The sequence below is a fragment of the Vibrio sp. 10N.286.51.C3 genome (assembly GCF_003050065.1).
GTDB classification, from domain to species: Bacteria; Pseudomonadota; Gammaproteobacteria; order Enterobacterales; family Vibrionaceae; genus Vibrio; species Vibrio crassostreae.
In genome coordinates this window covers 114,450-172,120 of record NZ_PIGC01000009.1, presented here as the reverse complement: position 1 = coordinate 172,120, position 57,671 = coordinate 114,450, and the positions used below count along the sequence as shown (strand labels likewise).

52 protein-coding genes (2 of these 52 cut by a window edge) are annotated in these 57,671 nt (G+C 46.0%); 29 read left to right on the top strand and 23 right to left on the bottom strand.

Features of this window, described 5'->3' with window-relative positions; genetic code table 11:
* Positions 1–213, bottom strand: partial view of a TatD family hydrolase gene (locus CWO27_RS12245; RefSeq protein ID WP_107899034.1) — the beginning only. 549 nt of this gene lie to the left of the window's left edge; the window shows 213 of its 762 coding nt (coding positions 1–213); its start codon is at positions 211–213; its stop codon lies off the left edge, out of view.
* Positions 214–421: 208 nt separating this feature from the next.
* Between CWO27_RS12245 and hemB the strand changes: the two genes are divergently transcribed.
* The 4 genes from hemB (at position 422) to CWO27_RS23975 (ending at position 5,695) form a co-directional block, all read left to right on the top strand.
* Positions 422–1,465: a porphobilinogen synthase gene (gene hemB, locus CWO27_RS12240; protein ID WP_017060158.1), complete on the top strand. Its 1,044-nt coding sequence runs from the start codon at positions 422–424 to the stop codon at positions 1,463–1,465.
* Positions 1,466–1,541: 76 nt separating this feature from the next.
* The gene (locus CWO27_RS12235; RefSeq protein WP_107899033.1) at positions 1,542–1,976 is read left to right on the top strand and encodes a GNAT family N-acetyltransferase; all 435 of its coding nucleotides are present in this window, start codon (positions 1,542–1,544) and stop codon (positions 1,974–1,976) included.
* A 679-nt stretch (positions 1,977–2,655) separates the two neighbouring features.
* Positions 2,656–5,454, top strand: coding sequence for a DNA polymerase I (gene polA, locus CWO27_RS12230; protein ID WP_107899032.1), 2,799 nt, complete (start codon positions 2,656–2,658; stop codon positions 5,452–5,454).
* 193 nt (positions 5,455–5,647) lie between these two features.
* Positions 5,648–5,695, top strand: coding sequence for a hypothetical protein (locus CWO27_RS23975; protein ID WP_438356636.1), 48 nt, complete (start codon positions 5,648–5,650; stop codon positions 5,693–5,695).
* A gap of 266 nt (positions 5,696–5,961) precedes the next feature.
* On the opposite strand, the gene CWO27_RS12220 is transcribed toward CWO27_RS23975, so the two are convergent.
* On the bottom strand, positions 5,962–6,561 hold the full coding sequence (locus CWO27_RS12220) for a GTP-binding protein (RefSeq protein WP_107899030.1): 600 nt from the start codon (positions 6,559–6,561) through the stop codon (positions 5,962–5,964).
* A 217-nt stretch (positions 6,562–6,778) separates the two neighbouring features.
* Positions 6,779–7,438 (bottom strand): ribosome biogenesis GTP-binding protein YihA/YsxC, encoded by a 660-nt coding sequence (yihA, locus tag CWO27_RS12215; protein WP_017060162.1) that lies wholly within the window; start codon positions 7,436–7,438, stop codon positions 6,779–6,781.
* Positions 7,439–7,586: 148 nt separating this feature from the next.
* On the opposite strand from yihA, the gene CWO27_RS12210 reads away from it, so the two are divergent.
* The 5 genes from CWO27_RS12210 to hemN all read left to right on the top strand — a co-directional run bounded on the left by CWO27_RS12210 (position 7,587) and on the right by hemN (position 12,128).
* On the top strand, positions 7,587–8,204 hold the full coding sequence (locus tag CWO27_RS12210; RefSeq protein WP_012602993.1) for a c-type cytochrome: 618 nt from the start codon (positions 7,587–7,589) through the stop codon (positions 8,202–8,204).
* Positions 8,205–8,761: 557 nt separating this feature from the next.
* A complete protein-coding gene (locus CWO27_RS12205) occupies positions 8,762–9,400 on the top strand; it encodes a class I SAM-dependent methyltransferase (RefSeq protein WP_107899029.1) in 639 nt (212 codons plus the stop codon).
* On the top strand, positions 9,400–9,957 hold the full coding sequence (gene yihI, locus CWO27_RS12200; RefSeq protein WP_017060163.1) for a Der GTPase-activating protein YihI: 558 nt from the start codon (positions 9,400–9,402) through the stop codon (positions 9,955–9,957). The genes CWO27_RS12205 and yihI overlap by 1 nt, the downstream gene beginning before the upstream one ends.
* 6 nt (positions 9,958–9,963) lie before the next feature.
* A complete protein-coding gene (locus CWO27_RS12195; protein ID WP_017060164.1) occupies positions 9,964–10,452 on the top strand; it encodes a DUF2489 domain-containing protein in 489 nt (162 codons plus the stop codon).
* A gap of 284 nt (positions 10,453–10,736) precedes the next feature.
* Positions 10,737–12,128: an oxygen-independent coproporphyrinogen III oxidase gene (gene hemN / locus CWO27_RS12190; RefSeq protein ID WP_017070103.1), complete on the top strand. Its 1,392-nt coding sequence runs from the start codon at positions 10,737–10,739 to the stop codon at positions 12,126–12,128.
* A gap of 82 nt (positions 12,129–12,210) precedes the next feature.
* Here the strand turns inward: hemN and CWO27_RS12185 are convergent, their stop codons facing one another.
* The 5 genes from CWO27_RS12185 to glnA all read right to left on the bottom strand — a co-directional run bounded on the left by CWO27_RS12185 (position 12,211) and on the right by glnA (position 19,865).
* On the bottom strand, positions 12,211–14,793 hold the full coding sequence (locus tag CWO27_RS12185) for a bifunctional diguanylate cyclase/phosphodiesterase (protein ID WP_107899028.1): 2,583 nt from the start codon (positions 14,791–14,793) through the stop codon (positions 12,211–12,213).
* A gap of 108 nt (positions 14,794–14,901) precedes the next feature.
* A complete protein-coding gene (gene glnG / locus CWO27_RS12180) occupies positions 14,902–16,305 on the bottom strand; it encodes a nitrogen regulation protein NR(I) (protein WP_107899027.1) in 1,404 nt (467 codons plus the stop codon).
* A gap of 120 nt (positions 16,306–16,425) precedes the next feature.
* The gene (gene glnL / locus CWO27_RS12175) at positions 16,426–17,502 is read right to left on the bottom strand and encodes a nitrogen regulation protein NR(II) (protein ID WP_048663049.1); all 1,077 of its coding nucleotides are present in this window, start codon (positions 17,500–17,502) and stop codon (positions 16,426–16,428) included.
* Between the two features lie 168 nt (positions 17,503–17,670).
* Entirely contained in the window at positions 17,671–18,240 is a 570-nt protein-coding gene (locus CWO27_RS12170) for a DUF4124 domain-containing protein (RefSeq protein WP_102478226.1), read from the bottom strand.
* A 215-nt stretch (positions 18,241–18,455) separates the two neighbouring features.
* The gene (glnA, locus tag CWO27_RS12165) at positions 18,456–19,865 is read right to left on the bottom strand and encodes a glutamate--ammonia ligase (RefSeq protein ID WP_048661288.1); all 1,410 of its coding nucleotides are present in this window, start codon (positions 19,863–19,865) and stop codon (positions 18,456–18,458) included.
* Positions 19,866–20,427: 562 nt separating this feature from the next.
* On the opposite strand from glnA, the gene typA reads away from it, so the two are divergent.
* On the top strand, positions 20,428–22,263 hold the full coding sequence (gene typA / locus CWO27_RS12155) for a translational GTPase TypA (protein ID WP_017059220.1): 1,836 nt from the start codon (positions 20,428–20,430) through the stop codon (positions 22,261–22,263).
* A gap of 134 nt (positions 22,264–22,397) precedes the next feature.
* Here typA and CWO27_RS23595 read toward each other — a convergent pair whose 3' ends face one another.
* Genes CWO27_RS23595 through CWO27_RS12145 form a run of 3 tightly spaced genes read right to left on the bottom strand, consistent with a single transcriptional unit; the run spans position 22,398 to position 23,799 of the window.
* A complete protein-coding gene (locus CWO27_RS23595; protein WP_170960806.1) occupies positions 22,398–22,565 on the bottom strand; it encodes a hypothetical protein in 168 nt (55 codons plus the stop codon).
* A gap of 41 nt (positions 22,566–22,606) precedes the next feature.
* Entirely contained in the window at positions 22,607–23,137 is a 531-nt protein-coding gene (locus tag CWO27_RS12150) for an AAA family ATPase (RefSeq protein WP_107899026.1), read from the bottom strand.
* A 20-nt stretch (positions 23,138–23,157) separates the two neighbouring features.
* Positions 23,158–23,799 (bottom strand): DUF2959 domain-containing protein, encoded by a 642-nt coding sequence (locus tag CWO27_RS12145; RefSeq protein WP_107899025.1) that lies wholly within the window; start codon positions 23,797–23,799, stop codon positions 23,158–23,160.
* A 221-nt stretch (positions 23,800–24,020) separates the two neighbouring features.
* Here CWO27_RS12145 and CWO27_RS12140 point away from each other — a divergent pair, with 221 nt between their 5' ends.
* Genes CWO27_RS12140 through CWO27_RS12130 form a run of 3 tightly spaced genes read left to right on the top strand, consistent with a single transcriptional unit; the run spans position 24,021 to position 26,320 of the window.
* Positions 24,021–24,962 carry a virulence factor BrkB family protein gene (locus tag CWO27_RS12140; RefSeq protein WP_080967389.1) on the top strand — a complete coding sequence of 314 codons (942 nt, stop codon included), beginning with the start codon at positions 24,021–24,023 and terminating at the stop codon, positions 24,960–24,962.
* The gene (gene dtd / locus CWO27_RS12135; RefSeq protein WP_004735590.1) at positions 24,934–25,368 is read left to right on the top strand and encodes a D-aminoacyl-tRNA deacylase; all 435 of its coding nucleotides are present in this window, start codon (positions 24,934–24,936) and stop codon (positions 25,366–25,368) included. Before CWO27_RS12140 ends, dtd begins: the two co-directional genes overlap by 29 nt.
* Positions 25,369–25,384: 16 nt before the next feature.
* On the top strand, positions 25,385–26,320 hold the full coding sequence (locus tag CWO27_RS12130) for a bifunctional GNAT family N-acetyltransferase/hotdog fold thioesterase (protein WP_048661291.1): 936 nt from the start codon (positions 25,385–25,387) through the stop codon (positions 26,318–26,320).
* 44 nt (positions 26,321–26,364) lie between these two features.
* Here CWO27_RS12130 and CWO27_RS12125 read toward each other — a convergent pair whose 3' ends face one another.
* The 4 genes from CWO27_RS12125 to hslR all read right to left on the bottom strand — a co-directional run bounded on the left by CWO27_RS12125 (position 26,365) and on the right by hslR (position 31,751).
* The gene (locus CWO27_RS12125) at positions 26,365–28,335 is read right to left on the bottom strand and encodes an AsmA family protein (RefSeq protein WP_107899024.1); all 1,971 of its coding nucleotides are present in this window, start codon (positions 28,333–28,335) and stop codon (positions 26,365–26,367) included.
* 154 nt (positions 28,336–28,489) lie between these two features.
* Complete coding sequence (gene pckA, locus CWO27_RS12120) at positions 28,490–30,115, bottom strand: phosphoenolpyruvate carboxykinase (ATP) (RefSeq protein WP_048661293.1); 1,626 nt, start codon at positions 30,113–30,115, stop codon at positions 28,490–28,492.
* A 337-nt stretch (positions 30,116–30,452) separates the two neighbouring features.
* Positions 30,453–31,346, bottom strand: coding sequence for an Hsp33 family molecular chaperone HslO (gene hslO / locus CWO27_RS12115; RefSeq protein ID WP_048669600.1), 894 nt, complete (start codon positions 31,344–31,346; stop codon positions 30,453–30,455).
* An 18-nt stretch (positions 31,347–31,364) separates the two neighbouring features.
* Entirely contained in the window at positions 31,365–31,751 is a 387-nt protein-coding gene (gene hslR, locus CWO27_RS12110) for a ribosome-associated heat shock protein Hsp15 (protein WP_048663055.1), read from the bottom strand.
* Between the two features lie 331 nt (positions 31,752–32,082).
* On the opposite strand from hslR, the gene gspC reads away from it, so the two are divergent.
* The 12 genes from gspC (at position 32,083) to CWO27_RS12050 (ending at position 43,614) form a co-directional block, all read left to right on the top strand.
* Complete coding sequence (gene gspC, locus CWO27_RS12105; RefSeq protein WP_102432202.1) at positions 32,083–32,964, top strand: type II secretion system protein GspC; 882 nt, start codon at positions 32,083–32,085, stop codon at positions 32,962–32,964.
* Between the two features lie 41 nt (positions 32,965–33,005).
* A complete protein-coding gene (gene gspD, locus CWO27_RS12100) occupies positions 33,006–35,030 on the top strand; it encodes a type II secretion system secretin GspD (protein WP_052880256.1) in 2,025 nt (674 codons plus the stop codon).
* Positions 35,030–36,532 carry a type II secretion system ATPase GspE gene (gspE, locus tag CWO27_RS12095; RefSeq protein ID WP_048661298.1) on the top strand — a complete coding sequence of 501 codons (1,503 nt, stop codon included), beginning with the start codon at positions 35,030–35,032 and terminating at the stop codon, positions 36,530–36,532. Before gspD ends, gspE begins: the two co-directional genes overlap by 1 nt.
* 1 nt (position 36,533) lies before the next feature.
* Positions 36,534–37,754: a type II secretion system inner membrane protein GspF gene (gspF, locus tag CWO27_RS12090; protein ID WP_048661299.1), complete on the top strand. Its 1,221-nt coding sequence runs from the start codon at positions 36,534–36,536 to the stop codon at positions 37,752–37,754.
* An 88-nt stretch (positions 37,755–37,842) separates the two neighbouring features.
* The gene (gspG, locus tag CWO27_RS12085) at positions 37,843–38,286 is read left to right on the top strand and encodes a type II secretion system major pseudopilin GspG (RefSeq protein WP_017062485.1); all 444 of its coding nucleotides are present in this window, start codon (positions 37,843–37,845) and stop codon (positions 38,284–38,286) included.
* A gap of 65 nt (positions 38,287–38,351) precedes the next feature.
* Positions 38,352–38,945, top strand: coding sequence for a type II secretion system minor pseudopilin GspH (gene gspH / locus CWO27_RS12080; protein ID WP_061019412.1), 594 nt, complete (start codon positions 38,352–38,354; stop codon positions 38,943–38,945).
* Positions 38,932–39,321, top strand: coding sequence for a type II secretion system minor pseudopilin GspI (gene gspI, locus CWO27_RS12075; protein ID WP_102432201.1), 390 nt, complete (start codon positions 38,932–38,934; stop codon positions 39,319–39,321). The genes gspH and gspI overlap by 14 nt, the downstream gene beginning before the upstream one ends.
* Positions 39,308–40,075, top strand: coding sequence for a type II secretion system minor pseudopilin GspJ (gspJ, locus tag CWO27_RS12070; protein ID WP_107899023.1), 768 nt, complete (start codon positions 39,308–39,310; stop codon positions 40,073–40,075). The genes gspI and gspJ overlap by 14 nt, the downstream gene beginning before the upstream one ends.
* On the top strand, positions 40,059–41,108 hold the full coding sequence (gspK, locus tag CWO27_RS12065) for a type II secretion system minor pseudopilin GspK (protein ID WP_102432199.1): 1,050 nt from the start codon (positions 40,059–40,061) through the stop codon (positions 41,106–41,108). The genes gspJ and gspK overlap by 17 nt, the downstream gene beginning before the upstream one ends.
* Complete coding sequence (gene gspL, locus CWO27_RS12060) at positions 41,077–42,324, top strand: type II secretion system protein GspL (protein WP_102432198.1); 1,248 nt, start codon at positions 41,077–41,079, stop codon at positions 42,322–42,324. Before gspK ends, gspL begins: the two co-directional genes overlap by 32 nt.
* Before the next feature lie 20 nt (positions 42,325–42,344).
* The gene (locus CWO27_RS12055; RefSeq protein WP_048661305.1) at positions 42,345–42,833 is read left to right on the top strand and encodes a type II secretion system protein M; all 489 of its coding nucleotides are present in this window, start codon (positions 42,345–42,347) and stop codon (positions 42,831–42,833) included.
* 1 nt (position 42,834) lies between these two features.
* Entirely contained in the window at positions 42,835–43,614 is a 780-nt protein-coding gene (locus CWO27_RS12050) for a type II secretion system protein N (protein ID WP_102432197.1), read from the top strand.
* A gap of 102 nt (positions 43,615–43,716) precedes the next feature.
* On the opposite strand, the gene cysQ is transcribed toward CWO27_RS12050, so the two are convergent.
* The 4 genes from cysQ to CWO27_RS23590 all read right to left on the bottom strand — a co-directional run bounded on the left by cysQ (position 43,717) and on the right by CWO27_RS23590 (position 46,837).
* Positions 43,717–44,544, bottom strand: a complete 828-nt coding sequence (cysQ, locus tag CWO27_RS12045) for a 3'(2'),5'-bisphosphate nucleotidase CysQ (RefSeq protein WP_048663063.1) — start codon at positions 44,542–44,544, stop codon at positions 43,717–43,719.
* A gap of 35 nt (positions 44,545–44,579) precedes the next feature.
* Complete coding sequence (nudE, locus tag CWO27_RS12040; RefSeq protein ID WP_102432196.1) at positions 44,580–45,131, bottom strand: ADP compounds hydrolase NudE; 552 nt, start codon at positions 45,129–45,131, stop codon at positions 44,580–44,582.
* Positions 45,132–45,429: 298 nt separating this feature from the next.
* Positions 45,430–46,014 carry a Fe-S biogenesis protein NfuA gene (gene nfuA / locus CWO27_RS12035; protein WP_048661415.1) on the bottom strand — a complete coding sequence of 195 codons (585 nt, stop codon included), beginning with the start codon at positions 46,012–46,014 and terminating at the stop codon, positions 45,430–45,432.
* A gap of 109 nt (positions 46,015–46,123) precedes the next feature.
* Positions 46,124–46,837: a ComF family protein gene (locus tag CWO27_RS23590; protein ID WP_170960807.1), complete on the bottom strand. Its 714-nt coding sequence runs from the start codon at positions 46,835–46,837 to the stop codon at positions 46,124–46,126.
* Positions 46,838–46,930: 93 nt separating this feature from the next.
* Between CWO27_RS23590 and bioH the strand changes: the two genes are divergently transcribed.
* Together bioH and CWO27_RS12020 are read left to right on the top strand one after the other, a co-directional pair.
* The gene (bioH, locus tag CWO27_RS12025) at positions 46,931–47,707 is read left to right on the top strand and encodes a pimeloyl-ACP methyl ester esterase BioH (protein WP_048663065.1); all 777 of its coding nucleotides are present in this window, start codon (positions 46,931–46,933) and stop codon (positions 47,705–47,707) included.
* Positions 47,708–48,048: 341 nt separating this feature from the next.
* Positions 48,049–48,522, top strand: a complete 474-nt coding sequence (locus CWO27_RS12020) for a hypothetical protein (protein WP_048661309.1) — start codon at positions 48,049–48,051, stop codon at positions 48,520–48,522.
* 266 nt (positions 48,523–48,788) lie between these two features.
* Here CWO27_RS12020 and CWO27_RS12015 read toward each other — a convergent pair whose 3' ends face one another.
* Both CWO27_RS12015 and greB read right to left on the bottom strand, forming a co-directional pair.
* Positions 48,789–51,119, bottom strand: coding sequence for a Tex family protein (locus CWO27_RS12015; protein ID WP_107899022.1), 2,331 nt, complete (start codon positions 51,117–51,119; stop codon positions 48,789–48,791).
* Positions 51,120–51,783: 664 nt separating this feature from the next.
* Positions 51,784–52,266 (bottom strand): transcription elongation factor GreB, encoded by a 483-nt coding sequence (gene greB, locus CWO27_RS12010; protein ID WP_107899021.1) that lies wholly within the window; start codon positions 52,264–52,266, stop codon positions 51,784–51,786.
* A gap of 177 nt (positions 52,267–52,443) precedes the next feature.
* Between greB and ompR the strand changes: the two genes are divergently transcribed.
* Both ompR and envZ read left to right on the top strand, forming a co-directional pair.
* Entirely contained in the window at positions 52,444–53,163 is a 720-nt protein-coding gene (ompR, locus tag CWO27_RS12005; protein WP_008218409.1) for an osmolarity response regulator transcription factor OmpR, read from the top strand.
* Positions 53,164–53,328: 165 nt separating this feature from the next.
* Positions 53,329–54,627 carry a two-component system sensor histidine kinase EnvZ gene (gene envZ, locus CWO27_RS12000; RefSeq protein ID WP_102432194.1) on the top strand — a complete coding sequence of 433 codons (1,299 nt, stop codon included), beginning with the start codon at positions 53,329–53,331 and terminating at the stop codon, positions 54,625–54,627.
* Positions 54,628–54,864: 237 nt separating this feature from the next.
* Here envZ and recG read toward each other — a convergent pair whose 3' ends face one another.
* Positions 54,865–56,943 (bottom strand): ATP-dependent DNA helicase RecG, encoded by a 2,079-nt coding sequence (gene recG / locus CWO27_RS11995; RefSeq protein ID WP_107899020.1) that lies wholly within the window; start codon positions 56,941–56,943, stop codon positions 54,865–54,867.
* 461 nt (positions 56,944–57,404) lie between these two features.
* Positions 57,405–57,671, bottom strand: the final stretch of a protein-coding gene (spoT, locus tag CWO27_RS11990; protein WP_048661313.1) for a bifunctional GTP diphosphokinase/guanosine-3',5'-bis pyrophosphate 3'-pyrophosphohydrolase. 1,860 nt of this gene lie beyond the right edge of the window; the window shows 267 of its 2,127 coding nt (coding positions 1,861–2,127); the start codon falls outside the window, past its right edge; the stop codon is at positions 57,405–57,407.

Here is a 57,671-nt window from a genome sequence, read left to right as displayed (position 1 = left end):
GATATTCGCATCGACATAGCAAGGGTGTAAGCCCATCATTGAACGGCACACATCAGGAAACTGCGCTTCCGTTGCTAACATTGGCTCGATAGATTCTAAATCGATGTTCGGCAATAGAATGGTATCAATCCCTTGAGCCAGTGCGCGCTGTACGACTTGCTCGCGGTCTTCATCAAATTCGCTCGCGTAAATATGAGCATGGGTGTCGATCATTGTTTTGTCCTGAAAGCGGTCTTTACTGAGTTGTCATGAGTATACGGCAGTGTGAGGAGAAGGTCATTTTTTGCCATTTATCCCTGTTTTTGAGTGGGTTTCATATTTTACTGCTAGCGTCCTGAGCCATCAGTGATATGCTTTTGCCTGTATTTAGCACTTTTCATATCTAAGTATTTCGGTGCTTAGACTAGGCAAGGAGAATCTAGTGTCTGTTTCAATTCAAGGTCAATTCCCAGGTCGCCGTATGCGCCGTATGCGTAAGCACGACTTTAGCCGTCGCCTAATGGCAGAAAATCAATTGTCTGTGGATGATCTAATCTACCCAATGTTTATCCTGATGGGTAAAGACCGCCGCGAGCCTGTCGAGTCAATGCCAGGTGTTGAACGCTTGTCGATCGACTACATGCTTGAGGAAGCAGATTACCTGTCAAAGCTGGGTGTTCCTGCGATTGCTCTATTTCCAGTCGTGAACCAAGATGCTAAAAGTTTATGCGCAGCTGAAGCTCATAACTCAGAAGGTTTAGTGCAGCGCGCTGTACGTTTACTAAAAGAGCATGTGCCAAACATTGGCGTTATTACTGACGTAGCACTAGACCCGTTCACCACTCACGGCCAAGACGGCATCATCGATGAAGATGGTTACGTGATGAATGATGAGACGACTGAAGTCTTGATCAAGCAGGCGCTATCACACGCTGAAGCGGGTGCTGACGTGGTTGCACCATCGGACATGATGGACGGTCGTATTGGTAAGATCCGTGAAGCGTTAGAAGAAGCGGGCCATATTCATACTCAGATTATGGCGTACTCTGCGAAATACGCATCGTGCTATTACGGTCCATTCCGCGACGCAGTCGGCAGTGCTTCGAACCTGAAAGGTGGTAACAAGAAGAACTACCAAATGGATCCTGCGAACAGCGATGAAGCGATTCACGAAGTCGCGATGGATCTTAATGAAGGTGCGGACATGGTGATGGTTAAGCCTGGCATGCCTTACCTAGATATCGTGCGCCGTGTGAAGCATGAACTTCAAGCGCCGACATTTGCATATCAAGTGTCTGGTGAGTATGCGATGCACAAAGCGGCGATTCAAAACGGTTGGCTGAAAGAGCGTGAAACCGTCATGGAATCACTGCTGTGCTTTAAGCGCGCTGGTGCTGATGGCATTCTTACTTACTTCGCTAAAGATGTGGCTGAATGGCTTGCAGAAGACAATGCACAAGCCGCAGAGCACTTAAAAGAAAAGTAATCGTGTAGAGTTCACTTAAGTGATCAGTAAAGGGTTGGCCATTGTGCCAGCCCTTTCGTTTATAAGGATGAATAAGATGTCAGTTGTCGTGCGTGAAGGTTCGTTAGAAGAAGTGGTGTCTGTTGTGGAGCAGATCTCTGAGTTCGCTAAAAAAGAGAGTGTCGCTTCTCTTTCAGAGCGGCTGGTAGGGAAAAAGAACCTTATCTTAGTGGTTGAAGAGGCTGGGGTGCTGCTTGGTTTTAAGATCGGCTATGAATTGGATCAGCAGACTTTTTACAGTTGGTTTGGTGGGGTGTCACCGCTCGCGAGGAACAAAGGCGTTGCACAGGCGCAATTAGACGCTCAGGAACAGTGGGCGAAAGAGCAGGGCTACAGACAGTTAAAGGTTAAGTCTCGTAACCAGTTCTCAGCCATGCTGCGCCTGTTATTAAGAAACGGTTACCTAATCGAAAAATTTGAAGAAAAAGAAGACATTAATGACCATAGAATCCATTTTTTGAAGCAAATTTGAACACTGTCGTTAACAGTATATAAATTAAATGAGATTTATTATCATTTAATTGTTGACTATCAAATGAGAATCATTATTATTAACTTCGTCTTAGGGAATGAGGAAATGTTCACAAGGATGTTAAGTACTCAAGTATCTACTTGGTTACCCAACAGAATTCTCGCGAACTTGTACTAAGTTCTTTTTGACACGACATTGCTCACATTGCTTCCAGTGTAATTTATAGCTTTTAGGTAAAGCTGTGGTATTCAATTTGAATGGCTTTACCGGTTTTTGCTAGGCGACATCTTCGGGTGTCGCTTTTTTTATACCTACCATTTCAACAAGATGCATATTTAGTGGCACGTATTTTTATGAATAAAACGCCATCAGCATTCTTTTCCACAACGCAAGATCGAGAAAAGATCGTTGATCATCTGTTCGATCTGTAAAATTATCCTTTATTTTCAGTTGTTTATTGGTGTTTTTTGAGTTGTTTACCTTAGTTCTCAACAGGGTGGATAAATAATATAAACAGAGTTATCCACAGAACGCTTGCGTCTAAGAACAAAAAATAACAACAAATCGATTATAACGAACACAACCGAGTGAACGGATACAGATCGACAACGTGGAATCCAACCAACAGACGTGGCATTCTTAACAGATAATTTCTGTACTTACTGGATACACAAACATTATGGCTCGTATTCCTGATAATCCATTGATTCTGATCGATGGCTCTTCTTACCTATATCGCGCGTTCCATGCTTACCCTGGCACAATGAGCAATGGTGATATCCCAACTAACGCTGTTTACGGTGTAGTTAACATGCTGCGCAGCATGATGCGTCAATTTGCTTCTGATCGTATTGCGGTAATTTTTGATGCGAAAGGAAAGACGTTCCGTGATGACATGTACCCAGAGTACAAGGCAAATCGTCCACCTATGCCTGATGATCTTCGTTGTCAGATTGAGCCTTTACACAATGTGATTCGTGCAATGGGTTTGCCACTTATCTCTATTCCCGGCGTTGAAGCGGATGATGTGATCGGTACACTTGCTTCTCAAGCTTCTGCGATGGGTATGCCTGTGCTTATTAGTACTGGCGATAAAGATATGGCGCAGCTGGTCGATGACAACGTTACTCTGATCAACACCATGACCAACGTGGTCATGGATCGTGAAGGCGTGATTGAGAAGTTTGGTATTCCACCAGAGCTTATCATCGACTACCTTGCACTGATGGGCGATAAAGTCGATAACATCCCAGGTGTTCCAGGTGTTGGTGACAAGACAGCGACTGCTTTGCTGCAAGGCATCGGTAGCATCGAGAAGTTGTACCAAAATCTTGATGATATTGCGGCGCTTGGTTTCCGTGGTTCAAAGACCATGGCTAAGAAGCTGATTGATAATAAAGACAACGCTGAGATGTCTTACGAGCTTGCTACGATCAAATTGGACGTCGAGTTAGAAGAGACACCTGAGTCGCTTGTAAAAGCACAACCAAACACGGATGAGCTGATTAAGCTATACGGTCAACTGGTCTTCAAGTCTTGGTTGAACGAGCTACTTGAAGGTGGCAGCGGTGTGGTTGAGGCGGATGAAAAGTCGGGCGCAGTGCGTAGCAATACGGCATCAACCACTTCTACCGTAGAAATGAACACCTCTGCCGTGACCATTGATCGCAGCAACTATGAAACCATCCTCGATGAAGCGTCATTCAATGTTTGGCTAAAGAAACTGAAAGCGGCTGAAGTGTTTGCCTTTGATACTGAAACAGACAGCCTAGATTACATGGTGGCGAACCTCGTTGGCCTGTCATTCGCGACTGAAGAAGGCGTTGCCGCTTACGTGCCAGTTGCTCATGATTACCTAGATGCACCGCAGCAGCTGGATCGCGATTGGGTACTTGAACAGCTTAAGCCGATTCTTGAAGATGATGCACAAGCAAAAGTAGGTCAGAACCTTAAGTATGATATGAGTGTGCTAGCGCGCTACGGTATCGAGATGAAAGGCATCAAACACGACACCATGTTGGCGTCTTACGTTTTCAATAGCGTAGGTGGCAAGCATGATATGGACAGCCTAGCGCTGCGTTTCCTTCAACACAGCTGCATCTCATTTGAGCAAATCGCAGGTAAAGGTAAGAAGCAGCTTACTTTCAACCAGATTGAGCTGGGTGAAGCGTCTCCATACGCAGCAGAAGATGCTGACGTGACTTTACGTCTTCATAACCGTTTGATGGAAAACATTGAGCAAGATGAAAAGCTAAAAGCCATCTATGAAGAAATTGAAGTACCACTGATCCCTGTGATGTCTCGCATTGAACGCACTGGCGTATTCATCGATGACATGTTGCTAGGCGCTCAATCGCAAGAGATTGCGGTTCGTCTGGATGAGCTAGAACAGAAAGCCTACGAGATTGCTGAGCAAGAGTTCAACATGAACTCGCCAAAACAGCTGCAAGCGATCCTGTTTGAGAAAATGGGCCTGCCTGTTATCAAGAAAACGCCATCAGGTGCACCTTCAACCAATGAAGAAGTGCTGCAAGAACTGGCTCTTGATTACCCGCTACCTAAGCTGATCATTGAGTATCGTGGTCTTGCGAAGCTGAAGTCTACCTATACAGATAAGCTGCCAAAGATGATCAACGCTGAAACCGGCCGTGTTCATACGTCTTACCACCAAGCGGTAACGGCGACGGGTCGTTTGTCTTCGACCGATCCAAACCTACAGAACATCCCAATTCGTAATGAAGAAGGTCGTCGTATCCGCCAAGCATTCGTTGCACAACATGGTTGGAAGATTCTAGCGGTCGATTACTCTCAAATTGAATTGCGTATCATGGCGCACCTTTCGGGTGATAAAGCGCTTCTGGAAGCATTCCAACAAGGTAAAGATATCCACGCGGCAACCGCGGCTGAGATCATTGGGGTTGATATTGAGCAGGTAACGACGGAACAACGTCGTCGCGCTAAAGCGGTTAACTTCGGTCTTATCTACGGCATGAGTGCTTTTGGCTTGGCTAAGCAACTGGGTATTCCACGTGGCGAAGCACAACATTACATGGATACTTACTTCGAGCGTTACCCTGGCGTGATGCAGTATATGGAAGACACGCGCAGTGCGGCTTCAGAGCAAGGTTTCGTAGAAACCATTTACGGTCGTCGTCTGCACCTTCCTGAAATCCAATCTCGTAATGGTATGCGTCGTAAGGCGGCTGAGCGTGCGGCGATCAACGCACCAATGCAAGGCACAGCGGCAGACATCATTAAGAAAGCGATGCTATTGGTTGATGAATGGATCCAAGCGGAAGGCGATGGTCGTGTGAAATTGCTTATGCAAGTACACGATGAATTGGTATTTGAAGTAGAAGAGTCATCTTTAGCCGAAATTGAAAGTAAAGTACAAGAATTGATGGAATCCGCTGCAGAGCTAGAAGTGCCGCTTGTCGCGGAAGCTGGCCACGGTGACAACTGGGATCAAGCCCACTAATCAGTTTTTGACCTTAATAAGTAAATTAGTATGAGCCAGTGCACAAACACTGGCTTTTTTTTGTCTCAAATAAAGTCAGGTCGTAGTAAGAATTTAGGTGTTTTAATAAAACATTCATGAAAAAAAACTACAAAAGTTGTTTTCATTTCTGAGCAATTGTTGTACATTAAATCTCGTAGGGTACAGAGGTAAGATGTTCTATCTTTCAGACCTTTTGTTTCACGTTATTGGATTAGGCTGATTCAGCCGCCCCAGTCAGTATTTGACTGGGGCGTTTTTTCTTGTGCGAAAGAAAAATATTTCCAACCTGCTATCCCCCCAAAAACCTCTCGTTTTTAGTGCCTTTCATTACACTTTCTCAAGCACAGTGATAAACCCCCTGATTTGCCTTAGATCTGGAATTCGACCAGCTTTTGGTAATTTAAATCCGTCTCTAAGTTGATTGTTTTATCGCTTGAAATAACTTTTATTTTACAAGTGATCGATAAAGGATTGATGGCTCACGCCTTATTTATCAGTGTATTGAGTCGGTGAATGCTCAATGTAATCCATGATTTTCTGTTGTTTCTCGGTGCTGTATTTCAGTGCTTCGGCGGTGATCTGGATGGATTGCGCCATCGAAGAGATATTGTTGGTCGCTTTTACCAAGGTTTGCTGCATTGGTTTCAGGATAAGCAGATAGATAGCGGTCAAAGCGATAATAATGACGGCGATAACGGCCGCCAGCGCAATGATGATCTTGGTCTGAATATCATCCAACAGCATTTGACTGGCTTGTTTAAAGGCGAGTCGAGATTGGTCTAAGGCTTGTGGCAGTTGATTGAGGGATGTCTTGGTGGAGCTCGCAAGCTTATTGATGCTTTCAACGGTTTGATTCAAGGCTTGTTGCTGGTCTTCGCTTAGATTGGGGTTGTTGACTATCGCCTGCAAAGATTGCGATATCACCTCAAGAGACTCACTCGCATCTTGGGCGTACTTTTCCATCCCATCTAAGTCCAAGGTCATATCGACATTGATCAGTGGGGCTTGTTCTTGTTCTGCTTCAGAAGCAAATCCTGTCAGTGAGACCAACATAAGTGCAATGATAGCCAATGGTGTTTTCCACATGAGTATTCCTTTCTCATTATCCTGTTTATTTAGATGTGTTTTTTAGTATGGTTCACTTCTGTTGCTTGTAACGGGTTAATCCTGTCTTTGATTCTCAGTTTTTGAGTTTAAATCGCTAATTTTAGGGAAAAAAATACCCCACCTATATAAGGAGGGGTATTGATAAGGCTAAATTACTTGCTGTAAGTGCTCTAACCTATAGTGATAAGTAGGGGAACTACTCTGAGTCGTTGTGCTCTTCGTCCGCTAGCTCATCAATGATTTGATCAGCAAGCGCAGGGGCAAACCACTCATCCATCTTGGCACGCAGTTGGTCAACGCCGATGCCCTTCATTGAAGAGAAGACATCAACCGCAACATCACCACCGAAAGATTTCGCGTCGTTACGGATTTTCAGTAGCTGTGCTTTACGCGCGCCACTTTTCAGTTTGTCTGCTTTTGTTAACAAAACCTGTACTGGGATGCGGCTATCGATAGCCCAGTAGATCATTTGTTGGTCAAGGTCTTTCATTGGGTGACGGATATCCATCAATACCACTAAACCTTTCAGGCTTTCACGTCGTTGTAGGTATTCACCTAACGACTTCTGCCATTTTTTCTTCATTTCAAGCGGTACTTGAGCAAAGCCATACCCAGGTAAATCGACGATATGACAACCGTCTGTCACCTTAAATAGGTTGATTAGCTGAGTTCGACCTGGTGTTTTACTGGTTTTCGCCAAGCTTTTTTGGTTGGTAACGCGATTTAGCGCGCTAGATTTACCAGCATTGGAGCGTCCTGCAAACGCAATTTCGATCCCTTCGTCTTCTGGTAAATGACGAATATCAGGTGCACTGGTAATGAAATGCGTGTTTTGATAATGAATTTTTACGCTCACTGTTAACTCCATCTCGACTTTGTGTAGTCGATTGATTACTTTTTTGTGAATTTGTGTAAAATAACCGTGCTCGGCATAAGGTCGCCTATTGTACCATGAGTGGCAACATAGAGTGGTACTGGAAGCTTGATAATTATAATGGAATGTCATGAAGAAATTAGCGCTAATTTTGAGTCTTTTAGCCAGCTGCTCAGTATGGGCTCAAGGTAGTATTGAAGCTGGTAAAGCCAAATCACAAACATGTGTTGCCTGCCACGGTGCTGACGGCAACAGTCTGATCACTCAGTACCCTAAGCTGGCCGGTCAACATGAGAAGTATCTAGAGAAGCAGTTAAAAGAGCTTAAGCTAGGTATGACAAGTGGTGGTAAGCAAGGTCGTTACGAACCTGTAATGGGTGCAATGGCGATGCCTTTATCTGAAGAAGATATGGCTGACCTAGCGGCATACTACGCCTCTCTACCTATCTCTAGTAACTCTACTCCTGAAAATGTAGTAGATGAAGGTAAGGTTCTTTACACAGCGGGTAACGCAGAACGCGGCGTAACGGCGTGTATTGCTTGTCATGGCCCTCGTGGTAATGGTACCGAACTTTCTGGTTTCCCTAAGATTTCAGGTCAGCACGCAGATTACATCAAGGCTCAACTTGAAAAATTCCGCGATGGTGACCGTAATAACGACATGAATGCGATGATGCGTGATGTAGCTAAAAAGTTAACAGACGCTGATATTGATACCTTATCGAAGTACGTTGGTGGTTTACACTAATTTGTCGGTTTCTTGCTCTTAGCCAGAGTAAAGGAATGTACGTTCGAGCGAGATTGAAGAGACGCCCCGATCAGTAATGGTCGGGGCGTTTTCTTTTGTATTGGTTTTATTAATGCGTTTTGTGTTTATGTCTGATTTATCAATGTGTGATCGATTTGTGTACAAAAGTGTGAAGTCGCACTCTTGTAGTCTTTTTGTAACACGGTAAAGTAACCGCCATCAGCTAGGAGCTGACTTAGATATGGATGATCATCTAGTCTAACGGTATAGACAGAAATGGATCAGGCTAGGACAGCCCAGCAACAAGGTGTTAGAAAAGGATAGCCAAAACTCATCAGGACGATGAACAACAAACAAATTTGGCATGGAAAGCACCAATAACAAATGGAGATTTGTGTACCAAGTTGAGTATGCAAATTTTGGCCGATATAGGCAGATTTAGAGAGCGATAGGTTTTCCTATCGCTTTTTTTATTGATTTGATGAAAAAACACCCAATACCTCTCCACTATAAACTCAGTTTCTGGTATGTTTCGCATCCCTGTTTAAGGATGTGCTATGTATACTTGTCCCTTATGCCATCACCAAGGCGTGAATCACTATTTTGAAGACAAACGCAGAGCCTATCTGCAGTGTCAGCAATGTGAACTGGTATTTGTTAAACCTGAACAAAGGTTAGAAGCAAAAGAAGAAAAAGCACACTATGATCTCCATGAGAACGATCCTAGTGATGCAGGCTATCGCCGCTTTTTATCTCGCATCGCGGATCCACTAACAGACAAAATTTCATCTAACTCACACGGGTTGGATTTTGGTTGTGGCCCAGGCCCTACGCTATCTATTATGTTAGAAGAAGCCGGACACACCATGGAGTTGTACGATATCTATTACCACCCAGAACCCTCTGTGTTGGAAAAAACGTATGACTTTATGACTGCCACGGAGGTGATAGAGCATCTTTATCACCCACACAAAGTGTGGCAGCAATGGTTGAATTTAGTTAAACCCAAGGGCTGGATTGGTCTTATGACTAAACTAGTAATAGACGTAGACGCGTTTGCTGGTTGGCACTACAAGAATGACCCGACACATGTCGTCTTCTTTAGTCGTCAAACATTCCAGTTTTTGGCAGAGCGGGATAAGCTCGAACTAGAATTTTTTGGAAATGATGTAATTTTACTGAGGAAAGTGCAGTAATGGGTCGTAGTAAGAAATCAAGAAAGCCGGGAGCACTTGGCGCTCCGGAGCCTATGGTTACTCGTAACCGTAGTGAATCTGATGTTGAAGGTCGTGAACGTAAGCGTGTTAAAAAGCGTAAAGGCCTTAAGTCTGGCAGCCGTCACTCAGATGGTAGCGAAGCAAAACAGCGTAAAGCTGCACAAGCTCGTGATCCACGTTTAGGCAGCAAGAAAAAAATTCCGCTGATCGTTGAACCAGCGAAGAAGCCGACTAAACAAGAGCGCAAGCTATCTAACGAACAAGAGTTAGAGATGCTTGAGAATGACGCTCAACTGAACACACTCCTAGATCGTATCGAAAATGGTGAAAACCTAGGTGCTGGTCTACAGAAGTTTGTTGATGAGAAACTTGATCGTATCGAACACCTAATGGGACGCTTAGGTCTACTAGAGCCAGAAGACGATGAAGAAGAGATCTTCGAAGAAGCACCGGTTGCCTCTAAGAAGAAAGCGAGCTCTGACGAAGACTTGCTATCTCAATTCGAAGATTTCGATTTAGACAGCTTTAAAGGTTAATAGCCAGTGAACGTAACCTTATTAGCAATTGCTGGTGGAATTATCATTCTCGGCTTGGGCTCTTACGCAGGTTACCTTCTACTTCAAGTGAAGAAGCAGACGGAGTTGCAAAAGCAGCATCAAGCACTAGCCATTGAAAAACGCAACGCGACGATTTACGAAAACGTAAATACTTTGTGCTTAGCGGGCATTCAAGGGCAATGTGACTTACCTGAGATCAGTATCCGAGTGTGTATCATTATGGATAATGTTCAGGGTGATGAGCGTGTCGATTTTGATTCTGAGTATCCTGCTCTTTCTGAGCTGTACCATATCGTAAAAGATATGGCTCGCGGAGAGGCAAGACAGGAACTGACGAAGAAAGAGCGCATGCAGCAGAATCTCACGCGCCATAAGGCAGAGACTCGCTTGAATGATGCGGTCATTGAAGATCTGAAAAGGTTGCAAGAGAAGGTTAAACCTCTCAACAACCAAATCAACATTCAGATGATCTAGTCGCTAAGACTATTTAAAATAGAGGCTTGTTTAATACAGGGTGTTCTTGAGACACCTTATCTTTATAGATAGTGTTAAATGAGCCTTCTTACCTTTTGCGTCTCGTTAATCCCGACGCTTTGTTAGTGATCAAGCTAGCAGTTCTGAGTTTTTGTCTAAAAAATTGATTTTGTCTTGGAACGACCTTACAGGTCGTGTGGCAAAATAACCCGTCTATATTTTAATGTATGTAAAATGATTTGAGAGACCTTAGGTTCTCGCGGATCTAAATTGGAAATACCGCTATGTCGAGCAAGCCAGTAACAACGAATCAGCAAATCGTTTGGGATCAAGAGATCTTAAACAAGTACAACTATTCGGGACCTCGTTACACCTCATACCCAACTGCGTTGGAGTTTCATGAAGCGTTTACCGTCGCTGATTACGACATGGCGTGTACTCAATATCCTGAGCGTCCACTCTCTCTTTACGTGCATATCCCGTTCTGCCACAAGCTTTGTTACTACTGTGGTTGTAATAAAGTCATTACTCGTCACTCGCATAAAGCGGATGAGTACCTTGATGTGATTGAACATGAAATCCGCCAACGCGCCTCTTTATTGAATGGCCGTGAAGTGACGCAATTGCACTTCGGTGGTGGTACGCCAACGTTCTTGACCAAAACACAAATCACTCGTTTGATGAGTATTTTGCGTGAAGAGTTTAACTTCACCGCTGACGCTGAAATCAGTATTGAAGTTGACCCGCGTGAGATTGAGCTAGACGTACTTGACCACCTGCGTAACGAAGGCTTCAACCGCCTGAGCATTGGCGTGCAAGACTTCAATAAAGAAGTGCAGAAACTGGTTAACCGTGAGCAAGATGAAGAGTTCATCATTGCGATGGTTAAACGAGCGAAAGAGCTAGGCTTCCGTTCAACTAATCTGGATTTGATCTACGGCCTACCAAAGCAGACTCAAGCTTTGTTCGCTGAAACATTGAAGCAAGTGTTAGAAATGAAGCCGGGCCGTTTATCGGTATTTAACTACGCACACATGCCTCAGCTGTTTGCGGCGCAGCGTAAGATTAAAGACGAAGATCTACCTGAAGCGAAAGAGAAAATGGCTATCTTGCAAGATACCATCGAGACGCTAACGGGAGCGGGTTACCAGTTCATTGGTATGGATCACTTCGCACTACCTGAAGATGAGCTAGCCGTAGCACAGCGTGAAGGTATTCTGCATCGTAACTTCCAAGGCTACACCACCCAAGGTGAAGCTGACTTAATTGGTTTCGGTGTTTCTGCGATTTCTATGGTTGGTGATGCTTACGCACAAAACCAAAAAGAGTTGAAGAAGTACTACGCTCAGGTGAATGATTTGCGTCATGCACTTTGGAAAGGTGTGGCACTAGACAGTGATGACCTTCTACGCCGTGAAGTGATCAAGCAGCTTATCTGTAACTTCAAGCTTGATAAAACCATGATCGAGTCTGAGTTCTCGGTTAACTTTAATCGCTACTTCAAAGAAGATTTAGAGCTTCTACAAACCTTCATCAACGATGATTTGGTTGAAGTCGATGACAAAGAAATCCGCGTTACTCTGCGTGGCCGTTTGCTGATCCGTAACATCTGTATGTGCTTTGACAAGTATCTACGCGCTAAGGCTCGCCAGCAGCAATTCTCTCGCGTTATCTAATCGCTCGATTGAGAATAGAAACATAAAAAATGCCAGCATCATGCTGGCATTTTTATATCTGACTCATTCGATTTCTGCCTGACTAGGTGAGGCTCTCAGTGGTATTTTGTTTTACCTTGGCACTTTGCTTGGAGTTGTTGAGGTCGGTAGGCCATTGGTCAAACGGAACTGGACGGCTGTATAAGAACCCTTGAGCAAGCGGGCACTGCAGCTGTTTGAGGAGTTCAGCCTGTTGCTGTGTTTCAACGCCTTCGGCCACCAAGCTCACTTTGAAACCCTTAGTGATGTTAACGATGGCCGCGACGATGGAGCTATCTAGGTTCTCTTTTTCTAGCTTGCTAACGAAGCTACGATCGATTTTCAGGCAATCAAATGGCAGCTTTTGCAGATAGGCTAGGGAAGAGTAGCCAGTACCAAAATCATCAATTGCGATTGAGACCCCTAATGCTTTTAGTGTCAGCATGTTATCGATGATGGTCGGGTCGTTGTCGACGATGCGTGATTCGGTGATCTCTAGTGTCAGGTTGCTTGCTGGCAGCTTTGTGTCTCGCAACGTGCCTTTTACTTGTTCAACAAAGCCACTTTCGCTTAGCTGATCGACCGATAGATTTACGTGAATCGAGAAATCTTTGCTCCACTTTCCTGACTCAATCGCGATGGCTGTATCTCGACACGACTTATGCAGAATTTGTTTTCCGATATCGTAAATGAGCCCGCTCTCTTCCGCGAGAGGAATGAACTCGAGTGGCGAGATCACCCCTTCATCGGTTATCCAGCGAGCTAAAGCTTCAGCTCCAATAGTTGACCCGGATTCCAGATCAATAATAGGCTGGTAAAACGGTTCGAACTGCTGAAGCTCAATCGCTCGATTCATCCGCGCTAGCATCTTGGTTCGATGTCTTGATGCTTTGCCCATTTCAGGGCTATAAATACTGACATTGGTTTTGTCTTGTTTCGCATTGCTCAATGCAATACTGCTGCTGCGTAACAGTAGTGTGATGTCGTGGAGATTCGAGACCTTCACTATCCCCATCGATACCTTAATCACCACGCTCTCCGATTCCATTGAAAATGGGGAAGCGAAGGTTTGAAGTAAGCGATTAGTCAGGAGCTGAACATCATCGCTTTGCGTAACGTTTGGCGCATAGATGGCAAACTCATCACCACCAGTACGAGCCAGCAGGTATTCGGATGGCAGTGTGCCTCTTAAGCGTGCGGCCGAAATGATAAGCAGCTGATCACCATTGTAATGACCTAGGCTGTCATTGATGTCTCGGAAGCGATCAATACCAATCAAATACAGCGTGCCTTTTTCGTTGTCAGGATGTTTCTTGGCAGCGTCAATAAAGCCTTCACGACTGTATAGCTTAGTTAATGAGTCATAGGTAACTTGAGACTGTAACGCGTGAAACGAGGCCTTTAAGTTGTTGGTCATTTCATTGAATGACTCCACCAACATGCTAGTTTCATAGATATGACCCATCTTTGGCATGCTCGTGTCCCAATCGCCCTTAGCAAGGCGTTTTGCTGCATCCGCTGTCGAGGTTATCGGTTGGGTTACACGATTAAAGGCAATTAATCCTGCAATGACCCCAAGGCAACTCAGTGCCAGCCCGAGCAACCAACTGTTTCTTTGATTTTCTGGCAATTCACCGAGCAGATTACTTTCAGGGATCGACACCCCAATAAACCACGTGAGGCCGTGCTCATCTTCGTAAGGGGTGATTTGGTTGAAGTAGCGTTCGTTGTCTAGGCGGAAGCTAAAGCGCTGCTCGCCCAAATTATCGATTAGGTGGAATTGGTCTACGTAACTGGCGCTTTCACGTATGACGGGGTTAGCACTCTCTGTTGCGAGGAGACGTTGGCCCTTGTGGGTTTTTCCTGTGCCCCATGAAACGACACTGCCTCCGCCTGAATGCGCGACTAAGCGTTGCTGTTTATCGATGATGTAAACAGAGGCATCCGTTCTATCTTTGAGCTTTCGGAGAAATGCATTGAAGGTATTGATCTTGATGTCGCTGACTACGACGGCTTTGAATTCGTTATCATCATAGATAGGTGCGAGAGCAGATAAGGTGATTTCTTGGCGCTCGTCAGCATTGGCATAAATTGGTGACCATAACGGTTTTTTCTGTGTCGCAACGGGTGTGTACCAAGGACGGATTCTTGGATCGTAACCTGAAATTACCGAGCGAATGTCTTCACTGATCTTACTGCCACGGTAAATGACCAACTGATCATTGGTGCGTTCGTCTTGCACCATCAAGGTGTAGCCTTTATTGGCTTCTTTGCGGAAACCGACGTAGTTACCATCTTCAGAACCAAAGCCGATAACATCGAGTTGAGGTACAGCAGTGTAATGGTCTGAAAACGTATAAAAAATATAGTCTTGGACCTTGCTGAGATTACCCGCTTGATAAAGGTGGTGGTAGCCGATGTTATGGCTGAGCGAGAGGTTCGCATGAAATGGCTTTTCTAAAAAATTAGACAGGCTTTGATGAACATTATCAGTCAGTGATGTTAGTTGGCGTGCACTAACATCACTCACCATCTCTTTGTAGCTTAGCTTTTGAGTGAAAACCATTACGCCCATAGTGAACAGAAAAATCATCACGAATGGCAGAACCACTGCGGTTCTCAAAGTAATTTGTGTTTTCAAAGACATCTTTAGCTACAACTTTGGTGAATAGTGTACCGTAATTGTACCGACACTATTCAAACCAAGCGACACTTTTTTGGTTAAAAAGTAGCTGCATCGAAAATAATATAAGGTCTAGTACAGTTCTTTGAGTTTACGAGTTAGGGTATTTCTTCCCCATCCCAAAACCTTAGCTGCATCCTGTTTATGACCATTAGTATGGGTGAGTGCAGCCTCTAGCAGTATACGTTCAAACTCTGGCAGAGCATAAGTCAGCAGCTCTTTTTCTCCTGAATCAAGCGCACACTTTGCCCAATTAGCGAGCAGTTGTTGCCAGTTATCTCCAGCTCCTGAGGTTGTCACCACTTTTTCTTCCAACAGCTCTGGTGGCAGGTCTGAAGGGAGAATTTCGCTGCCGCTCGCCATCACGGTGAGCCAACGACAAATGTTCTCAAGCTGACGCACGTTACCCGGCCAATTGAGTTGGTTGAGTTTCAAAATGGTCTCAGGATGCAGTGTCTTCACTTCAACACCGAGCTCTTCGGCGGCGGATACTAGGAAGTGGTGAGTTAGCTTTTCAATGTCTTGTTTACGTTCGCGCAGCGCTGGGATATGGATTCGGATAACGTTGAGGCGGTGGAAAAGGTCTTCACGGAAGTCACCTTCATGTACCAAGCGCTCAAGATCTTGGTGGGTTGCCGCAACGATACGCACGTCAACCTTAACCGCAGAGTGTCCACCTACACGATAGAATTGACCATCAGAAAGTACACGTAACAAGCGAGTCTGAATATCGAGTGGCATGTCGCCGATCTCATCCAGAAATAGGGTGCCGCCGTTGGCTTGTTCGAAACGTCCTTGGCGAACGCTGTTGGCTCCGGTAAAGGCGCCTTTCTCGTGGCCAAACAGTTCAGACTCGATCAGATCTTTGGGGATCGCTGCCATGTTCAAAGCAATGAAGGGTTTCTTGGCTCTTGGGCTATGACGATGCAGCGCGTGGGCAACCAGCTCTTTACCCGTACCCGATTCACCATTGATCAGCACGGATATCGATGAGCGAGACAAACGGCCAATAGCTCGGAAAACCTCCTGCATCGCAGGTGCTTCGCCGATGATTTCTGGCGCATTGGTGTCTTCAGCGACTTCATTGGCTTGCTCGCGTTTCTGTTCTTGGCTGTGCGCAATCGCTCGTTCTACGAGAGTCAGTGTCTCATCAATGTCGAACGGCTTTGGTAGATACTCAAAGGCGCCTTTTTGATAAGCATTCACCGCAGCATCGAGGTCTGAGTGCGCGGTCATGATGATTACGGGCAGGTCGGGAGAGCGTTGATGAACCTGATGCAACAGCTCAATCCCGTCAATGCCGGGCATACGAATATCAGACACCAATACGTCAGGAGTCTCGCGTTCAAGCGCAAGTAATACGCTCTCAGCATCAGCAAATGTTTCACACTTTATATCCGCAGATGAAAGTGTTTTCTCTACTACCCAGCGGATAGAACTGTCGTCATCGACGACCCAAACGTATCCCTTACTCATAATTCAATTCCTTTGCAGCCAAATCTATTGTGATAATCATTGTTGTTTTTATGATGTCTTAATCTTTGTGTTACCGAGTTGAGTCTTCATCTCGCTGTCTAATCGCGAGGTTCTTGTGACCTAAATCGGTAGATAAATCGTGAATGTGGTGTTACCTGGCCAACTTTCAACATCAATTTTTCCGTTGTGCTGATCGATCAGGTTTTGAGATATCGATAACCCTAAGCCTGTGCCACCCTCTCGTCCGCTAACCATTGGGTAAAAAAGCGTGTCTTTTAAATCATCGGGGATGCCTGGGCCGTTATCGCTGATCTCAATGCGTGCAGCGAGTTTGTGTCGCTGACCATGAATGTTGGCTTGATGCACCGTTCTGGTGCGAATGGTAATTTTGCCCGAATCTTGTGCCTTTAAAATCTGCGCCGCATTGCTCACGATATTGAGCATCGCCTGTTCAACCTGCGCTGAGTCCATCACTATTGGTGGCAGGCTTGGATCGTAGTCTCGCTCAATCGCCAGTGTGGATCCGGATTCGAGCTCGACCAACTGCCTTACTTTTTCAAGTATCTGGTGAAGGTTTTCTTCTGACTTGGTTCCCGGCTTCTGTGGACCAAGCAGACGGTCGACCAAGGCTCTTAAGCGGTCGGCTTGTTCAATAATGATCTGGGTGTATTCATTCAAAGATTGATCAGGGAGCATCTTGCCAAGTAATTGCGCCGCTCCTCTTAAGCCACCTAGTGGGTTCTTTATCTCATGAGCTAATCCACGCACCAGCAGCTTAGCTGCTTGCTGTTGTGCGTGTTGGTTAAGCTCTTGGCTGAGGCGTCTTTGCTGGTCTATTTTTCGCATCTCAACCAATAACAGCGTCTCTCGCTGCCAAGAGATTGGGCTAACTGTTACCTCAAGCATCAGTGGGCGGTTATCAACCACAAAGGTCACGTCACTGTCGGTAATGCTCTGGCCACTTTGTAGCGGTTGCGTTAGCAGTGCCAAATCCAATGAGGCGTGTTGGATAAGTTGGCTTAGTGGATGATCAACGATGCGTCGTGCGCTCTGCGAAAAGAGCTGTTCAGCTGCCGGATTGGCGTATCGCACATACAATTGCTCATCGAGCATCAATGTCGAAGTCACCATATTGTCGAGAATGGCGCTGGAAAGATGATGTGTATCTATGCTGTCGCTTTTGGCTGATCGATTCACTATTTCGTCCTTGAACTGGTGTTTTTCTCACTGCACCAAAATGGTGCGTAGCTAAGTTCAAGTATGGCGCATATCAACCAGAAGCTAAAGATAATTCATTAGAGTCGCTGAAAGCTGCTTCGATTAGGTGAAAAGTAGAGGTTATTTGGTCTCTTTTAACACATTGGCCTACTTGAGCGTCGCTCGATGTAAATACACGGTGACTGGACTAGTAGATGCAATAAGCTTGCCGCTTCTATGTGCTTGAATTGCAATGGTGTGAGTACCTCGATCGATACCTTTTAATTCCCAGTTAGGTTGGGTTTGAGGAGCGCCATAACGACGGCCATCGAGCATTAATTGTAACTGCTCTCCAATACCAAGTTTTCGGTTGAGCTCTATCTGAATCGGGATTAACCCACGGTTGCTACGAATAGTTTGGTCATGAACTGGAGTCAACATGGTGAGTACTAATTGAGTGGGAACCTCGCGCTCTGTGGTTTCTGTTTCTGCCTGAGTTTTAGCTGGCGTTGCCGTTTTAGTTGTAGATGAAGCCGCGGCGTCAACCGGAGTCGAGGCCTCAAATTTAGGAGCGGGTGCTGCAGCTTGCACATCTGGCAGGCGAAGGGCTTCGGCATCTTGAGCGCTAGGGTTATCACTAAAGTGGAGCACGCCTTCTTCATCTACCCAGGTATACACTGTTTGAGCTGAGCATGAGAGTGCGACTGTTAACCCGATCAGGAACAGTATATTTTTCATATCGTTAGCCTCTTTTTCACCGTTAGATGATTTCACGTTTGGCGTTGGTTTTATTGTATTTCGCGCGACAGCCTCTGAGGGCTTTTGTCTAAGGTATGTTACGAGGAGGGGAGCGTCGAGAGAATATAAAAAAGGCCCGCCTGCGAGGCGAGCCTAATATTTAGTCAGCGATTCTTACAAGGTTGCAGTAAGAAATAGCTTATCTCTACTGGAGATTAAACTGAGTAGTACAGTTCAAACTCAAGTGGGTGTGTAGCCATGTTCACGCGTTGTACGTCGTCAGATTTCAGAGTGATGTAAGAATCAATGAAGTCGTCAGAGAATACGCCGCCAGCTGTTAGGAACTCACGGTCTTCGCTAAGCGCTGCTAGAGCTTCTTGTAGAGATTCTGCAACTGTTGGGATTTCAGCAGCTTCTTCTGCAGGAAGGTCGTATAGATCTTTATCCATAGCTTCGCCTGGGTGAATCTTGTTCTTGATGCCGTCAAGGCCAGCCATAAGCATTGCTGAGTAGCATAGGTATGGGTTAGCTGCTGGGTCACCAAAACGTAGCTCGATACGACGTGCTTTAGGGCTTGGTACTACTGGGATACGGATAGAAGCAGAACGGTTACGTGCTGAGTAAGCAAGCATTACAGGTGCTTCGAAACCAGGTACAAGACGCTTGTACGAGTTAGTTGATGGGTTAGCAAACGCGTTGATTGCACGAGCGTGCTTGATTACACCACCGATGTAGTAAAGAGCCATTTCAGATAGGCCGCCGTACTTATCACCAGCAAACAGGTTAACACCGTCTTTTGCTAGAGATTGGTGAACGTGCATACCAGAACCGTTATCACCAACTAGTGGCTTAGGCATGAATGTCGCTGTTTTACCAAATGCGTGAGCAACGTTGTGTACAACGTACTTGTAGATTTGAGTTTCATCAGCTTTCGCTGTTAGCGTGTTGAAGCGAGTAGCGATTTCGTTTTGACCCGCAGTTGCTACTTCGTGGTGGTGAGCTTCAACTACTAGGCCCATCTCTTCCATTACTAGACACATTGCTGAACGGATGTCTTGAGATGAATCTACAGGAGCTACTGGGAAGTAACCGCCTTTAACGCCAGGACGGTGACCTTTGTTACCACCTTCGAATTCAGTACCTGTGTTCCAAGCTGCTTCTACGTCGTCGATCTTGAAGAAAGAACCAGACATGTCGTTTGAGAACTTAACGTCATCAAATAGGAAGAACTCTGGCTCTGGACCAACTAGAACTGTGTCTGCGATACCTGTAGAACGTAGGTACTCTTCAGAACGTTTAGCGATAGAGCGTGGGTCACGGTCGTAGCCTTGCATTGTTGCAGGCTCAAGAATGTCACAACGGATGTTTAGTGTTGCGTCTTCTGTGAATGGGTCCAGTACAGCAGATGCTGCGTCTGGCATCATTACCATGTCAGATTCGTTAATGCCTTTCCAACCAGCTACTGAAGAGCCGTCAAACATTTTGCCTTCTTCGAAGAAGTCTGCATCAACTTGGTGAGAAGGAATAGAGATATGCTGCTCTTTACCTTTTGTATCAGTAAAACGTAAGTCGATAAATTTAACTTCGTTCTCTTGGATCAGGGATAGTACATTTTCTACTGACATCTTGGATAACCTCCAGTGTTATTAATTCGGTATTAGCTCGATTCGGTTGAAACTAGCATTGATTAATGTCTCTAAGTGCATTAATCGATGCTGATTTATCTATAGCCAAAAACGTGCCAAAAAAATTATTCCATTAATTTCAATGATTTACTTGTTTTTTGATTTTGCTTAATCTGGTTTTTGCACCAAAATGATCTTTAGTTGCACCTTGTTGGTGCAGTGGTTTATCTGTGCACCAATATGAGACATAAGCGAGCACCATTCAGCAATGAATTGCCTAAGTTGTCAATCCACTTTTTTTATTTTGCGGGAGATTTGGCTCGCCACTCGCAGGTGATGCTTTTTTAGAGTTCTACGAATTTGGCTGTTCAATACTGTACTGAATCAAAGTTAAGCGGATATGAATCGCTAATAAAGAAAAAAGCCCCGGTTCAGATCACATATTTCTGGGTTTTTGTCTAGAATCTGGTATATTATTGACCGTTTTTTAAATCAAGCTAGCGGTTATTATCCAAACTTTTGAGATAAGTGACGGCTACTTTTATGAGTGAATCGAGAATCCATGTCTACTCCACAGATTGATAAGTTAAGAAATATCGCGATCATCGCGCACGTTGACCACGGTAAAACGACTTTGGTTGATAAACTGCTACAACAGTCAGGCACTCTTGAGTCTCGTGGTGAAGCTGAAGAGCGTGTCATGGATTCGAATGACATCGAAAAAGAGCGTGGCATTACCATTCTTGCTAAGAACACAGCAATCAACTGGAATGATTACCGCATCAACATCGTAGATACTCCGGGACACGCGGACTTCGGTGGTGAAGTTGAGCGTATCATGTCTATGGTTGATTCTGTTCTGCTTATCGTTGACGCAGTTGACGGCCCAATGCCTCAAACTCGTTTCGTAACGCAAAAAGCATTCGCACACGGTCTTAAGCCAATCGTTGTAATCAACAAAATTGACCGCCCAGGCGCTCGTCCTGATTGGGTTATGGATCAAGTATTCGACCTTTTCGACAACCTAGGTGCTACTGATGAGCAACTAGACTTCACAGTTGTTTACGCTTCAGCTCTAAACGGTTGGGCAACAATGACTGAAGGCGAAACTGGCGAGAACATGGAACCATTGTTCCAAGCTGTTGTTGATACAGTAGACGCGCCTGCAGTTGACCTTGACGGTCCACTACAAATGCAAATTTCGCAACTTGATTACAGCTCTTACGTAGGTGTTATCGGTGTTGCTCGTGTTACTCGTGGTTCTGTTAAGCCAAACCAACAAGTAACTATCGTAAATGCAGAAGGCAAAAAACGTAACGGTAAAGTAGGTACAGTTCTTGGTTACCTAGGTCTTGACCGTCACGAAGTTGAGCAAGCTAACGCTGGCGACATCATTGCAATCACTGGTCTTGGTGAGCTGAAAATTTCAGACACTATCTGTGACGTAAACAATGTTGAAGCAATGACTCCGCTTTCTGTTGATGAACCAACAGTAACAATGACGTTCCAAGTAAACACTTCTCCGTTCGCGGGTAAAGAAGGTAAGTTCGTTACTTCACGTAACATCCTTGAGCGTCTAGAGAAAGAACTAGTACACAACGTTGCACTACGTGTTGAAGAAACTGATAACCCAGATCGTTTCCGTGTTTCAGGTCGTGGTGAACTTCACCTATCTATCCTGATCGAAAACATGCGTCGTGAAGGTTTCGAGCTAGCTGTATCTCGTCCAGAAGTTATCATCAAGAAAGACGAAGATGGCAACCTAACTGAACCGTTTGAAACTGTGACTATCGACGTGCTTGAAGAGCACCAAGGTGGCATCATGGAAAACATCGGTCTACGTAAAGGTGAGCTAACTGATATGTCTCCAGATGGCAAAGGCCGTGTTCGCATGGACTTCATGATGCCTTCTCGTGGTCTTATCGGTTTCCAAACTGAGTTCCTAACGCTAACGTCTGGTTCTGGTCTTCTTTACCACTCATTTGATCACTACGGTCCTCACAAAGGCGGCGTAATTGGTCAACGTAACAACGGTGTTCTAATCTCGAACGCTACTGGTAAAGCTCTGACTTACGCACTATTCAACCTACAAGAACGTGGTCGTCTATTTGCTGAGCACGCGGATGAAGTATATGAAGGTCAAATCATCGGTATTCATAACCGTTCAAACGACCTAACAGTAAACTGTCTGAAAGGTAAGCAGCTAACGAACGTTCGTGCATCAGGTACTGATGAAGCACAGGTTCTTTCGCCACCTATCCGTCACACTCTAGAGCAAGCTCTTGAGTTCATCGACGAAGACGAACTAGTAGAAGTAACGCCAGTAAGCATTCGTATCCGTAAGAAGCTTCTTACTGAAAACGAACGTAAGCGTGCAGCACGTCCAGCTAAGGCTTAATTGCCAGCTGACTAGCTTCTAGCTAATTAAGAAAGCCCTGAGTAGCCTAGCTGCTCGGGGCTTTTGTTTTATATGGCATTAGGATAGATCGGGTAAACGAGATGCGAGATTCGAAGAGCGCGTTCCATACCTATTCATTGAATCGTCATTCCAGAATCGAGGGACGAGATATCTGGAATCTTTTTACGGCATGGAAGAGATTCCCTATCACGCTCGTTCCTCGCTGTAGGGAATGACGGTGGTTTGTTTAGTGCGAGTAGACGAGATGCGTGATACGAAGAGCGTGTTTTATATCTACTCATCGAATCGTCATTCCAGAATTGAGGGACGAGATATCTGGAATCTAGCTTTTGATTCCTAGGTGGCTTTCAACGAATTGAACTCGCTCAGCTACCGATATAAATGGTACTTCAACGATCTCATAACCTAGCTCTTGATAGACGTTGACCAGCGCGTGGTGAATCTCTAATGCTTCTTCAAAGGGGTAAGGGCGCACTTCATCTTGAACATAAATCGAAGCCTCTGGGCGGCAGAACAAGACTTGTGAGTGATAACCCTTGCTTGCTTCTCGGTAAGTCGCATCTATATCTAGTTTAGCCTGAGCCAAATAGCCACCGATATCTGGAATCGCGCGATCGAGAAATGCAGTTGGGTGCTGCCTCGCTTGCTCTTTCTGCTCGCTCATTACACCTAAACATAGCTCAGCAAAGCCCGGAAGGTCTAGCCAAGGCAAGATACCGTTTTCAATCTGACTTTGTTCTTCGATCAGCTGGCGAGAGGACTCTGCGAAGGTTGGGTAACCCATGTCACCCAAGGCATTAATCAGAGTTGTTTTTCCGGCTCCGGGACCGCCAGTAATAATGATAGGCTGCATGGTGTTGTTTCTCTGTAGCGCTACTTCTGGTTCAGTTGAGCTAAGAACTTATCCGATTCTGCTATCGCCGCATTCATCTGTTCTATCGCGTAGGCGATGTCTTTTTCTAAGCTCATAAACTCTCCCTGCAATGAACCAACGGCACTCGCATTGAGGTTATGCTTTAAGTAAAGCGTGTTGTCGCGAAGGGTATTGAGCACGGGATCCATCTTCTTCTCAGCACGCTTCATTGCTGACAACATGGTCTTATAAGAGGATTGAGTCTCGCGCAGCTTTTGCTCACTCGAGCGGCGCAGTGAATCACTGGTGTAGAGGTCTAACTCACCCTGCCACTCTTCAAACAATGCATCCGACACATCCTCAATCGCTGCGATGCGGTCACTGACATTTTGCGCTGCTTTTTCGCTGTCTTGGTATTTATCGTTGATCTGGTTGTACATGTTTTCCAAGTCACCGCCACTGAAGTTAGTCAGGCTACTGAGTGCTTCAAGTGCGCTGGTAAACTCTTCCTGAGCATCCTGCTGTGACTCTTTCGCGTCTTCTACTCTGTCGACCATAATGTCACGTTTGTGGTAACCCACTTGCTCCATTGCGGAGTAATAAGCTGACTGGCATCCAGTAAGAGTAAAAATAGAGAGGACTATAACTATTAAATAAGGCATCCTAGTTTCCTATAGCTAAATAATATCAATCGTAGTAAATAACTGCTCAATCTAGCTTGTTAAAATGCTCGATAACGGCGTTAGAATTTTTGATTGTAGAATGACTACTTATCGAAACTATTCTTTGCCGAGAAGGGCTTCCTTGTTCTCAAGCCTTTTTCCTACGCTATTTTTGAACATTTACTTACTGTGATTAATATAACGGAATAATAATTAGGACTATGAACGAGTTACCAGGGAGTTACAAGTTGAAGATAAAAAAGGTCGCCACACTCAGTATTCAGTTTTCTCGCTATCTTTTGGCGCGCATGACGCATGATAGAGTCAACGTGAATGCGGGGTACTTGGCGTACATTACCTTGCTCTCAATTGTGCCGATGTTGACGGTTTTGCTCTCTATCTTGTCGTCATTCTCAGTCTTTGCTGATGTTGGCGTGGTGATTCAAAATTTCGTCATTACCAACTTTGTTCCAGCATCAGGAGATGCGGTGCACGGTGCTTTGTTAGAGTTCGTTGCCAATACCGGCAAGATGACGGCGGTAGGTAGTGTGTTCTTATTCATTGCAGCGCTGATGCTGATCTCGAATATTGATAAGAACCTAAACTACATCTGGCGAGTAACGGAAAAGCGACGTGCGGTGCTGTCTTTTTCTATGTACTGGATGGTGCTCACGCTTGGACCTATCTTGGTCGGTGCGAGTATTGCTGCAACGTCTTACGTGACATCATTGAGCTTATTGCAAAATGAGGTGGTGTCTGGTGCCTTTAATACCGTGATTCGCAAACTTCCTTTGATTCTCTCTTTCTTTGCGTTCTTCGGTCTGTACCTGCTGGTTCCCAACAAAAAGATACACTTTTCTCATGCAGCAGCGGGCTCTCTGGTTGCGGCTCTGTTGTTCGAACTCAGTAAGAAAGGCTTTGCAGCCTACATTACGCAATTCCCTTCTTACCAGTTGATTTATGGCGCATTAGCGGCAATTCCTATTCTGTTTGTTTGGGTGTATTTGTGCTGGTTGATCGTGCTGGTGGGGGCTGAGGTGACGGCCGCATTGGGTGAGCAGGAACAGTGGAGTGACTCGAAAGAAATGGTACACTCGTCGGATAAAGACAAAATCACAGAGCAAGGAAACAACAGTGATAGCACTGATCCAGAGAGTAAGTGAAGCTGCCGTCCGTGTTGATGGCGAAGTAGTTGGTGAGATTGAGCAAGGCTTATTGGTTTTGTTAGGCGTAGAAAAAGGTGATGACGAAGCCAAAGCCAAGCGTTTGATGGAACGAGTAACTACTTATCGTGTCTTTGGAGATGAAGACGATAAAATGAACCTCAACGTGAAACAGGTAGAAGGTAAGGTATTAGTGGTGTCTCAATTCACTCTGCCAGCCGATACCAAGAAAGGGACACGAGCAGGGTTTTCTCGTGGTGCTCACCCAGAAGATGCAGAGCGTCTTTACAACTATTTCTCTGACCAATGTGAATCAGTGTTGCCAACGGAACGTGGCCGCTTCGCAGCCGACATGAAAGTGTCTTTGGTTAATGATGGCCCAGTAACATTCTGGCTGCAGGTTTAGGCTTAAAGGAATAAGCATGTTTAAACTCATAACACCGACCACCGAAAATCAGCTAAACAAGTATTACCATTTTCGTTGGCAGATGCTCCGTGAACCTTGGCGAATGCCGGTAGGTTCAGAGCGCGATGAATATGACCCAATGAGTCACCATCGTATGATTGTTGATGGCCGTGGTCGCCCGATGGCGATTGGTCGTCTGTATATCACCCCAGATCTAGAAGGTCAGATCCGCTACATGGCGGTGAAGAACTCTCGCCGAAGCAAAGGCATGGGCTCACTGATCTTGGTTGCGCTAGAGTCATTAGCGCGTCAAGAGGGCGCTAAGCGCTTGGTGTGTAATGCACGTGAAGATGCGATCTCATTCTATGAGAAGAATGAATTTGAACGTCGCGGTGAGATTAACGACCAACGTGGCCCTGTGCGTCACCAACAAATGGTTAAGCACCTTGACCCAATGGCGGATGTACTGCGCAAACCTGAATGGTGTAATGAGCTGCAGCAGCGCTGGGAACATCAGATCCCGATCAGTGACAAGATGGGCATCAAGATTAACCAATATACAGGTTACCAATTTGAGTGTAGTGCTCAACTGAATCCTAATTTGAACCCGCATAACACCATGTTTGCAGGCTCCGCCTTTACGCTTGCGACTTTAACGGGTTGGGGTATGACGTGGTTACTGATGAAAGAGCGTGGCCTGACCGGTGATATCGTATTGGCAGACAGTAATATTCGTTATCGTCATCCGGTTGAGCAAAATCCTGTTGCCTCTACTTCGTTAGACGGTATCAGTGGTGATTTAGACCGCCTCGCGTCAGGCAGAAAGGCACGTATCATCATTCACGTGACCATTCACAGCGGCGATGTGGAAGCGGTAGAGTTTACCGGTACCTATATGCTGATCCCTGATTATAAGAAAATACTATCGACGGATAGCAAGGCGAGTGAATAACTTCACGCTCGCTTGATGATAGATAGAATTATTGATTGAAAGCGCTACTCCTGAGGAGTGGCGCTTTTTTGTTGGCAGTCGTTAATCTCCGAATACTCCGCTTGGGTGAGCTTGCCTGAGATTTGATGGCATGTGTCCGATAGGGTAATCGATAGGGTGTGTTGCTCGGCTTTAAGCAAGTCGAGCTCTCCAGAAACCTCACCATTGAGCGTTTGAATCCTTTGTTCGCCTTGCTCTGCTGCCGATGCACCAATAATGTGCATCGGTTCGAGAGTGAAGCGTCCACGGTCAAAATTGGCATTGAGCTCTGGGATCTCGAATACGTTATCGGTTGAAGTTTCAGAAAGCCTGTCGTTAAAGGTCATCACGCCTTGGCGAACGCTACCAGTGAGTTGACCTGTGGTCGAATAGCCCAGCATCAGTGAGTCGCCATATAAACCTGAAGCTTGAAGTTCGAATTCGCCATAACCGGTTGCATCGAGTGGTAATTCGAGTCGCTGCAGCATAGGCGCAATAGGTAACCCATCGGCAGAAATATCTAAGCTCCATGGCTTGCTGATTTGGTTAAAGTCGAGTGTCGCATTGGCTTCAATGTAGCCATTTCTGAGAGGTGCAAACAGACGTGTCAGCGTCCATTTCCCTTGTTCGCTATTCATTTCCATCACTGGCTGTGCGCTGAGAATATTTTGGTAGCTGGCATCATTGGCGCTCGCCATCAGCTTCCCTTGCCACAAACCTAGCTTTCTATCTTGCAGCAGTTGAACTTGATGACCCTCGACATGTAATCCTGAGACCTGCCAGTAAGGTTGTTGTGCGAGTTGGATGAGTTGACTGCGTTCTATGTTAAGTCGGCTAACCTCGATGCTCTGGAGCTGTGTGAACCAAGGTATTAGGCGAGTAGCAGGGAGATTTTTATCTTGGCTTTCAGTAATCCATTTTATTCCTTGCAGGTCGAGCTGCGTTAAATCAATGCTGCTAGGAGTAACCTCGCCATTAAGCTGTACAGTGCCTTGCAGGAATTGAGTATAGAAATCTTCAATCAGAATCTGGTTTGTTTCTAGGTTGAGCTTGAGGTTTGGCTCGATGAACATGTCATCATCAATGGTCACTCCTTCTGCTTGCAGAGAGAAAATGGCTTTCTGTTGCTTCCACGGTTCAAAGGGTAGTTGGATATTTTCTAACGAGGCATCAAAGGCTGCGAGATGGCCACCTTTCCACTCTACATCGCTACGCAGAATATCTAGGCTGTTGATGTGGTTAATCTGAATACCTGCCACATCCCACTCTTTGCTTAGTAGGCTTTGGGTTTGCTGCTGATTGAGTCGTAAGCCATCGATGGTCACATTCACTAACGACCAATCTTGCTGATATTGCTCTGCTTGTCCGGAAATCTTAGCGCCACGCCAGTCAAACGAAGTACCATAAAGGGTGCTGTCACTCGGCTTTAGGTCCAGGTCAATCAACAGATTATCGAATGCTTCACTTTGCCAATATAACTGCGAGGCTGAAAGTTGGGTTTTGCCATAAGGTAGCAGTGAGTTTTGGTTATCCCACACGGGGTCGGCGATCTGAAGGTCGATGCCTCGTGCATTAAAGTCTGGAGTCGAGAAATCTAGGTTATTGATTGCTAGCTGACGGAGCTTGAGGTTTGGTTGGGTAAACACTGATGTGAATGTGTCTAGATCGTTGGCTTCTAACTGCAGTCCGCTGATCAATACAGAGTCCAAAACCAGCTTAGTTTCAAGAATAGAGTCTGGGCTGAACCAGATGTCGACCTTGTCGATATACAGGGGTGGTTGTTTTTCCGATTGGCTTTGGGTGATGCCCATTAAGGTGATGTGATAAGGCGCCTGATACTCAACATCTTCAATGAGCACAGGTTGTTCAATCATATGCTTGATAAAAAAGTTAGCAACATCGGCGCGGTATTGGGTTTGTAGGCTTAACAGCAATGCTGCGATAAACGCAACGGCGATAGCCAACACAATGCCGAATACCATCAATACCTTTTTCATTCCCTGAAAGCCTTAAATCTCAATAGTCTTAAAACAGAGTGGAACAAAAAGGGTCAAGCATCAACAAAAAAGCCCCTCAAAAGAGGGGCTTGCTACAAAAATATCATTTTAAATTGGACGTTCGCTTTTGGCTAAGCCCGAGCAGATGGTTGGATTAGTCCAGTTGAGGACCAGCGGCAACCAGTGACTTACCTTCAGCGTTGTCTGTGTACTTGTCAAAGTTGTTGATGAAGCGTTCTGCTAGATCTTTCGCTTTGCTTTCCCATTGTAGTGGGTCAGTGTACGTGTCGCGTGGGTCAAGAATCGCTGGGTCAACATCGTGTAGCGCTAGTGGCACTTCTAGGTTGAACATAGGAATAACCTTAGTATCAGCCTTGTCGATAGAGCCATCTAGGATTGCGTCGATGATGCCACGAGTATCTTGAATAGAGATACGCTTGCCTGTGCCGTTCCAACCTGTGTTCACTAGGTAAGCTTCAGCGCCAGCTGCTTCCATACGTTTCACGAGCACTTCAGCGTACTGAGTTGGGTGAAGAGTAAGGAACGCCGCACCAAATGCCGCAGAGAATGTTGGTGTTGGCTCAGTAATACCACGCTCAGTACCTGCTAGTTTCGCAGTGAAGCCAGATAGGAAGTGGTACTTCGTTTGTTCTGGAGTCAGTTTAGAAACTGGTGGTAGTACACCGAATGCATCAGCAGTCAGGAAGATAACTTTTTGAGCATGGCCTGCTTTTGAGACTGGTTTAACGATGTTATCGATGTGGTGAATCGGGTAAGAAACACGAGTGTTCTCAGTTTTTGAACCGTCATCAAAGTCGATAGAACCATCACCACGAACCGTTACGTTTTCTAGTAGTGCGTCGCGACGGATTGCATTGTAGATTTCTGGTTCTGCTTCTTTAGATAGGCGAATGGTTTTCGCGTAACAACCACCTTCGAAGTTGAAGATGCCATCATCGTCCCAACCGTGCTCATCATCACCGATTAGCTCACGTTTAGGATCGGTTGATAGAGTTGTTTTACCTGTACCAGATAGGCCGAAGAAGATGGCTACATCGCCTTTTTCGCCGACGTTTGCACTACAGTGCATTGAAGCAATGCCTTGCAGAGGAAGCAGGTAGTTCATCATTGCGAACATGCCTTTCTTCATCTCACCGCCGTACCAAGTACCACCGATGATTTGAACGCGCTCTGTTAGGTTGAAAGCAACGAAGTTTTCAGAGTTCAGACCCTGTTTTTCCCAATTAGGGTTGGTTGTTTTAGCACCGTTCATTACCACGAAATCTGGTTCGAACGTTGCTAGCTCTTCGTCTGTTGGACGAATGAACATGTTCTTAACGAAGTGCGCTTGCCACGCTACTTCAGTGATAATACGTACACTTAAGCGCGTATCAGGGTTAGCACCACAATAACCGTCGATGACAAACAGGCGCTTGCCAGATAGCTGAGTTGTCACAAGCTCTTTCAGCTCATTCCATACTTCAGTTGTAATCGGTTTGTTGTCATTTTTGCCTTGATCTGACCACCACATGGTATCGCGGGTCGTGTCATCTTTAACAATGTACTTATCTTTTGGTGAGCGGCCAGTAAAGATACCAGTGTCTACCGCAACAGAGCCTAGTTCCGTTACTACGCCTTTTTCGTAGCCTTCCAAACCTGGCAGTGTTTCTTCAACGAATAACTGCTCGTAGCTAGGATTACGAAGAACTTCAGTAACGCCAGTCAGTCCGTGCTTAGTTAGATCAATTTGTGCAGCCTTTGTATGTTCCATAACGGTCATAGGTGCTCCTTGTAGGATATTTTGTAGGGATTTTGTATTAATTTTTTATTGTTATCTGCTCACCATGCTAGCAACGAGACTCTGGGGAAACAGGGATACAGCTCAAAAAGTATCCATATTAATCTTGGGGTTTTAAGTGTCTCGTCACATATTGGCCTAACTAGTCTATCCTGTACGCAAACCTTTGCGCTAGGGGCGAGAACATTATTAATTGATTAAAATTAAGCGGTGATTTTATTACGAGATGTTACGGAGTTTGCGCTATTTTGATCACAAAAAAGGCCAGCTTAGTGCTGACCTTTTTGGGGTAAATTACGTGTTTTAGGTACGCCGTAAATTAATGAACCGTATTGCTGCCTTTATCTGCTGCTTCTGCGTACAGTGCGTCAACATCGTTCTTGTCGAACGAGTAGTTTGTGCCACAATAATCGCAGTGCAGACCAACGCTTCCTTCGGTACTTAGGATGTCGTAGATCTCTTCTTGAGCAACGGTAATGATTGCAGCTGCGCTTCGATCGCGTGAACAGCCGCAGAAGAACTCAACCGGTTGTGGTGTGAATAGCTGTACTTTCTCTTGGTTGTACAAACGGTAAAGCAGTTCGTTTGCTTCAAGAGAAAATAGCTCTTCGTTTTTCACTGTATCTGTCAGTTGCTCTAGGTGCTCGAAGTCGTCTGGTGTGCCAGTGCCGTCAGGCATAACTTGCAGCAACATACCTGCAGCATGTGCTTTGCCTTCGTGCTCACCAGTACGTAGCCATAGACGAGTCTTAAGCTGCTCAGAGTTTGCGAAGTAACCTTCAAGTACTTCAGCTAGTGTGTCGCCTTCAAGACCAACTATACCTTGGTAGCGCTCACCTTTCTTAGGATCGATAGTGATCACTAGGTGACCTTTACCCATTAGGTCGTGTAGACCTGCGTCATCTGCGATATCGCCTTCAAAACGAGCAACACCACGGATCTTCTGATCGTGGTCGCCATTGATAACTGCTAGAGATACAGGGCCGTCACCTTGCAATTGCATCGTGATAGAACCTTCAAACTTTAAGGTCGCAGTTAATAGCGTTGTTGATACCAATAGCTCGCCCAGTAGTTTTTGCACTGGTGCTGGGTATTCCTTGCTAGAAATAATCTGTTGGTACGCTTCATCCATTTGTACCAATTCACCACGTACTGATAGGTCTTCAAATAGGTAGCGATTTAAAACATTACTTGTAGACATTGGGTCTGCCATTTGGCTATTCCTTCTAGCTTATTGAGTCTTGAACTTAATGATGTCACGACGTTGCTTCTTATCAGGGCGACGCTCTGGAGCTGGGTTATGAGCATTCAGTTTACGCTGTGTCGCAAACTCTTCTCTTTTTGCCAAGCTCTCGGTGGTTTCTTCATAGAGGGTTTGAGCGATTGGAGCTCCACCACGATGAGCAGAGATTTTCTCGATAGTCACCGTCTTTTCTTCATTACCTTGGCGCAGTGTAATCACAGCCCCAAGTTCGACAATTTTACTTGGCTTGCTGCGCTGACCATTATAGTGGACTTTGCCACCATCGACCATGTTACGAGCAATGGACCGAGTTTTGTAAAAGCGTGCTGCCCACAACCATTTATCGAGTCTGACAGCTTCATTAGCAGTTTTCATATAGGGCAGTGCCTTATTTAGTAAGAAATGAATGCGGTTTAACTGTAATGAACAGTGCGCAACATGTTTTTGATGATGCTTATCACATTAGGTAGAGGTTTTATGTGGAGGCGGTTGGCATTTTTTTCAAGTCATAATACAAAATAGCCATGTTATGCCGATTTATCGATTTGCTATGATATAGTTTAAGATCTTATTGCTTAAATAAGCTTGGTATCGAACGAATGAATAAAAAAGCTGAAAGTTTAATGATTTGCAGCGTTTGTCGTCATGAAAAGGGACAAGGAAAGTGAACTTTTTAGAGCTCAAAAGTCGCGTAGGTAATTCTCCTATGTTGAGCCGCTTATTAGAGAATGGGTTTGTACTTCAGCAGAAACTAAGCCTAGCGATCTGTTGTGTATTGATTGCTGCTTCCGCATGGATTTTAGGGCAGCTTGCATGGTTTATCGAACCTGCCGAGCACACCGTCGTGCCTTGGGCAGCATCGGCTTCATCGTCTTCAACGCCTCAATCGACCCTGGATATATCTTCTTTGCAGCAGAGCAACATGTTTGGAGCTTACAACCCAAGCACGCCCGCTGTAGTTGAACAGCAAGTTATTCAAGATGCGCCTAAGACAAGATTAAACCTCGTTTTAGTGGGTGCAGTCGCTAGTTCTAATCCAAAACTGAGCTTAGCAGTGATCGCGAATCGCGGCACGCAAGCGACCTACGGGATTAATGAAGAGATTGAAGGCACCCGAGCCAAGCTCAAAGCGGTATTAGTCGATCGCGTGATCATTGATAACTCAGGACGAGACGAAACCCTGATGCTTGAAGGTATTGAGTACAAGCGTTTGGCCGTATCAGCGCCTGCGTCACCTCGAGCCTCTTCTTCGGTTCGTGGTAATAACCCGGCTTCTGCAGAAGAGAAGCTTGATGAAATTAAAGCGAAGATAATGAAAGATCCGCAACAAATCTTCCAATATGTTCGACTGTCTCAGGTGAAGCGCGACGATAGTGTTATTGGTTATCGTGTGAGCCCTGGCAAAGATTCAGAACTTTTTAACTCAGTGGGGCTCCAAAACGGAGATATTGCTACTCAGTTAAATGGACAAGACCTGACAGACCCAGCCGCTATGGGCAACATATTCCGTTCTATCTCAGAGCTGACAGAGTTAAATCTCGTCGTCGAGAGAGATGGTCAACAACATGAAGTGTTTATTGAATTTTAAAACTTTGCGTCTAACGAAGGACGAAAGTGTAGGAGAAGTACGTGAAGCATTGGTTTAAGAAAAGTGCATGGTTATTGGCAGGAAGCTTGATCTGCACACCCGCAGCCATCGCGAGTGATTTTAGTGCCAGCTTTAAAGGCACTGATATCCAAGAGTTTATTAATATTGTTGGTCGTAATTTAGAGAAGACGATCATCGTTGATCCATCGGTGCGCGGAAAAATCGATGTACGCAGCTACGACGTATTGAATGAAGAGCAATATTACAGCTTCTTCTTAAACGTATTAGAGGTGTATGGCTACGCGGTCGTTGAAATGGACTCGGGTGTTCTTAAGATCATCAAAGCTAAAGACTCTAAAACGTCGGCAATTCCCGTTGTCGGTGACCGTGATTCGATCACTGGCGACAGCGTAGTCACGCGTGTTGTGACGGTACGTAATGTCTCGGTTCGTGAGCTTTCTCCTTTGCTTCGTCAATTGAACGACAATGCCGGTGCGGGTAACGTAGTGCACTACGATCCTGCCAACATCATTCTTATTACCGGCCGAGCGGCGGTGGTAAACCGTTTAGCGGAAATCATCAAGCGTGTTGACCAAGCAGGTGATAAAGAGATTGAAGTCGTTGAGCTAAAAAATGCCTCAGCAGCAGAGATGGTACGCATTGTTGATGCGCTGAATAAAACCACAGATGCGAAGAATACGCCTGCATTCCTACAGCCTAAGCTGGTTGCTGATGAGCGTACCAATGCGATTCTGATTTCTGGTGACCCTAAGGTTCGTAGCCGTCTAAGAAAGCTTATCGAGCAACTTGATGTCGAAATGGCAACCAAGGGTAACAACCAAGTTATCTACCTAAAGTATGCGAAAGCTGAAGATTTGGTCGATGTGTTGAAAGGTGTGTCGGATAATCTGCAATCAGAGAAGCAGTCATCAACCAAAGGCAGCTCATCGCAGCGTAACCAAGTGATGATCTCTGCACACAGTGATACTAACTCTCTAGTTATTACCGCGCAGCCTGACATAATGAACGCTCTGCAAGACGTGATCGCTCAGCTGGATATTCGTCGTGCTCAAGTATTGATTGAAGCCTTGATCGTTGAAATGGCTGAAGGCGATGGCGTTAACCTTGGTGTGCAATGGGGTAACCTAGAAACAGGTGCAATGATCCAGTACAGCAACACTGGTGCGTCAATTGGTGGCGTAATGGTCGGTCTAGAAGAAGCTAAAGATTCTACTACAACCACCGCTGTTTATGACTCTGATGGAAAATTCCTACGAAATGAAACCACCACTGAAGAAGGTGATTATTCAACATTAGCCTCTGCACTTTCAGGTGTTAATGGCGCGGCAATGAGTGTGGTGATGGGTGACTGGACTGCACTTATTAGTGCGGTAGCGACCGATTCAAACTCAAACATCCTATCTTCTCCAAGTATTACCGTGATGGACAACGGCGAAGCGTCATTCATTGTGGGTGAAGAGGTGCCTGTTTTAACAGGTTCAACAGCAGGTTCAAGCAACGATAATCCATTCCAAACGGTTGAACGTAAAGAAGTGGGCATCAAGCTGAAGGTTGTTCCACAAATCAACGAAGGCGATTCTGTTCAGCTGAATATTGAACAAGAAGTGTCGAACGTATTGGGCGCGAACGGCGCGGTAGATGTACGTTTTGCTAAGCGTCAACTGAACACCTCTGTGATTGTTCAAGATGGCCAAATGCTGGTGCTGGGTGGTTTGATTGATGAACGTGCGTTAGAGAGTGAATCTAAGGTGCCATTCTTGGGTGATATTCCTGTTCTTGGGCACCTGTTCAAGTCAACCAGTACTCAGGTTGAGAAAAAGAATCTAATGGTATTCATCAAACCGACCATCATCCGTGATGGTATGACGGCTGATGGTATCACTCAGCGTAAATACAACTTCATTCGAGCTGAGCAGCTGTACAAGGCAGAGCAAGGTTTGAAACTGATGGCTGACGATAATATTCCAGTACTGCCTAAATTTGGTGCAGACATGAATCACCCGGCTGAAATCCAAGCCTTCATTGATCAAATGGAAACAGAATAATGGCTGAATTGGTAGGGGCGGCACGTACTTATCAGCGCTTGCCGTTTAGCTTTGCGAATCGCTACAAGATGGTGTTGGAATATCAGCATCCAGAGCGTCCGCCGGCACTTTATTATGTAGAGCCTCTAAAATCGGCGGCGATCATTGAAGTAAGCCGTGTGGTGAAAAATGGCTTCACGCCACAAGCGATCAGCGCAGACGAATTTGATAAAAAATTGACCGATGCGTATCAGCGTGACTCGTCGGAAGCTCGTCAGCTAATGGAAGACATTGGTGCTGACAACGACGACTTCTTCTCGCTAGCAGAAGAGTTGCCACAAGATGAAGACTTACTTGAATCGGAAGACGATGCACCAATCATCAAGCTAATTAACGCGATGTTGGGTGAGGCGATCAAAGAGGGTGCTTCAGATATTCATATCGAAACCTTTGAGAAATCACTGTCTATCCGTTTCCGTATTGATGGTGTGTTGCGTGATGTTCTTGCGCCGAGCCGTAAACTGGCTCCGCTGTTGGTGTCACGTGTCAAGGTTATGGCTAAGCTAGATATTGCGGAAAAACGCGTGCCACAAGATGGTCGTATTTCTCTGCGTATCGGTGGTCGAGCGGTCGATGTTCGTGTGTCTACGATGCCTTCATCGCACGGTGAGCGCGTGGTAATGCGTCTGTTGGATAAGAACGCGACTCGTCTAGACCTGCACAGTTTAGGCATGACGGCCGAGAACCACGAAAACTTCCGTAAGCTTATTCAGCGCCCACACGGTATCATCTTGGTTACTGGTCCTACGGGTTCTGGTAAATCAACGACCTTGTACGCTGGCCTGCAAGAGCTCAACAGTAATGAGCGAAATATTCTAACCGTTGAAGACCCAATCGAATTCGATATCGATGGCATTGGCCAAACACAAGTGAACCCTAAGGTTGATATGACCTTTGCGCGTGGTTTACGTGCCATTCTTCGTCAAGACCCGGATGTGGTAATGATTGGTGAGATACGTGACTTAGAGACCGCTGAGATCGCTGTTCAAGCCTCTTTGACCGGTCACTTAGTAATGTCGACCCTTCACACCAATACGGCAATCGGTGCGATTACACGTCTACGTGATATGGGCATCGAACCCTTCTTGATCTCTTCTTCGCTGCTGGGTGTTTTGGCTCAGCGCTTGGTTCGTACCCTATGTAACGACTGTAAAGAACCTTACGAAGCGGATAAAGAGCAGAAGAAGCTGTTTGGGTTGAAGAAGAAAGACAGCCTTACGCTTTACCATGCCAAAGGGTGTGAAAACTGCAGTCACAAAGGCTATCGAGGCCGTACCGGTATTCATGAACTCCTGATGATTGACGACTCGGTGCAAGAGCTTATTCACAGTGAAGCTGGCGAACAGGCGATTGAGAAAGCAATTCGTGGCACAACCCCAAGTATTCGAGATGATGGCTTGAGCAAAGTTCTAAAAGGGGTAACGTCCTTAGAAGAAGTGATGCGTGTGACCAAGGAAGTCTAGTATGGCGGCATTTGAATACAAAGCACTGGATGCCAAAGGTAAGAGCAAAAAAGGCTCTATTGAAGCGGATAACGCTCGTCAGGCTCGCCAACGCTTGAAAGAACAAGGCTTGATGCCGGTTGAGATGACTGAAGCCAAGGCTAAAACTGCGAAAGGTGCTCAGCCCTCGACCAGCTTTAAGCGTGGTATCAGTACACCTGATCTTGCTTTAATTACTCGACAAATATCCACGCTCGTTCAGTCTGGCATGCCGCTAGAAGAGTGTCTGAAGGCCGTGGCGGAACAATCTGAAAAGCCACGCATTCGAACCATGCTACTGGCGGTTCGTTCGAAGGTAACGGAAGGTTATTCGCTAGCGGATAGCTTGGCTGATTACCCACACATCTTCGATGAACTGTTTAGAGCCATGGTTGCGGCTGGTGAGAAATCTGGTCACTTAGATGCGGTATTGGAGCGGTTAGCCGATTATGCAGAAAACCGCCAGAAGATGCGCTCTAAGCTGCTACAAGCGATGATCTACCCTGTGGTGCTGGTGGTGTTTGCGGTGACGATTGTTTCGTTCCTGTTGGCAACCGTGGTACCTAAGATTGTCGAGCCTATTATCCAAATGGGCCAAGAGCTTCCTCAATCGACACAATTTTTATTGGCATCAAGTGAATTTATCCAGAATTGGGGTATCCAATTACTGTTGTTGATCATTGGTGTGATTGTGTTGATTAAGACCGCGCTGAAAAAACCGGGCGTTCGCATGAGTTGGGATCGCAAGCTATTAAGCATTCCACTGATCGGCAAAATAGCAAAAGGGATTAATACCTCTCGTTTTGCTCGAACACTCTCTATCTGTACTTCGAGTGCGATTCCTATTCTTGAAGGGATGAAAGTGGCGGTTGATGTAATGTCGAATCACCATGTGAAGCAACAAGTATTACAGGCATCAGACAGTGTTAGAGAAGGGGCAAGCCTGCGTAAAGCGCTCGATCAAACCAAACTCTTCCCTCCAATGATGCTGCATATGATCGCCAGTGGTGAGCAGAGTGGTCAGTTAGAACAAATGCTGACAAGAGCGGCGGACAACCAAGACCAAAGCTTTGAATCGACCGTGAATATCGCGCTAGGTATTTTCACACCAGCACTTATCGCTTTGATGGCAGGCTTAGTGCTGTTCATTGTGATGGCGACCTTAATGCCGATGCTTGAAATGAATAATTTAATGAGCGGCTAAATGACTGCTCACAAGACGTTAGTTTTTGGATTATCGAGAAGAAGGACATTATTACCTTCAACTCGCTGTCTGTAATTTGGAGAAAATAATGAAAAACAGAATGAAGAAACAATCAGGCTTTACCCTATTAGAAGTGATGGTTGTTGTGGTTATCCTTGGCGTATTGGCGAGCTTTGTTGTACCTAACCTATTGGGTAACAAAGAGAAGGCTGACCAACAAAAAGCCATCACTGATATCGTGGCGCTAGAGAATGCGCTCGATATGTACAAACTGGATAACAGCGTTTACCCAACAACGGATCAAGGTCTTGATGCATTGGTTTCTAAACCAAGTAGCCCAGAGCCTCGTAACTACCGTGACGGTGGCTACATCAAGCGTCTACCTAACGACCCATGGGGCAATGAGTACCAATACCTAAGCCCTGGTGATAACGGCACTATCGATATCTTTACACTTGGCGCTGATGGCCAAGAAGGTGGTGAAGGTATTGCTGCGGATATCGGCAACTGGAACATGCAAGACTTTCAGTAAGCCTAGGCTTATTGTCACTTGATGCCGTTATTTGATGTTAGGACGTAAACAGATGGAGTCTAAAGGTGAAAACTAAGCAAACACAGCCAGGTTTCACCTTAATTGAGATTCTTTTGGTATTGGTATTACTGTCAGTAACGGCGGTCGCGGTGATCGCGACCATTCCTACCAATAGTAAAGATGTTGCTAAAAAATACGCTCAAAGTTTTTATCAACGAGTTCAGCTACTCAATGAAGAAGCTATTTTAAGTGGCTTGGATTTTGGTGTTCGGGTTGATGAAAAAAAATCGACCTATGTACTGATGGCGCTTAAGTCTGAAGGCTGGCAAGAAGTCGACTTTGAAAAAATCCCCTCTTCAACTGAATTGCCGGAAGAACTCGCATTGTCACTGACTCTAGGTGGTGGTGCATGGGAAGACGATGATCGGCTGTTCAATCCAGGAAGCTTGTTTGATGAAGATATGTTTGCGGATCTGGAAGAGGAAAAGAAGCCAAAGCCACCACAGATCTACATCTTGTCGAGTGCTGAAATGACGCCATTTGTATTGTCGTTTTATCCAAATACCGGAGACACCATACAAGATGGTTGGCGTATTCGAGTATTGGATAATGGTGTCATTCGATTACTAGAGCCGGGAGAAGAATATGAAGAGGAATAACCGTTCTCCTTCTCGTGGTATGACCCTTGGTTCTCGAGGAATGACTCTGCTTGAAGTATTGGTTGCGCTCGCTATTTTCGCAACGGCAGCGATCAGTGTGATTCGTGCTGTTACGCAGCACATCAATACTCTCAGTTATCTAGAAGAAAAAACCTTCGCTGCTATGGTCGTTGATAATCAAATGGCCTTGGTGATGCTGCATCCTGAGAAGCTTAAAAAAGCACAGGGTACACAAGAGTTGGCTGGAAGAGAGTGGTTCTGGAAAGTTACGCCAATCGATACTAGCGATGATTTATTAAAGGCGTTTGATGTGAGTGTGGCAACCAATAAAAAAGCTTCTCCAGTGGTCACGGTGCGCAGCTATGTGGTTAACTAAAAACGTGTGGTTAGCTAAGAGCAAGTCGCTAGGTAAGAGCATGTCGGCAAATAAGCGTACGCCACGTAAACAAGGTCTATCTTCAAAAGGGAGAGGCTTTACCTTAATTGAAGTTTTGGTCTCGATCGCTATCTTTGCCACGTTGAGCATGGCGGCTTATCAGGTAGTGAATCAGGTTCAGCGCAGCAATGAACTCTCAATCGAGCGCAGTGCCCGCTTGAATCAACTGCAACGTAGTTTAGTCATTTTAGATAATGACTTTCGCCAGATGGCGGTGCGAAAATTTCGTACCAACGGTGAAGAAGCATCATCTAAGCTGATACTAATGAAAGAGTATTTACTGGATTCCGACAGCGTTGGCATCATGTTTACTCGCCTTGGTTGGCATAACCCACAGCAGCAGTTTCCTCGCGGAGAGGTCACCAAAGTGGGCTACCGTATTAAAGAAGAAACACTTGAGCGTGTGTGGTGGCGTTACCCCGATACCCCTGCAGGCCAAGAAGGTGTGATTACGCCTTTGCTTGATGATGTTGAAAGCTTGGAATTCGAGTTTTATGACGGAAGCCGCTGGGGCAAAGAGTGGCAAACCGACAAATCACTACCGAAAGCGGTAAGGTTAAAGCTAACCTTGAAAGATTATGGTGAGATAGAGCGTGTTTATCTCACTCCCGGTGGCACGCTAGATCAGGCCGATGATGCTTCAAACAGTGACTCTTCAGGCAGTAATGAGGGGAATAATGACTCATCGAACTAACAAGCTTGCACGGACAAGGTCAGCTATGGGTCGTAAGCAGCGTGGTGTCGCGCTGATCATTATCCTGATGCTATTGGCGATCATGGCAACTATCGCTGGCAGTATGTCGGAACGTCTGTTTACGCAATTCAAGCGCGTTGGTAATCAACTGAATTACCAACAGGCTTATTGGTACAGCATTGGCGTAGAAGCGCTGGTGCAAGACGGCATTAGGCAAAGCTACAAAGACAGTGATACCGTAAACTTAAGTCAACCATGGGCGCTAGAAGAGCAGGTATACCCATTGGATTACGGTCAAGTTAAGGGACGCATCGTTGATGCTCAGGCTTGCTTTAATCTCAATGCATTGGCGGGAGTGACGACCACTTCAAGTAACCAGACACCTTATTTGATCACGGTTTGGCAAACCTTATTAGAAAACCAAGACGTTGAGCCTTATCAGGCCGAGGTTATTGCAAACTCAACGTGGGAATTTGTTGACGCAGATACCCGAACCACCTCTTCAGCGGGGGTAGAAGACAGCACCTATGAAGCGATGAAGCCATCTTATTTGGCGGCGAATGGCTTAATGGCGGATGAATCTGAGCTAAGAGCGGTTTATCAGGTCACGGGTGAAGTGATGAATAAGGTTCGCCCGTTTGTTTGCGCTCTACCGAGCGACGATTTTCGCTTGAACGTGAATACACTCACGGAAAAGCAGGCGTCTTTATTGGAGGCGATGTTTGCACCTGGTTTAAGTGAGTCAGATGCTAAACAGCTAATAGACAAACGCCCATTTGATGGCTGGGATACGGTGGATGCTTTTATGGCTGAACCTGCCATTGTTGGCGTGAGTGCCGAAGTTAGCAAAAAAGCGAAAGCATATTTAACTGTAGATAGCGCCTATTTTGAGCTAGATGCAGAGGTATTAGTTGAGCAGTCACGTGTACGTATACGGACGCTTTTCTATAGTAGTAATCGAGAAACAGTGACGGTAGTACGCCGTCGTTTTGGAGGAATCAGTGAGCGAGTTTCTGACCGTTCGACTGAGTAGCGAACCACAAAGCCCTGTGCAGTGGTTAGTTTGGTCGACAAGCCAACAAGAAGTGATAGCAAGTGGCGAGTTGTCTAGCTGGGAGCAGTTGGATGAGTTAACGCCTTACGCTGAAAAGCGCAGCTGTATCGCTTTATTGCCGGGAAATGAATGCTTAATTAAGCGTGTTGAGATCCCGAAAGGTGCTGCTCGCCAGTTCGATTCTATGCTGCCGTTTTTATTAGAAGACGAAGTCGCACAAGATATCGAAGATTTACACCTGACGATTTTAGATAAAGACGCAACGCACGCTACCGTGTGTGGTGTCGACCGCGAATGGTTAAAGCAAGCTTTAGACCTGTTTCGTGAAGCCAATATTATCTTCCGTAAGGTGTTACCAGATACACTGGCCGTGCCTCTGGAAGAATCTGGCATCAGTGCATTGCAGATCGACCAGCATTGGTTATTGCGCCAAGGTAACTCTCAACGTCAAGGTAACTATCAAGCCGTGTCGATCAGCGAAGCATGGTTACCTATGTTTCTGCAAAGTGATTGGGTTGTTGCTGATGACGAAGAGCAAGCGACGACTATCTTTAGCTATACCGCGATGCCGAGCGAAGACGTTCAACAGCAGAGCGGTGCGAATTGGCAAGCAAAGCCTGCGGAATTGGTGATGTCTTTGCTGAGCCAACAAGCGATCACAAGCGGCGTAAATTTACTGACTGGCACCTTTAAAACCAAATCTTCATTCAGTAAATATTGGCGCGTATGGCAGAAAGTAGCGATTGCTGCTTGTTTGCTGGTGGCTGTGATTGTGACTCAACAAGTGTTGAAGGTTCAACAATACGAAGCTCAAGCACAAGCTTACCGCATGGAGAGTGAACGTATTTTCAGAGCAGTGCTCCCAGGTAAACAACGTATCCCAACAGTGAGCTATCTTAAGCGTCAGATGAACGATGAAGCCAAGAAATATGGCGGTTCAGGCGAGGGTGACTCCTTACTAGGCTGGCTAGCGTTATTGCCAGAAACGCTAGGGCAGGTGAAGTCAATCGAAGTCGAAAGTATTCGCTACGATGGCAACCGCTCTGAGGTTCGACTTCAGGCTAAAAGCTCTGATTTCCAACACTTTGAGACTGCGAGAGTGAAGCTCGAAGAGAAATTTACCGTTGAACAAGGTCCATTAAACCGTAATGGCGATGCTGTATTTGGCAGCTTTACTCTTAAACCCCATCAATAACCTGCGTAAGGAGATCAGTGATGAGAAATATGATTGAGCCACTCCAAGCGTGGTGGACTTCAATAAGTCAGAGAGAGCAACGATTAGTGATTGGTTGCTCAATTCTATTGGTGGTCGGTGTTGTTTATTGGGGGCTTATCCAGCCACTCAGTCAGCGAGCTGAACTTGCGCAGAGCCGTATTCAAAGTGAGAAGCAACTTCTGGCTTGGGTAACCAATAAAGCCAATGAAGTGGTTGAGTTGCGAGGCAGTGGTGGCATAAGTGCCAGCCAGCCTTTAAACCAATCTGTGCCTGCTTCTATGCGCCGTTTTAACATCGAGCTGATACGCGTACAACCACGTGGTGAGATGCTGCAAGTGTGGATTAAGCCTGTGCCATTTAATAAGTTCGTTGACTGGCTAACATACCTGAAAGAAAAACAGGGTGTTGAGGTTGAGTTTATGGATATTGATCGCTCTGATAGCCCTGGGGTTATTGAGATCAACCGACTACAGTTTAAACGAGGTTAATGTGAAACGCGGTCTATCTTTCAAATATGGCCTGTTATTCAGCGTCATTTTTATCGTTTTTTTCTCAGTAAGCTTGTTGCTGCATTTGCCTGCCGCTTTTGCTCTCAAGCATGCGCCCGCTGTGCGTGGTTTAAGCATCGAAGGCGTTGAAGGCACCGTTTGGCAAGGTCGCGCTAACAATATTGCGTGGCAGCGTGTCAATTACGGCTCAGTGCAGTGGGACTTCCAGTTCTCTAAACTATTCCAAGCCAAAGCCGAGCTTGCGGTTCGCTTTGGTCGTAACAGCGACATGAATTTATCCGGTAAAGGTCGTGTTGGATATAGCATGAGCGGTGCTTATGCAGAAAACCTCGTGGCTTCAATGCCTGCTATGAACGTGATGAAATATGCGCCGGCTATCCCAGTCCCCGTTTCTATTGCAGGACAAGTTGAACTGACGATCAAACACGCAGTTCATGCTCAGCCTTGGTGTCAATCGGGCGAAGGTACGCTTGCTTGGTCTGGTGCAGCTGTCGACTCGCCAGTGGGTTCATTAGACCTCGGGCCCGTGATTGCGGATATTACCTGTGAAGACAACACCATTGCAGCTAAAGGCATCCAGAAGAGTGATCAAGTGGACAGTGAGTTCTCAGCGAGCGTAACGCCTAATCAAAGCTACACCTCGGCAGCATGGTTTAAACCGGGTGCTGAATTCCCATCAGCGATGCAGAGCCAGCTTAAGTGGTTGGGTAACCCTGACAGCCAAGGTAAATATCAGTTTACTTACCAAGGTCGTTTTTAGCTAAACAGCTAAGGGTCACTAAATTACGAGATATAAAAAACGGGCACCTCATTGAGGTGCCCGTTTTGTTTGAATATCCTATGGCTATAAAGACTGTTGGCTTTAGTCTTTGCCTTGTAAGATCTCTGCCCACGGTAAATCTGCATCACCGAGTACAATGAAGTTCGGGTTTTCTAGCGTTTCTCTTTCATTGTACGAAAGCGGCTCTAATTGAGTACTTAAGATACGTCCGCCAGCTTCTTCAACAATGCACTGCGTTGCGGCGGTATCCCACTCTCCGGTTGGTCCAAGGCGCAGATAACAATCCACAGCACCTTCTGCTACTAAACATGCCTTAAGCGCTGCTGAGCCTAGAGGAACCAAATCATAATTCCATGCTGAGCTCATACGACTAGTGATGCGATTGATGTCTTGGCGACGGCTGATCGCCATTGCAATAGACTGGTTTGGTAGTTCATGACGATGCGTTTTGATTTTAACACTGTCATTAAGGTCTGGAATTTTCCAAGCCCCTTTACCGCTGTATGCGTAATAGCTCACACCAGAAACCGGAGCATACACCACACCCATTACTGGCTTGTTATGTTCAATTAGGGCGATAATTGTCGCGAAATCACCACTTCTTGCGATGAACTCCTGCGTTCCATCTAATGGGTCAACCAACCAGTAGCGGTCCCACTGAGCGCGTTTTTCTAGGCTAATATCAGCGGCTTCTTCAGATAACACTGGAATATCAGGCGTGAGTTCACTGAGTTTTTTTGAGATTAGCTTGTGTGCTGCCAGATCGGCACTGGTGACAGGCGTGTCATCACTCTTGGTGAACTCTTCGTAATCTTTTTTCTCGTAGATCTCTAAGATGAGCTGCCCTGCAGAGCGAGCAACCTCAATGACAGAGGGTAGGAGGTGAGACAAATCTTTTGTTGTTGGCATAAATATTCTCTTACTCTTCGAGTGCGCTTATGGCTTTAGTTGTTATTTAGCGAGCGAAGGGTCAATAGTAGGGCGGTAATACTGCGAGCCTCACAGAAGTCGAGATGCGTTAATAGCTCTTCGGCTTGAGCAAGCGGCCAGCGCACAATGTCCAGTGGTTCAGGTTCATCACCTTCTAGCTTCTCTGGGTAGAGGTCTTCTGCGATAAACAGCGTCATTTTGCTAGAAAAATAAGAGGGAGCGAGGATCACTTCCTTGAGTGGAGTGAGTTTGTTAGCCCCAAAGCCAATCTCTTCTTTGAGTTCACGAACCGCGGCTTCGTTTGGCTGCTCACCAGGATCGATAAGTCCTTTCGGAAAGCCCAATTCATAGCGTTCTGTGCCCGCTGCGTACTCCCGTACCAACAGAATATCGCCTTGCTCAGTAATCGGAACCATCATTACTGCGTTGCGGCCGCTAGGCTTCATGCGTTCGTAAGTGCGCTCTTCACCGTTTGAAAAGCGTAAATCGAGAGACTCGATAGAGAATAGTTTTGATTGAGCGACAGTTTGCTGAGCCAAAATTTCTGGCTTGGTCCTTTTTGTCATTGCGCTCGCTCCTTAGCTCATTGGAATTCTTTCTTATAAAGTCATTCTAATATAGGGGAAATAGAGTTGAGTTCCTAGATCCGAGTTTTCATATCCGAAAATTATTGAAGCAGGAGTCGATTACGATCACTTGAATACCTTACTCAAGATGGTAACGAGGTGAGGTTTTTGATAATTAAGCTCATTAATACAAGAGCATAGGAAGCTAATATAGGGGCGTGTTTTCTTAGACCTAAAACAAAAAAGGTTGATGCTCACGCATCAACCTTTCAAATAACGACTAACACTAAATCAGTGATTAGTAGTAAGAGTGCTCACCACGATCGTGCTCAGTTGCATCACGAACAGCAGTCAGTTCACCTTCGAATTGTTGAAGAAGTTCTTTCTCGATGCCTTCTTTTAGAGTCACATCAACCATAGAACAACCGTTACAACCACCGCCGAATGCTACGATAGCAGCACCGTCTTCAGTGATTTCTACCAAGCTAACGTGACCACCGTGACCAGCAAGTTGTGGGTTAACTTGTGTTTGAATTGCGTATTCAACGCGTTCTAGAAGCGGTGCATCATCAGATACCTTACGCATTTTAGCATTTGGTGCTTTAAGCGTTAGTTGAGAGCCCATTTTGTCAGTCACGAAGTCAATCTCAGCTTCGTCTAGGAATGGTAGGCTTAACTCATCTACGTATGCAGAGAATGCTTCGAAAGAAAGTTTTGTATCAGACGCTTCGATAGCATCTGTTGGGCAGTAAGAAACACCACACTCAGCGTTTTGTGTGCCTGGATTTACCACGAACACACGAATGTTTGTACCTTCAGGCTGCTGTGACAGCAGATTGGCAAAGTGAGTTTGAGCTGTTTCTGTAATAGTAATATTTGACACGACGAATACCTGAGTAGATTTGTAGGTTATTAGCGCCATTCTACTCCTGTCAGATTTGTAATTCAGCCCTTTTTTGTTGGATTGCTGTACAAGTAGTGATTCACAGCTTTTATCCAGAGGGCTCAGGAGTGCGGCAGATGCAGTAAATATCAATCCTTTTAACGCCCACTTCAAGTAGTAATTGGCATAATTGATACACAGTACTGCCGGTGGTTACAACATCATCAATTATCGCGACGTGAGAGGGGATAGTTCCTTGAAAGTCTTGTTTTTGAAGCGCAAAAGCGCTCTTTAGATTGTGTAATCGTGCGGATTTAGTCAGCCCCTGCTGGGAAGCTGTTGAGCGAATTCGACGAAACAACACCTCATCTTTAACGCCAAGCTCTTGAGCCGTGTAATTGGCCAGTAGCTGACTTTGATTAAAGCCGCGATGGGTGTATCGGCGCCAATGCAGCGGTACGCTGGTGAGCAACGGAGCAGGTTGATCGATACGTGATGCCAATAGCTTAGACAGATCACGTGCAAACCAAAACTTATCAGCGTATTTCATTTGTTGGATATAGCCTGCTGTTGGGAAGGTGTAATCACCGACGCAATAGAGCCGATGCCAAAGCGGAGGATTAGCTAAGCACTCACCACATTGATCGACAGTGGTCAGTGTTTTTAAGCCACATCTTTGACAGCGTGGTACAGGTTCAAAGAGCTTGAGACAAGAATTGCACCATCGAGGATGTGCGTCTTCGGGAAGCTTATCGAGCTTACACAGGTGGCATTGAGGTGTGACCAGACGTGGTGTGTGTTTTTGTAGCCAATCGGATAACATAGCTTGCGATGCTTTTGGGTTATGGTGTTCCTTTTGCTAACCATACTGAAAAGCACGGATTATCGCTGACGGAAAAAGTAGGGAATATTGAGAATGAGTGACGCGTTATATTGGCATGTTTCTGGGCAAGGGCCTGATTTAGTACTGGTTCATGGCTGGGGAATGAACGGTGCGGTGTGGCAACAAACCGTTAATGCATTACAAGCTGATTTCCGAGTGCATGTTGTCGATTTACCAGGGTATGGACACAGCGCACACTGCCACGCTCAAGATCTTGAAGAGATTGCTCAGCAACTGTTGGCCGAAGCGCCTAAACAAGCGATCTGGGTGGGTTGGTCGCTCGGTGGTTTGGTCGCAACGCACATGGCTCTTCATCACTCAGATTACGTGAGCAAGCTTGTGACTGTCGCCAGTTCTCCTAAATTCGCTGCTGCTAAAGAGCCCGTATTATGGCGAGGTATTCAGCCAAACGTATTAAGCGCATTCACCGAACAGCTGGTGGAAGACTTCCAAACCACCATCGAACGCTTTATGGCATTGCAAGCCATGGGTAGCCCTTCAGCAAGACAAGATGTAAAACAGCTCAAGCAAGCGGTGCTGTCTCGCCCGTTGCCGAACCCTGAATCATTATTAGCAGGATTAAAGATGCTGTCGGACGTCGACCTGCGTGAACAATTGCCTGAGATTTCAGTGCCTATGTTGCGCTTGTATGGTCGATTAGATGGATTGGTGCCAATCAAGGTGGCCAAAGATTTGGGCAATGCTCTGCCTCATACTGAGCAATACATCTTCACGCAGTCTTCACATGCGCCGTTTATGACCGAAGCCGATGCCTTTTGCAGTGAACTGGTCAGCTTCGCCCAAAAATAATCGCTAAATTTATTGCCGGCTTGGTCGATATATAACCTAATACCAATCACAGTAAGTAAGTGTTCAAAAATAGTGTAGGAAAAAGGCTAGAGAACAAGGCAGAGCTTTTTGATAAGTAGTTATTCTACAATCAAAAGTTCTAACGCCGTTATCGAGCGTTTTAACAAGCTAGGTTGAGCAGTTATTTACCACGATTGGTATAACACCAATGTACAGCATGATACTCAGACCTAACTCTCTCCTGAGCTGATTGCGGTAAGTTGGGCTATGCCTGTTGTGCTGACTCACAGTACAACAGCGTTATAGCAATAACGATGGGCGATTCTTGAGGAGAGTTCGCGATGATTGTGTCACCTGCAACTGCAGTGAGTGTGCCACTAATCGCCCCGTCCGTTAATGTGCAAACAGAGCAAGTTGCGCGTGATAATAGAGTTCGAGAACCTGTCGCTCCCGCCGTAGCATTGGCGAAAACCAATGCAGAGCGAAAGGTAAAGTCGGACGATAAGCGAAGGCAGCAGTCGGCTTGGGATCCTTCAGACCATCCGGGTTATGAAATGGAGAACGAGTCAGAGGCCAATTCGATTAGCCAAGAAGAGCCACAAGATCCTTTTGATAGGCTGTTCAGCTTGTTGGCACTGAGAACTTACAGTGCTGACCAAGGAAAAGGCTATACCATGCGTTTTCGCCTGCCAAAGCATGTTTTAGATGCGGCGATTCAGGAGGGACAGATGGAGAAACGACGTAAGGTCATAAAATATCATTATGGTCATGCTGTTGCGCCTCATGCTCCATCAGAAATGCTGATTGTGTTGTAATTATACTCTTCATACTTGAAGCCGCAGCGTTGTTAACTGCGTAAGTTCACCCTAATTACATAGAACCCCTATGCTCATAGGGATGAACTTCATTCCTTTGTAAGGAAAAGGTTACCTAGCTGCAACCCCAATTATTTCGAGTATAAAATACGTAGAATACAGCTCAGCTTCGATGTCTTTTTTGAACACATAATAAAAACCTGCATACCCTAAGGGATGCAGGTTTTTTGTTTTAAGCACATCAGCTTTTTAGATGAGCTAATGGATTATTTTTTCGCTTTAGCAAAGGCTGCGGCAAAAGCACCGCCCATCGCCGCGTTTTGTTGCGGCTCCTCACGACGGCGTTGTCCACCTTGTGAATTCTGGTTCGGGCGGTTTTGCGTGCGAGGTGCACTTGAACGTTGAGCACGGTTATCTTGTCCCGGCTCGTCCTTCATACGCATGCTTAGCGCAATACGCTTACGCTGAACATCGACTTCCATTACCTTCACCTTGACGATGTCACCGGCTTTAACCACTTCACGGGGGTCAGAGACAAAGCGATCGGTGAGCGCTGAAATATGCACTAAGCCATCTTGGTGAACACCAATATCAACGAAGGCGCCAAAGTTAGCCACGTTCGATACCACGCCTTCTAGAATCATGCCCGGTTCTAAGTCTGAAACGCTGTTTACGCCATCAGCGAAGGTTGCTGTCTTAAATTCAGGGCGAGGGTCACGTCCCGGTTTATCCAGCTCCTTGATGATGTCGCTTACCGTTGGTACACCAAAGTTTTCATTGGTGTAATCAATGGCATGCAAGCCACGCAGGAAGTCTGTGTTACCCACCAGAGATTTGATGTCTTTGTGGTTTTTCTCAGCGATGCTTTTCACCACAGGGTAAGCTTCTGGGTGAACCGATGATGCATCGAGAGGGTTCTTGCCGTCCATAATTCGTAGGAAACCAGCACACTGTTCAAAGGCTTTTGGCCCCAAGCGAGCGACTTTCTTCAGCGTAGTACGCGCTTCAAAACGACCATTTTCATCACGGAAATCCACGATGTTCTGAGCGATGGTGCTAGAAAGGCCCGCTACGCGAGTAAGTAGTGCGGCAGACGCGGTATTCACATCAACACCTACGGCGTTTACACAGTCTTCGACAATCGCATCGAGGCGTTTAGCGAGCATAGTTTGGCTCACATCGTGTTGGTATTGGCCCACACCGATCGATTTAGGGTCAATCTTCACCAGCTCTGCCAATGGATCTTGCAGACGACGCGCGATAGACACTGCACCACGGATCGATACGTCCATGTTCGGGAACTCTTTTGCTGCTAACTCAGACGCAGAATAAACCGATGCGCCCGCTTCGCTAACAATGATCTTTTGTGCTTTTAGGTTGCCACGCTTAATCACATCAACCACGAAGCTGTCGGTTTCGCGGGAAGCTGTGCCGTTACCAATCGCAATCAGGTCAACGTTGAACTGATGAACCATCTGCTCAACCACGTGTGCTGACTTGTCGTATTGCTTTTGCGGTGGGTGAGGGTAAATAGTCTCTGTCGCTAGAACTTTACCTGTTGAGTCCACAACAGCGATTTTCGAACCGGTACGTAAACCTGGATCCAAGCCCAATGTTGCTCGAGGGCCAGCAGGCGCAGCCATTAGCAGGTCTTTAAGGTTGGTGGCGAATACTTCAATTGCTTCGATCTCTGCTCGTTCTTTCATCGCGCCCATCAATTCGGTTTCCATGTGCATAGAAACCTTGATGCGCCATGCCCAGCTAATCACTTGCTTACGCCAAGCATCTGCAGGAGCGCTGCTTAGGGTAATGCCGTAGTGATCAGAGATGATGTTCTCGCAGTATGAACCACGTACACCTTCTTCTTGCTCTGGGTCTGCGTTCATTGCCAGTGTTAGGAAGCCTTCATTTCGGCCACGCAGCATTGCAAGGGCACGGTGAGACGGTATTTTGCTAAGCGCTTCGTTGTGCTCGAAGTAGTCTTTGAACTTCTCACCTTCGTTCTCTTTGCCAGCCACAACACGAGCACCAAGCTCTGCATTGCGGTTCAGGTGTTGGCGAATCTTTTCAAGCAGGTTTGCGTCTTCCGCAATGCGCTCCATGATGATCGCGCGTGCGCCATCCAGTGCAGCCTTGGTATCGGCAATGCCTTTATCGCTGCTGATGAAGTTAGCTGCTTCCGTTTCCGGATCGTGCTGTGGTTCATTCCATAACGTATCGGCAAGTGGCTCTAAGCCTGCTTCAATCGCGATCTGACCTTTGGTACGGCGCTTTGGTTTGTATGGAAGGTATAAATCTTCTAGACGAGTCTTGCTGTCTGCTTGAGTGATATCACGCTCGAGTTCTGGCGTGAGTTTTCCTTGGTCTTGAATCGACTTAAGAATCGTTTGGCGACGATCGTCTAGCTCGCGAAGATAAGAAAGGCGGCTATCAAGGTTACGTAGTTGGGTATCGTCTAAGCCACCCGTAACTTCTTTACGGTAGCGGGCAATAAAGGGAACGGTGTTACCGTCGTCAATTAGGTTTACTGCGGCAGTGACTTGCTCAGAACGGACATTCAGTTCTTCAGCGATCAGTCGACAGATAGCTTGGCTCATCCGATGAATCTCTTATTTAATATCATGACAAATACATGGGGGTGAGCGTACGCTTTTTCTAGCTTTGGCTGTGTAATTATCCTGTCAGAAGTCGAATTTCCGTTTGTGATACCTGCTTTGTGCGAGATCTCTTACAAGTGATGTGAGACTAAGTCTCTTTAAATCGATGAAACTGTCTTGAAATCAACCTAAGTCACTGATTTTATTTGATTGTGTATTTTCGGGTGTATTTCCCACCTGAAATGTTTTTTGCGACTATCTAGGAAACTCGCTCAATTACCGTAATATTTAACTTGTCGACAGGGAGTTGGCAGGAACAGGAAAAAGCCTAATGGACTAGGTATCTTCAGGATGAAGATTTGATTACTTAGGATGAGTAGTCAGCAAGGAAGTAACAATCTCTGGATGAGATTCGCCAGTCAGGATGACAGGCTAGAATGGACACCGCTAGGATGGCGATGAACAAAAAGGAAATTGGTTAAAGGATTTAGCCACTATCAAGGAAAGATGCAGGGAGCACCTTATCTCGAAGAGATAAACAGTAGCCGGATTGCTGCGATAGAGACTTAACCCCGTCAGGCGAAAGCCTAGCGGGGTTTTCTTTTATCTGGAGTTTGAGTTTGCTTGAACACTCAGCTCATCGCTAAGTGTATATTAGGTTTGGTTATTCATTGTCTGCGTAGCGAATCGAGTTAATGAACCACTCTTTGTCGCCTTCCGGTGTTTTTACCGTAAACTCATCATCCACTTCTTTCTTGAGCAGAGCGCGTGCCATTGGTGAGTCGATAGAGATATAGCCTTTAGTATCGCCGTAGATCTCTTCAGGGCCGACAATTCGAAACTTCTTAATTTCCCCATCATCATTCTCAATTTCGACCCAAGCCCCGAAAAAGACCTTACCTTCTTGTTGTGGCGAGTAATCAACGATCGTGACATCAGGTAGGAACTTTCTTAAGAAACGCACTCGGCGATCAATCTGACGTAGCAAACGCTTATTGAAGGTGTAATCTGCGTTTTCTGAACGATCTCCAAGGCTTGCAGCCCAAGTGACTATCTTAGTGATCTCTGGACGCTTCTCGTGCCATAAGTGGTCATGTTCTGCTTTAAGCTTGTTATAACCTTCTCGAGTTATAAGTTTGGTTTTCATAAATCTGACTTAATGAAATGATGATCTAAGATAGAATATATAGAAAGGCAACATACGTTAACAATTATTTAGGCGACTTTTTCTCCAATAATGTTACATTTTTAATGTCTTATACCAATACACATTTACCAAGAATGCTTAACCTTAGGTTTAAGCTTTAATAGGTGGAACCATTACATGCAAGAAAACTACAAAATTTTAGTGGTCGATGACGATGCTCGTTTACGTGCACTGTTAGAGCGCTATCTGTCAGAGCAGGGCTTTCAAGTGCGTAGCGTGGCAAACAGTGAGCAGATGGACCGCCTGTTAACCCGTGAAAACTTTCACTTGATGGTATTGGACTTAATGTTGCCGGGCGAAGATGGTCTTTCGATCTGTCGTCGTCTAAGAAACGCAAACAACTCGCTACCTATCCTGATGCTGACTGCAAAGGGTGACGAAGTGGATCGTATTGTGGGTTTGGAAGTGGGTGCCGATGATTACCTGCCAAAACCATTTAACCCGCGTGAACTGCTTGCTCGCATTAAAGCGGTACTGCGCCGCCAAGTGATTGAAGCACCGGGCGCACCAAGCACAGAAGAGTCTGTGGTTGAGTTTGGTGAGTTCCGTTTGAACTTAGGTACGCGTGAAATGTTCCGCGGTGAAGAGCCTATGCCGCTTACTTCGGGTGAATTTGCGGTACTTAAGTCGCTAGTCACTAACGCGCGTGAGCCAATGTCTCGCGATAAGCTGATGAACATGGCGCGTGGTCGTGAGTATTCAGCAATGGAACGTTCTATCGATGTTCAGATTTCACGTCTGCGTCGTCTTGTTGAAGAAGATCCAAGCAAACCCCGTTATATCCAAACGGTGTGGGGCTTGGGTTATGTATTCGTTCCAGATGGCAAAGCTGTGTAATCTAGCTTTATAAGCTCAAAAGCCGCTTTATCGATTCTGTGAATCAGAATTCTTTATTTACGGGTCATCTCATTAATATGTGATGACCCGTTTTGTATTCAGCACAATGGTTTACAGCTATAGTTCCCACTATATCCCTTTATCATCCCTCACTTTAGGTCTCCTATGCGCATACGTAGCTCCTTTACTCAGTCGATAGTGCTCTTCTTAACCCTGTTGGTTGCTAGCCAAATCTTTTCATATTACGCCGTGTTTAACTACGCATTGATGCCGAGCTTGCAGCAGTTTAATAAGATTTTGGCTCACGAGTTAAACCTGGTATTGGATCAAGGCAGTAGTGATATCGAGATTGACGCACCATTGCGTCAGCGTGTGCTTGAGCAACTCGGAGTGACGGTTCACGCCAAGGATAGCGAGGCTGCGGGTGAGTATTATCATGCTGTCGCAATTGACCTGATGAGTGAGGAGATGACCAAAGAGCTGGGCTCTGAAACCGAAGTGCGATTGATTCTAGGTAAAGAGAGTTATGTGCTGTGGATGGACATTGCTCAGCTGCCTAACTCTTTGATTCGTATACCACTCTCTGAGTTGCAAGAAGAAGATTTTGCACCACTATTTCGTAACAGCTTGATCATGGCGATGTTGATCGTCGCAGGTGGTTGGCTGTTTATCCGATTGCAAAACCGCCCGCTCATTGCGCTAGAGAAAGCCGCACAAGGTGTTGGGCGCGGTGACATTCCACCGCCATTACCAGTGCAAGGTGCGCAAGAAATTCGTTCGGTAACTCGTGCATTCAATCAGATGTCGAAAGGCATACAAGAACTGGAAGAAGATAGGGCTCTCTTGATGGCCGGTATCAGTCATGATTTGCGTACTCCGTTAACGCGTATTCGCTTAGCGACTGAGATGATGTCCCCAGAGGATGCCTACTTAGCCGAAGGGATCATCAGTGATACTGAAGAGTGTAACGAGATCATCAGTCAGTTCATGGATTACTTAAAGCCAGTCGATCGTGATTCATTCCAAGCGGTGTTTGTCGATGATATTGCACGCGAAGTATCGAGCTCTGAGGGTGGCTACGAGGTTCAGATTGAAACCGATATTCCAGAAACCATGAAACCTGCGTTGGGCAACCCGATCGCGATGAAGCGTGCAGTGAGTAACTTGGTGGTGAACGCGCTGCGCTATGGTAATGGTTGGGTCAAGGTATCGACCGGTATGACTGCAGATAATAAGTTGGCTTGGGTGACGGTAGAAGATAATGGTCCGGGCATCCCACAAGACCAAGTCGGTAAGTTGTTTGAACCGTTCACTCGCGGTGATACGGCTCGAGGCAGTGAGGGTACGGGCTTAGGCTTGGCAATTGTGAAGCGCATTGTCAGCCAACATCAAGGTGCGGTAGTGGTGAATAACCGTAGTGAAGGTGGCTTGAAGGCTCAGATCAGTTTCCCAGTGAAGCCTTAGGTTTTATTGAGTGGTTGGGGGCTGAACATAGATCCCCGACTCGGCCATTCTTCCCTCTCGAGGATGACGCATTGCTAACCATGGACTTTGACGATGACAGTTTACTTTGATCGTCATTCTCTATCGTGAGGAACGAGCGAATAGGGAATCTCGTTCTTGATTGATGGAAGTAACACACACGAAAAAGGCTTCCTTGAGGGAAGCCTTTTGCGTTTTGGATTACGTTAGTTTTGCTAGTTACGCCTTAGAATAAACATCACGCTCACCCAACCAGCGATTGATGATCGCCTTAGCATTGTCTGGGTAGCTATCGTGAATATGACGTGCGATACGCTGTACTTCAGGGATTAAACGTTGGTCTCGTACCAAGTCAGCAATCTTAAAATCGGCTAGGCCAGTTTGCTTAGTACCAAGTAGCTCGCCGGGGCCACGGATCTCTAAGTCTCGTTGAGCAATCACAAAGCCATCGTTACTTTCACGCAGTACACCTAAACGTTTCTGAGCGGTTTTAGATAGCGGCGAGTGATACAGCAGTACACAATGACTTGCGACCGAACCACGACCAACACGGCCACGTAATTGGTGCAGTTGTGCTAGACCAAGACGTTCTGGGTTCTCGATGATCATTAAGCTCGAGTTAGGTACATCCACACCCACTTCAATCACCGTAGTCGCAACCAATAGGTGCAGTTTGTTCTCTTTGAATTCTTGCATCACCGCTTGTTTCTCGGCGGGTTTCATTCGGCCGTGTACCAGACCAATTTTCACATCTGGCAATTTACGTTGCAGCTCTTCTGCGGTATCAGCAGCGGCTTGCGCTTCCAATACTTCGGATTCATCAATCAGCGTACATACCCAGTAGGCCTGTTTTCCTTCATTAAGACACGCATTACGCACCCGCTCAACGATATCATCCCGTTTGGTATCAGGAATCGCCACGGTTTGAATCGGTGTACGACCCGGTGGCAGTTCATCGATAATCGAGGTTTCGAGATCGGCATAGGCCGTCATGGCGAGCGTTCGTGGAATTGGTGTTGCTGTCATCACTAGCTGGTGCGGGTAATAGCCTTGTTTTGCCCCTTTTTCACGTAGCTCTAAACGCTGATGGACACCAAATCGGTGCTGCTCATCGATGATCACTAAGCCAAGGTTTTTGAACTCGACATGTTCTTGGAACAAGGCATGAGTACCGACCACCATTTGCGCTTCGCCGCTAGCAATGCGTGCCAGTTCGGTTTCACGGGCTTTGCCTTTGAGTTTACCTGCCAGCCAACCGACTTGAATGTCCATTGCTTCAAACCAGTTAGTAAAATTAATCGCGTGCTGCTCGGCTAATAGTTCTGTTGGTGCCATCAAGGCGACTTGTTGGCCATGTTCCAGTGCGCGAACCGCCGCTAGTGCAGCAACCAAGGTTTTACCTGAACCTACATCCCCTTGCACTAAACGCATCATAGGGTGCGGCTTTTCCAAGTCAGCTTCGATCTCCTTGGTCACTCGTGCTTGCGCATTGGTCGGAGAAAAAGGCAGCTGAGCCAACAGCTTATCTTTGAGGGTGTTCGCTGGAGGAAAAGGCATCGCCTTGTCTTGCTGTCCTTTGCTACGAACAGACAGCATCGACAGGTTTTGAGCCAGTAGCTCTTCCATAATCAGACGCAGTTGAGCAGGGTGTTTACCTTCATCAAACAGCTCTAGGTCAATGCCTGGAGGAGGCCTGTGAATGGTATGCAGTGCTTGTGCTAGAGTAATTTGGTGGTCGTACAAGCCAGACGGTAGCAGCTCATTGACGGCAGCTTTGTCGATTAGCTCTAGAGCTTGGTCAGTGAGGTTGCGCAGTGTGACTTGTCTTAGCCCTTCAGTGGTTGGGTACACCGGGGTCAGGTTAGCTTCAACATCTGGCTGCTGCCTTGGGGCAAAGAACTTGTAGTCAGGGTGGACGATCTCAAGTCCCATATTACCGCGTTTGATCTCGCCGTAGGCGTGCACTTGTTTGCCTTCAGCAAAGTTATTCTTCATTCCTGCAGTAAAGTTGAAAAAGCGCAGCGTAATCGTACCGTTACCATCGCTGATCTTTACTGCGAGCATCTTACGTTTACCGAAAATGGTATCGACGTGCATTACTTTGCCCTGTACAGCAGCCCAAAGGCCGGCGTGTAACTTTACGATTGGATAGATACGTGTCCGATCTTCGTAGCGCAAAGGAAGGTGAAATAGCAGGTCTTGTACGTTGTTAAGCCCAACCTTTTCCAGTTTCTCTGCGACTTTAGCGCCGACTCCAGATAAAGAGTTGAGAGGGATAGCAGATAAAAGCTGTGACATAACAAGGCTCATAAACGTAAGAGGGATAATCTATTCAAGCATTTTACTGGATTTTTGTACAGGATAAAGCTTAGAAGCAGATGCGGGATACGAGTAAACGAGATGCGAAGGGATGAAGAGCAGATGCGGGATGCGAGTAAACGAGATGCGAAGGGATGAAGAGCAGATGCGGGATGAGAGTAAACGAGATTCGAAAAGATTAAGAGCAGATATTGGGTGTGAGTGAACGGGATATGGAAAGATTAAAGCAATACATAAAATTAAAGCAGACTCAAAATACGAAAGGTTGAGTGGTGAAAAGCTTTTGCTCTTCGCATCTCGAGACTTGTATCTCTCATCTGCCTTATCGCTTTATCTATCGATATTCAAAAAACTAAATCAGATGTGTAGCCAAGATGGTGAGTCACGAAGTCTTTTGCTCTTCGCATCCCGCCATCTCGAATCCCTCATCTTTATTTTTATCAGTTCTTACGACGTCTTACTTTCAGCGCGTGTGGCATCACACGTAGCTTCTTCATAATGCTCGCAAGGTGAACACGATCTTTGGTGGTCAGCAAGATTGTCACTGTGTACAAGCGTCCATCACGTTCTTCGGTTGAAATACCGTGAATGTTAGAGCCTGTTTTCGAGATAACATTGGTTAGCTCAGCCAGTGCACCTTGATGGTTCTGCAGATCAACCTGAAGCTCAGCAGTGAACTCTTGGTTGTAATCGTCAGACCATTCAAC

Excerpts from the sequence above, each read along its gene's own strand:
- CWO27_RS12235 (WP_107899033.1), top strand. The coding sequence starts at position 1,542 with ATGTCAGTTGTCGTGCGTGAAGGTTCGTTAGAAGAAGTGGTGTCTGTT.
- polA (WP_107899032.1), top strand. The coding sequence starts at position 2,656 with ATGGCTCGTATTCCTGATAATCCATTGATTCTGATCGATGGCTCTTCT.
- CWO27_RS12220 (WP_107899030.1), bottom strand. The coding sequence starts at position 6,561 with ATGTGGAAAACACCATTGGCTATCATTGCACTTATGTTGGTCTCACTG.
- CWO27_RS12210 (WP_012602993.1), top strand. The coding sequence starts at position 7,587 with ATGAAGAAATTAGCGCTAATTTTGAGTCTTTTAGCCAGCTGCTCAGTA.
- CWO27_RS12205 (WP_107899029.1), top strand. The coding sequence starts at position 8,762 with ATGTATACTTGTCCCTTATGCCATCACCAAGGCGTGAATCACTATTTT.
- yihI (WP_017060163.1), top strand. The coding sequence starts at position 9,400 with ATGGGTCGTAGTAAGAAATCAAGAAAGCCGGGAGCACTTGGCGCTCCG.
- hemN (WP_017070103.1), top strand. The coding sequence starts at position 10,737 with ATGTCGAGCAAGCCAGTAACAACGAATCAGCAAATCGTTTGGGATCAA.
- CWO27_RS12185 (WP_107899028.1), bottom strand. The coding sequence starts at position 14,793 with ATGTCTTTGAAAACACAAATTACTTTGAGAACCGCAGTGGTTCTGCCA.
- glnG (WP_107899027.1), bottom strand. The coding sequence starts at position 16,305 with ATGAGTAAGGGATACGTTTGGGTCGTCGATGACGACAGTTCTATCCGC.
- CWO27_RS12170 (WP_102478226.1), bottom strand. The coding sequence starts at position 18,240 with ATGAAAAATATACTGTTCCTGATCGGGTTAACAGTCGCACTCTCATGC.
- glnA (WP_048661288.1), bottom strand. The coding sequence starts at position 19,865 with ATGTCAGTAGAAAATGTACTATCCCTGATCCAAGAGAACGAAGTTAAA.
- typA (WP_017059220.1), top strand. The coding sequence starts at position 20,428 with ATGTCTACTCCACAGATTGATAAGTTAAGAAATATCGCGATCATCGCG.
- CWO27_RS23595 (WP_170960806.1), bottom strand. The coding sequence starts at position 22,565 with ATGAGTAGATATAAAACACGCTCTTCGTATCACGCATCTCGTCTACTC.
- CWO27_RS12150 (WP_107899026.1), bottom strand. The coding sequence starts at position 23,137 with ATGCAGCCTATCATTATTACTGGCGGTCCCGGAGCCGGAAAAACAACT.
- CWO27_RS12145 (WP_107899025.1), bottom strand. The coding sequence starts at position 23,799 with ATGCCTTATTTAATAGTTATAGTCCTCTCTATTTTTACTCTTACTGGA.
- CWO27_RS12140 (WP_080967389.1), top strand. The coding sequence starts at position 24,021 with ATGAACGAGTTACCAGGGAGTTACAAGTTGAAGATAAAAAAGGTCGCC.
- CWO27_RS12130 (WP_048661291.1), top strand. The coding sequence starts at position 25,385 with ATGTTTAAACTCATAACACCGACCACCGAAAATCAGCTAAACAAGTAT.
- CWO27_RS12125 (WP_107899024.1), bottom strand. The coding sequence starts at position 28,335 with ATGAAAAAGGTATTGATGGTATTCGGCATTGTGTTGGCTATCGCCGTT.
- pckA (WP_048661293.1), bottom strand. The coding sequence starts at position 30,115 with ATGACCGTTATGGAACATACAAAGGCTGCACAAATTGATCTAACTAAG.
- hslO (WP_048669600.1), bottom strand. The coding sequence starts at position 31,346 with ATGGCAGACCCAATGTCTACAAGTAATGTTTTAAATCGCTACCTATTT.
- hslR (WP_048663055.1), bottom strand. The coding sequence starts at position 31,751 with ATGAAAACTGCTAATGAAGCTGTCAGACTCGATAAATGGTTGTGGGCA.
- gspC (WP_102432202.1), top strand. The coding sequence starts at position 32,083 with ATGTTGAGCCGCTTATTAGAGAATGGGTTTGTACTTCAGCAGAAACTA.
- gspE (WP_048661298.1), top strand. The coding sequence starts at position 35,030 with ATGGCTGAATTGGTAGGGGCGGCACGTACTTATCAGCGCTTGCCGTTT.
- gspF (WP_048661299.1), top strand. The coding sequence starts at position 36,534 with ATGGCGGCATTTGAATACAAAGCACTGGATGCCAAAGGTAAGAGCAAA.
- gspG (WP_017062485.1), top strand. The coding sequence starts at position 37,843 with ATGAAAAACAGAATGAAGAAACAATCAGGCTTTACCCTATTAGAAGTG.
- gspI (WP_102432201.1), top strand. The coding sequence starts at position 38,932 with ATGAAGAGGAATAACCGTTCTCCTTCTCGTGGTATGACCCTTGGTTCT.
- gspJ (WP_107899023.1), top strand. The coding sequence starts at position 39,308 with ATGTGGTTAACTAAAAACGTGTGGTTAGCTAAGAGCAAGTCGCTAGGT.
- gspK (WP_102432199.1), top strand. The coding sequence starts at position 40,059 with ATGACTCATCGAACTAACAAGCTTGCACGGACAAGGTCAGCTATGGGT.
- CWO27_RS12055 (WP_048661305.1), top strand. The coding sequence starts at position 42,345 with ATGAGAAATATGATTGAGCCACTCCAAGCGTGGTGGACTTCAATAAGT.
- cysQ (WP_048663063.1), bottom strand. The coding sequence starts at position 44,544 with ATGCCAACAACAAAAGATTTGTCTCACCTCCTACCCTCTGTCATTGAG.
- nudE (WP_102432196.1), bottom strand. The coding sequence starts at position 45,131 with ATGACAAAAAGGACCAAGCCAGAAATTTTGGCTCAGCAAACTGTCGCT.
- CWO27_RS23590 (WP_170960807.1), bottom strand. The coding sequence starts at position 46,837 with ATGTTATCCGATTGGCTACAAAAACACACACCACGTCTGGTCACACCT.
- bioH (WP_048663065.1), top strand. The coding sequence starts at position 46,931 with ATGAGTGACGCGTTATATTGGCATGTTTCTGGGCAAGGGCCTGATTTA.
- CWO27_RS12020 (WP_048661309.1), top strand. The coding sequence starts at position 48,049 with ATGATTGTGTCACCTGCAACTGCAGTGAGTGTGCCACTAATCGCCCCG.
- CWO27_RS12015 (WP_107899022.1), bottom strand. The coding sequence starts at position 51,119 with ATGAGCCAAGCTATCTGTCGACTGATCGCTGAAGAACTGAATGTCCGT.
- greB (WP_107899021.1), bottom strand. The coding sequence starts at position 52,266 with ATGAAAACCAAACTTATAACTCGAGAAGGTTATAACAAGCTTAAAGCA.
- ompR (WP_008218409.1), top strand. The coding sequence starts at position 52,444 with ATGCAAGAAAACTACAAAATTTTAGTGGTCGATGACGATGCTCGTTTA.
- envZ (WP_102432194.1), top strand. The coding sequence starts at position 53,329 with ATGCGCATACGTAGCTCCTTTACTCAGTCGATAGTGCTCTTCTTAACC.
- recG (WP_107899020.1), bottom strand. The coding sequence starts at position 56,943 with ATGTCACAGCTTTTATCTGCTATCCCTCTCAACTCTTTATCTGGAGTC.